44 protein-coding genes and 1 pseudogene are annotated in these 57,671 nt (G+C 55.7%); 22 read left to right on the top strand and 23 right to left on the bottom strand.

Annotated features, from left to right (window positions below; translation table 11 throughout):
• Positions 1-288 precede the first annotated feature (288 nt).
• The gene (locus IM271_RS09530) at positions 289-795 is read right to left on the bottom strand and encodes a phenolic acid decarboxylase (RefSeq protein WP_192987434.1); all 507 of its coding nucleotides are present in this window, start codon (positions 793-795) and stop codon (positions 289-291) included.
• Positions 796-894: 99 nt separating this feature from the next.
• Here IM271_RS09530 and IM271_RS09525 point away from each other — a divergent pair, with 99 nt between their 5' ends.
• The gene (locus tag IM271_RS09525) at positions 895-1,776 is read left to right on the top strand and encodes a LysR family transcriptional regulator (RefSeq protein ID WP_193052500.1); all 882 of its coding nucleotides are present in this window, start codon (positions 895-897) and stop codon (positions 1,774-1,776) included.
• 32 nt (positions 1,777-1,808) lie between these two features.
• The gene (locus IM271_RS09520; protein WP_028014724.1) at positions 1,809-2,603 is read left to right on the top strand and encodes an SDR family NAD(P)-dependent oxidoreductase; all 795 of its coding nucleotides are present in this window, start codon (positions 1,809-1,811) and stop codon (positions 2,601-2,603) included.
• A gap of 5 nt (positions 2,604-2,608) precedes the next feature.
• Here IM271_RS09520 and IM271_RS09515 read toward each other — a convergent pair whose 3' ends face one another.
• Positions 2,609-3,136, bottom strand: coding sequence for an NlpC/P60 family protein (locus IM271_RS09515; RefSeq protein WP_028014725.1), 528 nt, complete (start codon positions 3,134-3,136; stop codon positions 2,609-2,611).
• A 240-nt stretch (positions 3,137-3,376) separates the two neighbouring features.
• Here IM271_RS09515 and IM271_RS09510 point away from each other — a divergent pair, with 240 nt between their 5' ends.
• Positions 3,377-4,039 carry an HAD family hydrolase gene (locus tag IM271_RS09510; RefSeq protein ID WP_028014726.1) on the top strand — a complete coding sequence of 221 codons (663 nt, stop codon included), beginning with the start codon at positions 3,377-3,379 and terminating at the stop codon, positions 4,037-4,039.
• Positions 4,040-4,099: 60 nt separating this feature from the next.
• Here the strand turns inward: IM271_RS09510 and IM271_RS09505 are convergent, their stop codons facing one another.
• Positions 4,100-5,125 carry a TerC/Alx family metal homeostasis membrane protein gene (locus IM271_RS09505; RefSeq protein ID WP_045259396.1) on the bottom strand — a complete coding sequence of 342 codons (1,026 nt, stop codon included), beginning with the start codon at positions 5,123-5,125 and terminating at the stop codon, positions 4,100-4,102.
• Between the two features lie 576 nt (positions 5,126-5,701).
• On the opposite strand from IM271_RS09505, the gene IM271_RS09500 reads away from it, so the two are divergent.
• The 5 genes from IM271_RS09500 (at position 5,702) to IM271_RS09480 (ending at position 12,526) form a co-directional block, all read left to right on the top strand.
• Positions 5,702-6,256, top strand: coding sequence for a fimbrial protein (locus IM271_RS09500; RefSeq protein ID WP_028014728.1), 555 nt, complete (start codon positions 5,702-5,704; stop codon positions 6,254-6,256).
• Between the two features lie 55 nt (positions 6,257-6,311).
• Entirely contained in the window at positions 6,312-6,995 is a 684-nt protein-coding gene (locus tag IM271_RS09495; RefSeq protein ID WP_047363580.1) for a molecular chaperone, read from the top strand.
• A 37-nt stretch (positions 6,996-7,032) separates the two neighbouring features.
• Positions 7,033-9,540, top strand: a complete 2,508-nt coding sequence (locus IM271_RS09490; RefSeq protein WP_193052499.1) for a fimbria/pilus outer membrane usher protein — start codon at positions 7,033-7,035, stop codon at positions 9,538-9,540.
• 11 nt (positions 9,541-9,551) lie between these two features.
• Entirely contained in the window at positions 9,552-10,595 is a 1,044-nt protein-coding gene (locus tag IM271_RS09485; protein ID WP_193052498.1) for a fimbrial protein, read from the top strand.
• Positions 10,596-10,702: 107 nt separating this feature from the next.
• Complete coding sequence (locus IM271_RS09480; RefSeq protein ID WP_193052497.1) at positions 10,703-12,526, top strand: integrin alpha; 1,824 nt, start codon at positions 10,703-10,705, stop codon at positions 12,524-12,526.
• A gap of 53 nt (positions 12,527-12,579) precedes the next feature.
• Here IM271_RS09480 and IM271_RS09475 read toward each other — a convergent pair whose 3' ends face one another.
• On the bottom strand, positions 12,580-13,776 hold the full coding sequence (locus tag IM271_RS09475; RefSeq protein ID WP_193052496.1) for an NAD(P)/FAD-dependent oxidoreductase: 1,197 nt from the start codon (positions 13,774-13,776) through the stop codon (positions 12,580-12,582).
• A gap of 228 nt (positions 13,777-14,004) precedes the next feature.
• Here IM271_RS09475 and pitA point away from each other — a divergent pair, with 228 nt between their 5' ends.
• On the top strand, positions 14,005-15,504 hold the full coding sequence (pitA, locus tag IM271_RS09470; RefSeq protein WP_028014734.1) for an inorganic phosphate transporter PitA: 1,500 nt from the start codon (positions 14,005-14,007) through the stop codon (positions 15,502-15,504).
• Between the two features lie 53 nt (positions 15,505-15,557).
• Here pitA and uspB read toward each other — a convergent pair whose 3' ends face one another.
• Positions 15,558-15,893: a universal stress protein UspB gene (gene uspB, locus IM271_RS09465; RefSeq protein WP_003861224.1), complete on the bottom strand. Its 336-nt coding sequence runs from the start codon at positions 15,891-15,893 to the stop codon at positions 15,558-15,560.
• Positions 15,894-16,176: 283 nt separating this feature from the next.
• Between uspB and uspA the strand changes: the two genes are divergently transcribed.
• Complete coding sequence (gene uspA / locus IM271_RS09460) at positions 16,177-16,614, top strand: universal stress protein UspA (protein WP_003861223.1); 438 nt, start codon at positions 16,177-16,179, stop codon at positions 16,612-16,614.
• A gap of 60 nt (positions 16,615-16,674) precedes the next feature.
• Here the strand turns inward: uspA and rsmJ are convergent, their stop codons facing one another.
• Both rsmJ and prlC read right to left on the bottom strand, forming a co-directional pair.
• A complete protein-coding gene (gene rsmJ / locus IM271_RS09455) occupies positions 16,675-17,427 on the bottom strand; it encodes a 16S rRNA (guanine(1516)-N(2))-methyltransferase RsmJ (RefSeq protein WP_047367222.1) in 753 nt (250 codons plus the stop codon).
• Positions 17,428-17,434: 7 nt separating this feature from the next.
• Complete coding sequence (gene prlC / locus IM271_RS09450; protein ID WP_047367223.1) at positions 17,435-19,477, bottom strand: oligopeptidase A; 2,043 nt, start codon at positions 19,475-19,477, stop codon at positions 17,435-17,437.
• 179 nt (positions 19,478-19,656) lie between these two features.
• Here prlC and IM271_RS09445 point away from each other — a divergent pair, with 179 nt between their 5' ends.
• From IM271_RS09445 to IM271_RS09435, 3 genes are all read left to right on the top strand, one after another.
• Positions 19,657-20,499, top strand: coding sequence for a 23S rRNA (adenine(2030)-N(6))-methyltransferase RlmJ (locus tag IM271_RS09445; protein WP_048960796.1), 843 nt, complete (start codon positions 19,657-19,659; stop codon positions 20,497-20,499).
• A gap of 71 nt (positions 20,500-20,570) precedes the next feature.
• Entirely contained in the window at positions 20,571-21,923 is a 1,353-nt protein-coding gene (gene gorA / locus IM271_RS09440; protein ID WP_049000476.1) for a glutathione-disulfide reductase, read from the top strand.
• Between the two features lie 183 nt (positions 21,924-22,106).
• Positions 22,107-23,756 (top strand): alpha,alpha-trehalase, encoded by a 1,650-nt coding sequence (locus IM271_RS09435; protein WP_028014741.1) that lies wholly within the window; start codon positions 22,107-22,109, stop codon positions 23,754-23,756.
• A 48-nt stretch (positions 23,757-23,804) separates the two neighbouring features.
• On the opposite strand, the gene IM271_RS09430 is transcribed toward IM271_RS09435, so the two are convergent.
• Positions 23,805-25,397, bottom strand: coding sequence for an STY4199 family HEPN domain-containing protein (locus IM271_RS09430; protein ID WP_041911859.1), 1,593 nt, complete (start codon positions 25,395-25,397; stop codon positions 23,805-23,807).
• 147 nt (positions 25,398-25,544) lie between these two features.
• On the opposite strand from IM271_RS09430, the gene IM271_RS09425 reads away from it, so the two are divergent.
• Both IM271_RS09425 and IM271_RS09420 read left to right on the top strand, forming a co-directional pair.
• A complete protein-coding gene (locus tag IM271_RS09425; protein WP_193052495.1) occupies positions 25,545-26,084 on the top strand; it encodes a GNAT family N-acetyltransferase in 540 nt (179 codons plus the stop codon).
• A gap of 71 nt (positions 26,085-26,155) precedes the next feature.
• Positions 26,156-26,494, top strand: coding sequence for a lysozyme (locus IM271_RS09420; protein ID WP_028014744.1), 339 nt, complete (start codon positions 26,156-26,158; stop codon positions 26,492-26,494).
• Here the strand turns inward: IM271_RS09420 and IM271_RS09415 are convergent.
• Together IM271_RS09415 and IM271_RS09410 are read right to left on the bottom strand one after the other, a co-directional pair.
• Entirely contained in the window at positions 26,473-27,075 is a 603-nt protein-coding gene (locus IM271_RS09415; protein WP_192987427.1) for a response regulator transcription factor, read from the bottom strand. The two genes, IM271_RS09420 and IM271_RS09415, sit on opposite strands and share 22 nt — an antisense overlap.
• A 173-nt stretch (positions 27,076-27,248) precedes the next feature.
• The gene (locus IM271_RS09410) at positions 27,249-28,007 is read right to left on the bottom strand and encodes an SDR family NAD(P)-dependent oxidoreductase (protein WP_193052530.1); all 759 of its coding nucleotides are present in this window, start codon (positions 28,005-28,007) and stop codon (positions 27,249-27,251) included.
• Between the two features lie 119 nt (positions 28,008-28,126).
• Between IM271_RS09410 and IM271_RS09405 the strand changes: the two genes are divergently transcribed.
• From IM271_RS09405 to IM271_RS09395, 3 genes and pseudogenes are all read left to right on the top strand, one after another.
• Complete coding sequence (locus IM271_RS09405) at positions 28,127-29,026, top strand: LysR family transcriptional regulator (protein ID WP_028014747.1); 900 nt, start codon at positions 28,127-28,129, stop codon at positions 29,024-29,026.
• Between the two features lie 51 nt (positions 29,027-29,077).
• Positions 29,078-30,104: pseudogene (gene yhjD / locus IM271_RS09400) on the top strand (inner membrane protein YhjD).
• 261 nt (positions 30,105-30,365) lie between these two features.
• The gene (locus IM271_RS09395; protein WP_028014749.1) at positions 30,366-31,688 is read left to right on the top strand and encodes an MFS transporter; all 1,323 of its coding nucleotides are present in this window, start codon (positions 30,366-30,368) and stop codon (positions 31,686-31,688) included.
• Between the two features lie 50 nt (positions 31,689-31,738).
• On the opposite strand, the gene IM271_RS09390 is transcribed toward IM271_RS09395, so the two are convergent.
• Together IM271_RS09390 and pdeH are read right to left on the bottom strand one after the other, a co-directional pair.
• The gene (locus IM271_RS09390) at positions 31,739-33,781 is read right to left on the bottom strand and encodes an AsmA family protein (protein ID WP_193052493.1); all 2,043 of its coding nucleotides are present in this window, start codon (positions 33,779-33,781) and stop codon (positions 31,739-31,741) included.
• A gap of 65 nt (positions 33,782-33,846) precedes the next feature.
• Positions 33,847-34,620, bottom strand: coding sequence for a cyclic-guanylate-specific phosphodiesterase (gene pdeH / locus IM271_RS09385; RefSeq protein ID WP_041911854.1), 774 nt, complete (start codon positions 34,618-34,620; stop codon positions 33,847-33,849).
• Between the two features lie 229 nt (positions 34,621-34,849).
• Here pdeH and IM271_RS09380 point away from each other — a divergent pair, with 229 nt between their 5' ends.
• Complete coding sequence (locus IM271_RS09380) at positions 34,850-35,779, top strand: sugar kinase (RefSeq protein ID WP_045259405.1); 930 nt, start codon at positions 34,850-34,852, stop codon at positions 35,777-35,779.
• Between the two features lie 47 nt (positions 35,780-35,826).
• On the opposite strand, the gene IM271_RS09375 is transcribed toward IM271_RS09380, so the two are convergent.
• From IM271_RS09375 to bcsR, 9 genes are all read right to left on the bottom strand, one after another.
• A complete protein-coding gene (locus tag IM271_RS09375; protein WP_193052492.1) occupies positions 35,827-37,320 on the bottom strand; it encodes a pitrilysin family protein in 1,494 nt (497 codons plus the stop codon).
• A 226-nt stretch (positions 37,321-37,546) separates the two neighbouring features.
• A complete protein-coding gene (locus IM271_RS09370) occupies positions 37,547-38,833 on the bottom strand; it encodes a dicarboxylate/amino acid:cation symporter (RefSeq protein ID WP_028014754.1) in 1,287 nt (428 codons plus the stop codon).
• 159 nt (positions 38,834-38,992) lie between these two features.
• Positions 38,993-40,999, bottom strand: coding sequence for a biofilm formation regulator HmsP (hmsP, locus tag IM271_RS09365; protein WP_028014755.1), 2,007 nt, complete (start codon positions 40,997-40,999; stop codon positions 38,993-38,995).
• A 119-nt stretch (positions 41,000-41,118) separates the two neighbouring features.
• A complete protein-coding gene (gene bcsC / locus IM271_RS09360) occupies positions 41,119-44,601 on the bottom strand; it encodes a cellulose synthase complex outer membrane protein BcsC (RefSeq protein WP_193052491.1) in 3,483 nt (1,160 codons plus the stop codon).
• Entirely contained in the window at positions 44,583-45,689 is a 1,107-nt protein-coding gene (gene bcsZ, locus IM271_RS09355) for a cellulose synthase complex periplasmic endoglucanase BcsZ (protein WP_047363559.1), read from the bottom strand. The genes bcsC and bcsZ overlap by 19 nt, the downstream gene beginning before the upstream one ends.
• A 6-nt stretch (positions 45,690-45,695) precedes the next feature.
• Positions 45,696-48,116 carry a cellulose biosynthesis cyclic di-GMP-binding regulatory protein BcsB gene (gene bcsB / locus IM271_RS09350; RefSeq protein ID WP_126345965.1) on the bottom strand — a complete coding sequence of 807 codons (2,421 nt, stop codon included), beginning with the start codon at positions 48,114-48,116 and terminating at the stop codon, positions 45,696-45,698.
• A gap of 10 nt (positions 48,117-48,126) precedes the next feature.
• Entirely contained in the window at positions 48,127-50,742 is a 2,616-nt protein-coding gene (gene bcsA / locus IM271_RS09345) for a UDP-forming cellulose synthase catalytic subunit (RefSeq protein ID WP_028014759.1), read from the bottom strand.
• The gene (bcsQ, locus tag IM271_RS09340; RefSeq protein WP_028014760.1) at positions 50,739-51,491 is read right to left on the bottom strand and encodes a cellulose biosynthesis protein BcsQ; all 753 of its coding nucleotides are present in this window, start codon (positions 51,489-51,491) and stop codon (positions 50,739-50,741) included. Before bcsQ ends, bcsA begins: the two co-directional genes overlap by 4 nt.
• Before the next feature lie 11 nt (positions 51,492-51,502).
• Positions 51,503-51,691 (bottom strand): cellulose biosynthesis protein BcsR, encoded by a 189-nt coding sequence (gene bcsR, locus IM271_RS09335; protein WP_028014761.1) that lies wholly within the window; start codon positions 51,689-51,691, stop codon positions 51,503-51,505.
• Positions 51,692-51,865: 174 nt separating this feature from the next.
• Between bcsR and bcsE the strand changes: the two genes are divergently transcribed.
• Genes bcsE through bcsG form a run of 3 tightly spaced genes read left to right on the top strand, consistent with a single transcriptional unit; the run spans position 51,866 to position 55,291 of the window.
• The gene (gene bcsE / locus IM271_RS09330; RefSeq protein WP_126345966.1) at positions 51,866-53,428 is read left to right on the top strand and encodes a cellulose biosynthesis c-di-GMP-binding protein BcsE; all 1,563 of its coding nucleotides are present in this window, start codon (positions 51,866-51,868) and stop codon (positions 53,426-53,428) included.
• Entirely contained in the window at positions 53,425-53,619 is a 195-nt protein-coding gene (bcsF, locus tag IM271_RS09325) for a cellulose biosynthesis protein BcsF (protein WP_072201618.1), read from the top strand. Before bcsE ends, bcsF begins: the two co-directional genes overlap by 4 nt.
• The gene (gene bcsG, locus IM271_RS09320) at positions 53,612-55,291 is read left to right on the top strand and encodes a cellulose biosynthesis protein BcsG (protein ID WP_193052490.1); all 1,680 of its coding nucleotides are present in this window, start codon (positions 53,612-53,614) and stop codon (positions 55,289-55,291) included. The genes bcsF and bcsG overlap by 8 nt, the downstream gene beginning before the upstream one ends.
• Before the next feature lie 191 nt (positions 55,292-55,482).
• Here bcsG and birA read toward each other — a convergent pair whose 3' ends face one another.
• Together birA and murB are read right to left on the bottom strand one after the other, a co-directional pair.
• Positions 55,483-56,445, bottom strand: a complete 963-nt coding sequence (gene birA, locus IM271_RS09315; RefSeq protein WP_047363553.1) for a bifunctional biotin--[acetyl-CoA-carboxylase] ligase/biotin operon repressor BirA — start codon at positions 56,443-56,445, stop codon at positions 55,483-55,485.
• On the bottom strand, positions 56,442-57,470 hold the full coding sequence (murB, locus tag IM271_RS09310) for a UDP-N-acetylmuramate dehydrogenase (protein ID WP_193052489.1): 1,029 nt from the start codon (positions 57,468-57,470) through the stop codon (positions 56,442-56,444). The genes birA and murB overlap by 4 nt, the downstream gene beginning before the upstream one ends.
• Positions 57,471-57,671 lie beyond the last annotated feature (201 nt).

Raw genomic sequence — 57,671 nt, 5'->3', positions numbered from 1 at the left:
GATATTAACCAATTACTTTTTCGTTTATTTCAACGAACCATAAACTCATATCAAGGTATCGTTCATTTCTTAGGGAAAAATTAAGATGCGTAATTCAGATGTAACAAAATCAATATTAATCCATTTATAAACAATAACTTATGTAATTATGAATTATTTATTTCGTGATCAAACTCAATTTTTACTAAATGTTATTTTAAACCGAACATCAACAAACAAAAAAAATCCCGGTTATTTCTGTAAAAGCAGAAATAACCGGGAACTTTTCTTTTTAGTTAATTGTCGCGCTTATTTTAAGTTATCGGGAAAGTTTTCTGGTAACTCACTGGCCGCGCAGGTAATCACGCTTTCGTTGTTCGCACCGCAGTCGCGTACAAAGGTGATGGTGGCAAATTCGTCAATCACTTCTGTTGGATAGGCCGGCCCCGCATCGCGATAGCTGTTCATCAGCGGAATATGGTCGTTCTGGAAGCAGACGGTTTTTTCCGGGTTGTTCATGACCCAACGCGGGAAGAAGATGGTGCCGTGGAACAGTTTGTCGCCCAAGTTCACAATCAGGCTAACGTCCGTACCGGTTGGCTCGGTCCAGGAGATTTTATAGATGCTCTCCCCTACCCGCACGATGTAAGCCTGCTGATCTTTAACCCAACGGTTCGCCACCAGACCGCTGTGAATACGGTAGTCGAGAGTAGTCTCGTTTTTGACGTAAATTTCGTAATTCCAGCCGTTGTCATAGGTATAAACCAGATGTTTGCCAACGAAGCCGCTTAAGTCGTGTTTGTCGAATGTGTTCATAAGATGTCTCCTTCGTTTTGATGAGACGATCTTAAGCCTTCAAAAAATGAATGAATAACGCTATGTTTTAATCAAATTCATCCAAATTTTAGATAAATCATGCACAAGACGACGCTGGAACAGTGGGCCTTACTGGAAAAAGTGGTGGATGCGGGCAGCTTTGCCAAAGCTGCGGAAGAAACCCACCGCAGTCAGTCCTCGGTGAGCTATAACCTGTCGCTGCTGCAGGAGCGGCTGGGCGTGGCGTTGCTGGCGCCGGAGGGGCGCAGGGCGGTGTTGACCCCGGTCGGTGAACTGCTTCTCGGCCAGGTGAAACCGCTGCTGAAAGCGTTTTCGTATGTCGAGACGCGCGCGGCGACCCTTCGTAACGGGATGCGCACGCGGCTGGACCTGGTGGTGGACTCGATTTTCCCACGCCGCCGCCTGTTCGCCATTCTGCGTCAGTTCCAGCAGCAGTATCCGCAAACTCAGGTCCGCCTCACGGAGGTGCTGGAAAATACCCGCGCCGATGCCATGAACAACGAGGCCGATGTGATGGTTTTAAGCCGCCGCCAGGACATTACCGGGCTCGGCGAATGGCTGATGAACATTGACTTTGTCGCCGTGGCGCATCACCGGCATCCCCTCTTTAGCCTCGACGCGCCGCTGAATGATGAGATGCTACGCCCGTGGCCGCTAATCCAGATTGCGGACAGCCAGAACGCCGCGCGGGCTGCCGGCGAGTCGTGGACGTTCTCGACCATCGACGCTGCCATAGAGGCGGTCGTCTCGCAGGTCGGCTACGGCTGGCTGCCAGAGGAACGCATTCAGCCCCAGCTGGAGCAAGGCGTACTGAAACTCCTCCCGCTGAGCCACGGCGTTCGTCGGGCCACACCGCTGCATCTGATCGTGAAGCGCACCCTCGCCCCGCTGGATGAGCAGGTTGAAACCCTGCTGCGCCTTTTTAGCCAGGAGCCGTCATCATCACCTGCTACGCTTTAAGGTCCGAACGTTAAAACGATAAGGAGCTGATGATGAAAATCGACTTTGCAGGGAAAGTGGCCCTGGTCACCGCCTCAACCGGCGGGATCGGGTTTGCCATTGCCAGAGGCCTGGCAGAAAGCGGCGCGGAAGTGATCGTTAATGGCCGCAGCACCGACTCGGTGAACAAAGGTATTCAGCAGCTGCAGCAGGTTGTGCCTGGCGTGCAGGTGCGTGCAGCCATTGCCGATCTCAGCACCGCGGAAGGGGTTGAATCGCTGCTGAAGGTCGCGAGCGACGTCGATATTCTGGTGAACAACGCCGGGATTTACGGCCCGCAGGATTTCTATGGCACCGACGATGAAACCTGGGAGCGCTACTGGCAGACCAACGTGATGTCCGGCGTGCGCCTCTCCCGCGCCCTGCTGCCGGGCATGGTGAAAAAAGGCTGGGGCCGCGTGGTGTTTATCTCCTCCGAGTCAGCCTGCAATATCCCGGCAGACATGATCCACTACGGGGTGACCAAAACGGCACAGCTTTCGCTGGCGCGCGGGCTGGCGAAGTTCGTGGCGGGAAGCGGCGTGACGGTGAACAGCGTGCTGCCGGGCCCGACGATGTCCGACGGTTTCGCTGAAATGATGAAAGATGAGATCGAGAAAACCGGTAAATCGCTGGAGCAGCTGGCGAAAGAATTTGTCATGACCAACCGCCCCAGCTCGGTTATCCAGCGCGCCGCCACCGTTGAAGAGGTGGCTAATATGGTGATTTATGTCTGTTCGACGCAGGCCTCCGCCACCTCAGGCGCGGCATTGCGCGTCGATGGTGGCGTGGTGGATGACATTATTTAATGTCGTCAGGCGGCGCTGCCCGCGACACGACGGGCGGTAATGTAACGATCCTGCCAGTAGTCATCAGTCAGGGTTGAGACCGTTACGCCCTGGCTGCTGGAGGCATGAATAAACTGGCTGTTACCGATATACACGCCAACGTGTCTGCGGTTCGGGCCCGTCTGGAAGAAGACCAAATCTCCCGCCTTCAGACGGTATTGCGCTACCTGTACACCACGATGGATCTGCTCGCTCGTCGTGCGCGGCAGATAAAGATGCGCCGCATCGCTGAACAGATGCTGCATAAGCGCGGAGCAATCCACTCCGCGGTGTGTGGTGCCGCCCCACTGATAGTGAGTCCCTTTCCATTTCTGGTATTGATCCAGTATCCGGGAGCGGAGTGGGCCTGTCTCCTGGTGAAGCAGGGCCGACTTCACCGGCGATTCCGCAAATGTGCTATCGGCGGAGATCATCGATGCGGGCAGCTGAAAACTCAGTGCGGAAAACGAAGCAAAACTTAACGTGAGGATTGAAATAAGCGATCTGAATGTCATATCTAAACAGGAGCTAAGAGTGAATTTATCCTTACCTGTGGGGGCCAACGTTCCCCCGAAATATCTTTCGATGTGGCGATAATATAGACTGCTCACTTTTTCACCAATCATTATTGAGGCCAAAATTGGACTCACTTTCAGATCGCAAGATTGAGAAAAAAAAAGGTGGTGATGTAAGGACTGTTCAGATAAAGCAGGTAAACTGATCGACAGAATGTGTAATTCAGCTAAGACGTATTTATGACCAATATGATTGCCGACGAGACGGTGGCGAAATCCAGCGTGCTCTCTGTCTTTGACTTTGACGGGACGCTCACGCACCACGACAGCTTTATCCCTTTCCTGCGTTTTGCCTTTGGGAAACGCTACTTTGCGGGTCGTCTGGTGCGCATGGCGCTGCCCACGCTCCACTGCGTGCGCCGCAAGCTGACGCGTGATGAGCTGAAGGAAGTGCTGATTAAAACGTTCCTGACAGGCGTGGACGAACACTGGCTACGCCAGCAGGCGGAAGCCTTTTGCGAAAAATACTGGAACAAGCTGATGCGCCCCGAAGGGGTTCTGGCGGTGGCGGCTGAGGTGAATTCCGGCGCGGAAGTGACGATCTGCTCTGCGTCGCCGGCGCTGGTGCTCCAGCCGTGGGCGGACAGGCTCGGCATTAAGCTGATTGGCACGCAGCTGGAAGTGAAGGACGGCAAGCTGACGGGACGCATTACGGGCAATAACTGCCGCTGCGCCCAGAAAGTGGCGAGGCTGGAGAAGGTGTATGGCGATCTGAACGACTATCATCTGCGAGCCTGGGGCGACACCCGCGGCGACCACGAACTGCTGGCCGCGGCGCAGGATCCTCACTGGCGGCACTTCCATCACCCACGCAAGCGCCGGAATTCACCGATTAAGGGTTAGGTGCGGTCTGTTGCCCTCACCCCAGCCCTCTCCCACAGGGAGAGGGAGAAAAGCGGTGCATCAGGCCTCACGTTTCCCCGGGAACAATACGCTCGCAATAATCCCCAGCGCCAGCACACCTAACACCACAAACAGGCTGGCCGTCGCGCCAATGCTGTAACCGTGGTGCCAGAAGTGATCGGTCGCATTCAGACCCAGCTTGAACGCCACGAAGAACAGCAGCAGCACCACCGCTTTCTCCAGGTGCACCAGATACTGCTTAAGCGCTTCCAGCACAAAGTAGAGGGTACGCAAGCCGAGAATGGCGAACATCATGGCGCTGTAGATAATCAGCGGCTCGCGGCTTACCGCAATAATCGCCGGTACGGAGTCAAACGCGAACATCACGTCAGAGAGTTCCACCACCGCCACGCAGAGCAGCAGCGGCGTTGCGTAGCGCTTCGCCTTCTTCACGCGGCCAACCGTTACGTCCTGGTTTTCCGGCTTTTCAAGCTCCGCATCGACCTCTTTCTGCGTCAGGATAAACGCGTTGCTGCTGATTTTGGGCCAGACGGGATAGAAGCGTTTCACCAGGCGATAGGCAAGGTGACCCGAGTAATCTTCCACTTCGTCACTCTCTTCATTGCGCTTGAGCATCATCACCGCCGTCCAGCCGACGACCAGCGCAAAAATAACCTCCACGTAAGGCCCCAGGCTCAGCAGGCTGGTGCCGATCGCCACGAAAATACCGCGGAAGACAATCGCCCCCAGCACGCCCCAGTAGAGCACACGGTGACGGTACTTATCCGGCACGCCGAACCAGGCAAAGATCGCCATCATCACGAACAGGTTATCGATGGAGAGCACCTCTTCCAGCGCGTAACCGGTGAGGAACAGGCTCGCCATCTCGGCGCCGTGGTGGATGTACAGAAAACCGGCGAAGGCCATCGCCATCGAGAACCAGAAAACGGACCACATGGCCGCACTTTTCAGCGAAACAGGTTTATCGTGACGGTGCATGAAGAGGTCGATAAACATCGCCCCAACGGCCATCACCACAAAGACAACAACGGTTTCAGTCGGGAAACCGAGATGAGCAGAAGCCATGAATCTATCCTTAACCTTCATCTGCGCGCTGGCAGAGGCAACGTTTGCAACAAAAAAAAGAAAACGCCCGTATCACCGGGCAAGAGAATAATAATAACACTTCTTGACGCCAGCCCGGCAATGTAAATGTGATGTTAAAAGTGCCAGGATTTCTCTTACGTCTTCCGGGAAGGCAACGTGTTCTTCCGGAGATTATTCTTTCATTATTATGAAAGTTTTATTATCTGAGCTGACCCTGACATTCGGTAAGTAGTAAATAAGCCGTAAAATTCTCACACTGAATTGCTGATAAAACCCTGATAAAAACAACTTAACTCATTGATTTTAAAGCCACCAAAGACAAATCATGACGTTCTCACTTTATTTTTTTTAAACGCTTGTTAACCTGACCCAGAAAAATATTCAGACTTCTTGTAATGGAAGTTTTTCACATGGACTGGTAAGCGATGATGAATATCCACCTTAATGTTTCATATTAGCGGAATATCCACATCCCGTGACCACAACAACGCTTTCGAGTGACTAACCCGAAATAATACTGTTCTACCTTTTACACACTGAGGAATATTTTAAAAAATGAATAAATCCGTTATTACCATGGGATTTTTATTGGCTGCAATTGCCAGTCCTTCCAGCCATGCAGCGCCAGGTAAAGGCGCAGGGACCATTGAATTCACGGGTATGATTACCGCGAGCACCTGTGATGTCGATATTAACGGTCAGGGGGGGAACCCAACGATCGATATGGGTACCATCTCGTCTTCAGCATTTAAAGAAAAAGGTGACGTTGCGGGTATTCACCGTATCCAGATAGAACTGTCTAACTGCGATACCGCCGTCCTTAAATCAGCCGGAGCACGATTTGGCGGTGCCTATGATGCTAATGATAATAATCTGCTCGCGCTTAAAACCGGTGGCGACGCCGCAACGGGTTTGGGTATTGAATTCCTGAATGAAGATGGAACATCGTTAAAACTGGGCGACAACCCGAATAAATTTGTTCCTATTACCGGTGATGGCACCACGGGGGCAGCCACCCTGCTGTATTCAGCCCGTTATAAATCATCCCTGGATGCTGTGACCGCCGGTAAGGCAGATGCGGTTGCGGATTACACCATTATCTATAAATAAATCATTCAACTCAGTTCCGGGCAATGAATAACAGCCCGGAACGCAAGGACGTTTTATGTTAAGGAAACGCTATCTGACGCTGCTGGCTCTGCTCTTTGGCTCTTGTATGTCACACGCCAGTGTGACCTTATCCAATACGCGGGTGGTATATCATGCGGACAAGAAAGAGAGCAATATTACAGTCAGAAATAATACTGCCAGCCCGTTCCTGGTACAGAGCTGGGTACAGGGCAAAGATTCACAGGGCACCAAAGCCCCGTTTATTGTGACGCCACCGCTTTTTCGCATGGATGCAGGTAAGTCCAACGCGCTCCGTATTATCTATAACGGCGCGCCTTTACCGCAGGATCGCGAGTCGCTTTTCTGGATCAACGTAAAATCGATCCCCTCCTCTTCCAGAGAGGATATTAATAAACTGCAGATAGCGGTAAATACCCGGATCAAATTATTTTATCGTCCGTCAAATTTAATGGATGAACCCACGGATATTAGTAAGAATGTGCAATGGTCTGTTAAAAATAACGAACTCATTGTACGCAACAACTCTTCTTATTACATTTCCTTTGCGGAGGTGAAGATCAATAACAAAGCATGGTCAGAGATTGACATGCTCGCGCCTAAAAGCAGCACAACATTCACGCTCAGGAACATGCTTTTGAAAAACAATGCCACCGTGCAATGGAAATATATCAATGATTATGGCGGCAACAGCCAGTTAATCACACAAAAAATAGAATAACGATTTTAAAACAATAACCTCACAGGGGTATTTTTTCATGACTATATTTTGGGGCATTCGTCCAGCGCTTTGCTTTGCCTGGATTTTACCCAGCGCATTATACGCCAGTGATTACTTCGACCCGGCCTTTCTGGAAACGGGTGGCGCGCCGCGTACCGCCGTCGATCTTTCTCTCTTTGAGAACAAAGAGAGCCAGACACCCGGCGTTTATCGTGTTGACCTGTTTCTTAACAATAAAATGTTCGACACGCGCGATATCACGTTTCGACTCGAAGAGAACGCGCAGCATAAAAATATCCTCGCACCGTGCCTCAGCGAGGAGACGCTCCAGTCGTTTGGTGTTAAAACGGCGGCATTCCCGTTGCTCCGGGACGATACCCAGGGCTGCGCGAATCTGTCGGCGATCCCTCTCGCAAGCAGCGAATTTGACTTCAGCGAGCAGGCGTTAAGGCTCAGCATTCCCCAGGCGGCCCTGGACAGCCACGCTCACGGCTACATCGATCCTGCGCGTCGGGAACAGGGTATTCCGGGCCTGATGCTCAGCTACAACTACAGCGGTGCCACGTGGACCTCGCACAACGGGACGGGAACCGATAGCCAGTACCTCAGCCTGCGTCCGGGACTGAACGTTGGACCCTGGCGTTTACGCAATTTCTCGACCTGGAGTAACAGCCAGGGACAAGCTGGGCGCTGGGAATCGGTTTATACCTATCTGCAGCGTGATATCAGCGCCCTGAATAGCCAGCTGATTGTCGGGGATAACAGTTCTACCGCAGAAGTCTTTGATAGCACCCCGTTTCGCGGCGTTCAGCTTTACTCGGATGAACAGATGCTTCCGGGCAGCCTGCGAGGCTATGCGCCGGTGATCCGCGGTATTGCTCGTACTAATGCCCAGATCACTATTTTTCAGAACGGCTACAGCATTTATCAAAGCTATGTCCCGCCCGGTGAATTTGTCATCAACGATCTTTACCTCGGCAGCAGCGGCGAGCTGAAAGTTGTGGTGAAAGAGGCGGATGGCAGCGAACAAGTCTCTTTAGTGCCTTACGCGTCGTTAGCGGTTATGCAGCGGGAAGGGCAATACAAATATGAAGTCATTAGCGGCAGCTATCGTTCCAGCAGCAGCGATGCTGAGAATGCCCTGTTTTCACAAGGGAGCCTGATTTACGGTCTGCCGTGGGAAACCTCGATATACGGAGGCATGCAGGCTGCCAGTCAATATCAGTCCCTGCTTTTTGGCATGGGTAAAAACATGGGCGATTTTGGCGCACTGTCATTTGATATTACCCAGGCCTGGGCCACCACTAAACAGGCAGAAAAAAACCGGGGACAGTCGCTACGCCTGCGCTATAACAAAAATTTGCTGTCTACCGGCACTAACGTTGCGATTGCGGGCTATCGCTACTCGACGTCCGATTTCTACACGCTCGGTGAAACCCTGAGCAGCTATCACTCGCAACCCTCGCGCCTGGATCGACGCCGTAGCCGTACAGAACTGACGCTAAACCAAAACCTGGGAGAAAACCTCGGCTATCTCTCCGCCATGCTGGTCAGCGAGGACTACCACACGAGCCAAAAACGCACGACCTCCGCCACGCTGGGCTATGGCAACAGCTGGAACGGGATCAGCTATAGCCTGAATTACAACCACTATTTGAACGTGACAAAAGAGGATAACCAGCGTCTCTATAACCAGGACAATCTGTTCAGCCTGAGCGTGAGCGTCCCTTTGGACAAATGGCTCCGCTCCACACGTGCCGGTTACACCTTCTCTGCGGCGGAAAAACGCTCGCCAGGCCACAGTGTTTCCCTGAGCGGCAGCGCCCTTGAGGACAATAACCTGAACTGGAGCGTACAGCAGAATATCAACCCAGGGAGCCAGGCAAACAGCAGCGATGCCTCGCTTAACTATAACGGACGCTATGCGCAGGTTGGCGCCGGGTATGGCTATAGCCGGGACGCGCAGCGGCTGAATTACAGCCTGCGCGGGGGCGTGCTGGTTCATCCTCATGGCGTCACGCTGGCGCAGTCGCTGGGTGAAACGGTCGCTCTGGTTGAAGCGCCGGATGCCGCAGGTGTCAGCGTCCGTAACCACACTGGCGTGCGCACCGACCCCTGGGGCTATGCGGTGGTGCCTTACCTGACACCTTATCAGGAGAGCAATATCCAGCTTCGTCCCGATACATTACCTGACGATGTCGAGCTGGAAAGTAACAGCCATAAAGTCGTTCCCACCCGGGGGGCTATCGTTCGGGCACGTTTCACCACGGCGGTGGGTAAACGCCTGATGATGACGCTGAAAGATGCGCAGGGCAAACCCGTTCCGTTCGGTGCCATTGTTTCTCAGAATACAACCACCAGCATTGTGGGTGATGAAGGCAGCGTATTCCTCACCGGGATGGCAGAAAAAGGGACGTTAGACGTGAGCTGGGGTAAGAAACCCGATCAGCGTTGCCAGGTTCACTATCAGCTTTCTGGCAAGGAACCCACGATTAGCGGAATTGTGCAGTTAACGCAGACCTGCAAATCATCCGTTAATAAATAAAGGAATTAAAAATGAAAAAATTAACGTTACTCGCGTGCCTGGCAGCAGGGGGATTGATGGGCGCGCCAGCTTATGCTGATGTTGTAGGAAGCTGCTGGCCGACATCAACCGTATCTGGCCAGGCGCACAAGTTTGATATTATCGAAAACCTTACTGCTGACGACGTACCCGGCACAACCCAATCCACATGGAATAATAAAGGTAATTTTAATGGTATCTGCCTCTGTCAGGACTCCAGCGTGCCAGAAAGTATCTTATTTCGATTTACCAGTACGAAACTGGGCACAGGAGGCGGCAAACGTAACGCAGACTTTATCTATTATCCTCTGGATGCGGAAAAGGGTATTAATATCGGTATAAATGTCGTTCTTGGTGGCGAGGATGAATTGCGGTATATCCCGGTTGATTTGAGTAATACCGCCGGTGTTGATAATGGACGTCCTGCGACAAATAACTGTGATGATAAAAACGACCATACTCTGTTCGCAACCGGCTCCAGCGGGACTGTCTCTCTGGAATTAACTAAACCGCTTCCTTCAGGCCGCATTGATATTCCTATGCAGGAATTAGTGACCATTTTTGCCAAAAAACAGACGGGGAGTTATGACACCTCCAGACCTTTTGTCACACTTAATTTCCAACTGTCAATTGATATTCCACCACAATGCATGATTAATGACGGGCAAACCATCAAGGTCCCGTTTGGCAGTATTACCGCGAATGAATTTAAGCCCGAGGCCACCGGTAAGCAAAAAAGCGTGGATATTCGTGTGACTTGCAAAAATCCTGAAGATGAAAGCAAGGTGAGTATTAAGTTCCGCGCGTCCGATTTTAATGGCTCTGGTTTTATCAAGACCCATAATGATGAAGGTGAGCGCAATGATTTAGGGATAAAACTTGAACACAACGGGAATAAAATTGATGGCAACAGTTCGGCCGTACCAACGCAGGAGGGGAATGTCACTATTATAGCAACACCTGTCCAACAAGGAGAAAAGTCTCCACAACCGGGAAAATTTGAAGCCACATCCACGCTGGATTTCGAGTTTAAATAAAGAAAAAACTTAATACAGCGTAGAAACCTCTTATTTCCCGGCAACACATAGCACTATACAAATGAGTTGCCGGGTATGAAAAATGGATTTGTATAAGGATATATACTATGAAACTCAAAACGAAAACGCGTGTAGCGCTTTGCGTTGCAGCTTTATCAGGTACTGGTATCACGGCATCACAGGTTATCGCCAGCGATATCGAGCCTTATTCTGTCCCTGTATCTATTAAGGGTGAAAAAGAAAAAGACTATTTCGGTATGACGATGACCACGATCGGTAAGTTTTCCGATAAGGACAATGGTTCGCATATCGCGGGTGAAGATATTGTCATTACGGCCCCCTGGGGGGATGGCGCAAAAGGGATCGCGTACGTCATTTTCGGGACTTCCGGTGGGAAACCCATGCAGCAAGTCAATAACGTAGGTGAATTCGATCCGCAAAACGCGCTTAAAATTATCCACAGCAATAAAGCGAATAAGCCTGGCTCAGTGACGACAAAATGGATGGGCGTCGCGGTACGTAAAATAGGTGATATTAACGGCGATGGATATGATGATTTAGTCATCGCCTCCCACTGGCATGATCAGGTCTATATTATCTGGGGCGGACCGCATCACCGTACCGGCGCGCGTCTTTCTAATCAGATTGACCTCAATGATATCGACAACGGCGACGCTCGCCTGGGTATTCGCATCCGTACGGTGAATTCTTCAGGCAATGCGAATACCGGCGGCTGGTTTGGCGCCGCGGTAGGCCCAATTAAATATAAAAATTCTGCAGTGGCTAACAAGATGGTCGATCTTGCTATCGGCGATATCGAAGGCACGGGCGGACGCGGCGGCGCCGTCATTATCTACGGCGCTCAAAAGCCAGGCGATCAGTGGCAGAACATTGATATTAAGCGCAACAACCTGGGCGACTGGGAGATCCCTGCCGCGACCGGTGCCTATATTCGTCCGCAGATGACCGCCACCAATGGCCCGGATAAACCCCTTAACTACAACCTTGGGCAGCAGATCAGCGATGTCGGGGATATTAACGGCGACGGCTTCAGTGATTACCTGATCGTCGACCCGGAATCGGTCAATGAAGGCCGTAAATCAGAGAACAGCGGCACTGATGGACGCGGCACGGCCTATCTCGTCTACGGCAGCAGCTTCAACCAGGGGAATCTCGACATCGCCTCGCTAAACGCGACGCAGGCAACCCGCATTCACGGTATGGGGGCGGCTTTCCTGGGTGGTCAGTCCGGCGGAGGTGAAGGAAGTAACGATCATAGCGCGTATACGCAGGATAAGCCCAATAACGGCACCATTACGCCATTAGGTAATTTCCTGAATGCTCACGCTAACGCTTTTGCGATTAGCGCCCCTGCCGACATGGGTATTGATAAAAAACGTTCCGGGCTGGTCTGGATTATTAAAGGTAAGGCCGACGGCAGTAAGCTGCCATCGTCTCTGTTCCTCGATGCGGCGCACACCCGGCTGAACTACAACAAAACATTTAGCGTACACGATGGCTATGCTATTTACGCCGACAGGCCTGGCAGCAAGCTGGCAGGGTTCGGGAACAGCATTCTCGGTAATGTGGACTTGAACGGCGACGGTAAAAAAGACCTGGTGATCGGCGATCCGAATGCGGTGAACGGCAGCGGCACGCAGGTGGGTGCCGTGTATGTCATCAACGGCGGTAAAAGCCTGGATGACTACGCTGACGATGAAGAAGGCATGATCAATATTAATACGCTGGTGAGAGAAGGCGTTGCGAAAGTCTACTGGGGTAAAAATCAGTATGAAAAATTCGGCGCGTCCATTGCGGCCGGGAGCTTCAATGGCTTCACTCAGGACAGTCTCGCCATTGGTTCTTACCGTGATAACACCTGGACGGGTAAGGTCACCTTCCGCATTGCGGATTACGCCATACCGGATTAATGCTTACATCATCTGAATGGGCAACACCGCCGGGGAGGAGACTCCCCGGCAATTTATTGCGCATTTTGCAGCGCCTGCGCGCACGCCCAGGCGCTCGACCACGCCCACTGGAAATTATATCCGCCGAGCCAGCCGGTCACGTCCATTACTTCGCCAATAAAGTAGAGCCCCGGTACGTTACGCGCTTCCATCGTGCGTGAAGAAAGCTCATTCGTATCAACGCCGCCCAGCGTCACTTCCGCCGTGCGATACCCCTCGGTACCGTTTGGCTGTACGCGCCAGTTCGTCAGCGTATCCACCAGCGTATCCTGCTCGCGGCTGTTAAGCTGCTTGAGCGACACATCCGGGATCTGCCCCAGCCCCTGCAAACACTCCACCAGACGCTTCGGCAGCTGCATCGCCAGGGTATTTTTCAGGCTCTGATTCGGGTGTGCGGTACGCTGTTCGTTGAGGAACGCGTTCAGATCGCTGTCCGGTACCAGATTCACCGAGACAAATTCCCCCGGCTGCCAGTAGCTGGAAATTTGCAGGACCGCCGGGCCGGAGAGACCGCGGTGGGTAAAGAGCAGGTTTTCGCGGAACACCGTCCCGTCTTCGGCAGTAATAACGGAGGGCACAGAGACGCCGGACAGCGTCTGAAGCTGCTCCAGCAGCGGCTTATGCAGCGTGAACGGCACCAGCCCGGCGCGGGTGGGCAGCACCTTCAGGCCAAACTGCTCGGCAATCTTGTAGCCGAACGGTGACGCGCCCAGCCCCGGCATCGACAGACCGCCGCTGGCGATCACCAGGTTATCGGCGCTGACGGTGTCACCGTTCAGCTGCAGCGTGTACCCCTGCTCGTCGTGGGCCACCTCCAACACCTCGGTGCGCAGGCGCATGACCACGCCGCCCTTCTCGCACTCGGCCACCAGCATATCAACAATCTGCTGCGCGGAGTCGTCGCAGAACAGCTGCCCCAGAGTTTTTTCATGCCACGCGATGCCATGCTTACCCACCAGGTCGATAAAGTCCCACTGGGTGTAACGCGCCAGCGCTGATTTGCAAAAATGGCGGTTCTGGCTCAAATAGGCCGCGGGTTCGACATAAAGATTGGTGAAGTTGCAGCGCCCGCCGCCTGACATCAGGATCTTGCGGCCAGGCTTTTTCCCGTTGTCCAGTAACAGCACGCGACGACCCGCCTGTCCGGCCATCGCCGCACAAAACATACCCGCCGCACCGGCGCCAATAACCACGGCATCAAACCTTTCCACGTCAAAACCCTCTTCGTTAACTGCCGCGGATTGTAAAGTTTCCTCTGTGGTCACACCAGCGTAAAAAGATATTACAAAGCCATTCCATTGAAATTTAACGATTATCCTTTCAGGCACTTTTCCCAAATCAGGTGGTATGTCAAAAAAAGTCTATATTTCACTTTGCCCGTTGCGCATTTGTCCTGGATAATGCGCCGCGTTCATGTCCTCAAAATGGCGTAACGTCCTATGCTACATTTGTTTGCCGGCCTGGATTTACATACCGGGCTTTTACTATTGCTTGCTCTGGTTTTTGTACTGTTTTACGAAGCGATCAACGGCTTCCACGACACTGCAAACGCAGTAGCAACGGTTATCTACACTCGCGCAATGCGATCGCAGCTTGCGGTTGTTATGGCGGCGGTATTTAACTTTTTTGGTGTCCTCCTGGGCGGACTGAGCGTTGCGTATGCGATCGTGCATATGCTGCCAACGGATCTGCTGCTTAACGTGAGTTCCGGTCATGGCCTCGCCATGGTGTTCTCAATGCTGCTTGCTGCCATTATCTGGAACCTCGGTACCTGGTATTTTGGCCTGCCTGCATCCAGCTCTCACACCCTCATCGGCGCGATTATCGGTATCGGGTTAACCAACGCCCTGATGACCGGGACATCGGTTGTTGATGCGCTGAATCTGCCTAAAGTACTGGGCATTTTCGCTTCTCTCATCGTCTCCCCTATCGTGGGTCTGGTGGTTGCGGGTGGATTGATTTTTATCCTGCGTCGCTACTGGAGCAACACGAAGAAACGTGCGCGTATCCACCTGACGCCAGCAGAGCGTGAGAAGAAAGACGGCAAGAAAAAGCCGCCATTCTGGACGCGTATCGCCCTGATCATTTCCGCTATCGGCGTGGCCTTCTCTCACGGCGCGAACGACGGGCAGAAAGGCATTGGTCTGGTGATGCTGGTTCTGATCGGTGTCGCACCGGCGGGCTTCGTGGTGAATATGAACGCCTCGGGTTACGAAATCACCCGTACCCGTGATGCGGTCAACAACGTTGAAACCTATTTCCAGCAGCACCCTGAGCTGCTGAAAAAAGCGACCGGCGTTGACCAGCTGATCCCTTCTCCGGAAGCCGGTGCCACCACCGCGCCTGGCGAATTCCACTGCCATCCGGCTAACGCGATTAACGCGCTGGAACGTGCCAAAGGTATGCTGGGCAACATCGAAAGCTACGATAAACTGGCCGTTGAACAGCGTGGTCAGCTGCGTCGTATCATGCTCTGTATCTCCGACGTGACCGATAAAGTCGCGAAGCTGCCAGAGGTGAATGGTGACGACAAGCGTCTGCTGAAGAAACTGAAAAGCGATATGCTCAATACCATTGAGTACGCGCCAATCTGGATCATCATGGCCGTCGCGCTGGCGCTGGGTATCGGTACGATGATTGGCTGGCGTCGTGTGGCGACCACCATCGGCGAGAAGATCGGTAAGAAAGGCATGACCTATGCGCAGGGTATGTCCGCGCAGATGACGGCGGCAGTGTCTATCGGTCTGGCGAGCTACACCGGTATGCCGGTATCCACCACCCACGTACTCTCCTCGTCCGTGGCAGGTACCATGATTGTTGACGGCGGCGGTCTGCAGCGCAAAACCGTGACCAACATTCTGATGGCCTGGGTGTTTACGCTTCCGGCTTCTATCCTGCTGTCAGGCGGGTTGTACTGGATTTCGCTGAAGCTGATTTGATTGGCTGAAGGCGACAAAAAGCGGGTCAGGAAACTGACCCGCTTTTTTTATGCTCAGTGCCAAATCATCAACGCAATCATACTGACCACGACCAGCCCACACAGGGCACTGGTTAAAATGAACTGACGGCGCAGACGCTCGCAGCGACGGATAAACTCTTCATCGTGATGATCGCGGTAGCGCTGGTAGTAGATATACCCCACCAGACGCATCTGCTTGCTGGGCTGTCCATGCGAGGTGAAGAACCCTCCACCGTCCACATACTGATACAGCAACGGATCGCAACCACGAAGTACCACTAACAGCGCACGTAACGATGAGAAGTAGCGCGCCATATTCACTATGCAAACTACGCATAACGCCCAAAACAATGCGACGGTGCTAATCATACATCCTCCCCGGCGTCCGCCCACGAAGCAAGGCTCCTGAGCTACCGCACCCCAATGCCCTGACAGACAGTTCAGTGAAAGAATGACTAAAAGTCGATCCGGTTCGCGTTTTAATATCCGAACGGCTCATTAAATAGTGTAGGAGATCCGTTAATTTTTTTGCCACAAGGTTAATCGTTATCAACACCAAAGCTTGAAAAATATGTTTAACTGGGCCGTAATGAAAGCATCAGACGACGGCTTTCCCATTTAGTCATCGATAACTTAAGGAAGGAGTAACACTATGGCTTACAAACACATTCTTATCGCGGTAGATCTCTCCCCGGAGAGCAAAGTGCTGGTTGATAAAGCGGTATCTATGGCACGTCCCTACAACGCGAAAGTCTCCCTGATTCACGTTGATGTGAATTACTCCGACCTCTACACCGGTCTGATCGACGTCAATCTGGGCGATATGCAGAAACGCATCTCTGAAGAAACGCATCACGCGCTGAGCGAGCTCTCCACCAACGCGGGCTATCCGATCACCGAAACCCTGAGCGGCAGTGGCGACCTGGGTCAGGTGCTGGTTGATGCGATTAAGAAATACGATATGGATCTGGTGGTATGCGGTCACCATCAGGACTTCTGGAGCAAGCTGATGTCTTCAGCACGCCAGCTGATTAACACCGTTCACGTGGACATGCTGATTGTTCCGCTGCGCGACGAAGAAGACGAGTAAGTGCAAAAAAAGCGGCACTGAAAGTAGGCCGGGTAAGGCGAAGCCGCCACCCGGCTTTTTTTATTCTGGCGTACCCGAATAAATATCAAACCGATGTCCTTTCGTGGTCACCGCGTTAGTAGTCGCAACGTCCGCCAGCGGCGGCGCGTAGTCCGGGCGCTTCACCACTACCCGCTTCGTCGCGAGCTGACGAGCCGGCTCCAGCAGGCCATCTGCGTCTAAATCCGGCCCCACCAGCGACTGAAATACCCGCATCTCTTTCTTCACCAGCGCGCTTTTCTGCTTATGCGGGAACATCGGGTCGAGGTAGACCACCTGCGGACGCGGGGTGATGTCCGTCAGCGCCGTCAGGCTTGACGCGTGGATAAGCTGCAAACGCTCCTGCAGCCACGGGCCGATTTCCGGGTCCGCATAGCCTCGCGTCAGCCCGTCGTCGAGCAGCGCGGCGACAACCGGATTACGCTCCAACATTCGCACATGACAGCCCACCGACGCCAGCACAAACGCATCGCGTCCCAGCCCCGCCGTGGCGTCCACCACGTCCGGGAGATAGCTCCCCTTAATGCCGACCGCTTTGGCCACCGCTTCGCCGCGACCGCCGCCGAACTTACGCCGGTGCGCCATCGCGCCGCCGACAAAATCGACAAAAATCCCTCCGAGCTTCGGTTCATCGCGCTTGCGTAATTCGAGATGTGCTGTCGTCATTACCAGCGCCATCAGGTTTTCTTCATCGTGCTCCAGCCCCCAGCGGGCGGCCAGAACAGATAAGGCGCCGTCTCCGGCGCCCGTTTCATCCACTAAGCAGATCTTCACGTAACAATCAGCCTTTGATCCCGTAATGCTCAAGCATCGCATCCAGCTGCGGCTCGCGGCCACGGAAGCGTTTGAACAGCACCATTGGCTCTTCAGAACCGCCGCGGGTCAGGATGTTGTCAAGGAACGACTGGCCGGTTTCGCGGTTGAAGATCCCCTCTTCCTCGAAGCGAGAGAAGGCATCCGCCGCCAGCACGTCGGCCCACAGGTAGCTGTAATAGCCCGCCGCGTAGCCGCCCGCGAAAATGTGGCTGAACGCGTGCGGGAATCGGCCCCAGGTTGGCCCTGGAATAACGGCAACCTGCTTTTTAATCTCGGCCAGCGTTTCGAGGATTTTCGCCCCCTGCTCCGGGCTGAACTCGGCGTGCAGGCGGAAATCGAACAGGCCGAACTCCAGTTGACGCAGAATGAACATCGCCGCCTGGTAGTTTTTCGCCGCCAGCATTTTATCCAGCAGCTCTTTCGGCAGCGGTTCGCCGGTCTCATAGTGGCCGGAAATAAACGCCAGCGCGTCCGGCTCCCAGCACCAGTTTTCCATAAACTGGCTTGGCAGCTCGACCGCATCCCATGGCACCCCGCTGATACCGGCAACGCCGGCGGTTTCGATGCGGGTCAGCATGTGGTGCAGGCCGTGACCGAACTCGTGGAACAGGGTGATCACTTCGTCGTGGGTGAACAGCGCAGGCTTGCCGCTTACCGGACGGTTGAAGTTACAGGTCAGATAGGCGACCGGTTTTTGCAGGGAACCGTCTGCTTTACGCATCTGGCCCACGCAGTCGTCCATCCACGCCCCGCCGCGCTTGTTCTCACGCGCGTAGAGATCGAGGTAGAAGCTGCCGCGCAGTTCGTTTTTCTCGTCATACAGTTCGAAGAAGCGCACGTCCGGATGCCAGACGTCAATATCAGTACGCTCTTTAGCGGTAATGCCGTAAATGCGTTTCACCACTTCAAACAGGCCGTTGACGGCTTTGTTTTCCGGGAAGTACGGGCGCAGCTGCTCGTCGCTGATGCTGTAGAGGTGCTGCTTCTGTTTTTCGCTGTAGTACGCGATATCCCACGGCTGCAGCTCGTCCACGCCAAACTCCGCTTTCGCGAAGGCGCGCAGCTGGGCCAGCTCTTTTTCACCCTGCGGACGGGCGCGTTTCGCCAGATCGGTCAGGAAGTCGAGCACCTGCTGCGGGTTTTCGGCCATTTTGGTAGCGAGGGATTTATCCGCGTAGCTGTCGAAGCCCAGCAGCTGGGCCAGCTCGTGACGCAGGGCGAGGATTTCTGCCATCACCGGACTGTTGTCCCATTTACCCGCGTTTGGCCCCTGATCGGAGGCACGGGTACTGTAGGCGCGGTACATCTCTTCACGCAAGGCCTGGTTGTCGCAGTAGGTCATCACCGGCAGATAGCTCGGGATATCCAGCGTTAACAGGAAGCCTTCCTGCTCTTTCGCTTCGGCCTGGGCTTTAGCCGCCGCCAGGGCGCTTTCCGGCATACCCGCCAGCTCTGCTTCGTCGGTAATCAGCTTCGTCCAGCCCATGGTGGCGTCAAGGACGTTGTTGCTGTACTGGTTACCCAGTTCGGACAGGCGCGCAGCGATTTCACCGTAGCGAACCTGCTTCTCTTTTGGCAGACCGATACCGGACAGTTCGAAATCACGCAGGGCGTTATCAACCGATTTTTTCTGCGCCGTATTCAGTTCGGCATAATGGTCGCCGTCGCGCAGGTCGCGGTAGGCTTTGTACAGCCCTTCGTGCTGGCCGACCCAGGTGCTGTACTCAGAGAGCAGCGGCAGGGTTTGCTCGTAAGCTTCACGCAGTTCCGGGCTGTTTTTCACCGAGTTCAGGTGGCTTACCGGAGAGAAGATACGCCCCAGCACGTCGTCCACTTCGGCCAGCGGCTGACACAGATTCTCCCAGGTGTACGGCGCGCCCTGCGCAACCACGCTTTCTACCGCCGCGCGGCAGTTGTCCAGCGACTGGGTAACGGCTGGAACCACATGCTCAGGGAGGATTTTAGAAAACGGTGGCAACGAAAAAGGCGTCAGTAATGGATTGGTCATAAACGCTGTCCTGTTGAAATAGGTGAATGAAGCGCGCATCCGGCGCTGTGCATATTGTTTTCAGTAATGGGGTTAAGTGTAGAGGATTTCAATAGCTGCGCTTACCGGGCCTGCGGGTAATCTGTGCCGTTCTGCTGTAAACTGTGGCAAATCGTCAATTCAGCGGAATACCATTACCCATGCTCAGTTATCGCCACAGCTTCCACGCTGGCAACCATGCCGACGTCCTCAAACACACCGTTCAGAGCCTGATCATTGAATCGCTTAAAGAGAAAGAGAAGCCGTTTCTCTATCTGGACACCCATGCGGGCGCGGGCCGTTATCAGCTGAGCGGCGAGCATGCCGAGCGTACCGGCGAATATCTGGAAGGGATCGCCCGCATCTGGCAGCAGGACGACCTGCCTGCCGAGCTGGAGCCGTACATTGGCGTGGTGAATCACTTCAACCGCAACGGCCAGCTGCGCTACTACCCTGGCTCACCGCTGATTGCCCGCCAGCTGCTGCGCGAGCAGGACAGCCTCCAGCTGACCGAACTGCACCCGAGCGACTTTCCGCTGCTGCGTTCGGAGTTTCAGAAAGATAACCGCGCCCGCGTCGACAAAGCCGACGGCTACCAGCAACTGAAAGCCAAGCTGCCGCCGGTTTCCCGTCGCGGCCTGGTGCTGATCGACCCACCGTACGAAATCAAAACCGACTATCAGGCGGTGGTGACCGGCATTCACGAAGGCTACAAACGTTTTGCGACCGGAACCTATGCCCTGTGGTACCCGGTGGTGCTGCGCGCTCAGATCAAGCGCATGATCAAAGACCTTGAGGCGACCGGCATTCGTAAAATCCTGCAGATTGAGCTGGCGGTACGCCCGGACAGCGACCAGCGCGGCATGACCGCTTCCGGCATGATCGTCATTAACCCGCCGTGGAAGCTCGAAGCGCAGATGAACAACGTGCTGCCGTGGCTGCACAAAACGCTGGTGCCAGCCGGAACGGGCCACGCCACCGTCAGCTGGATCGTGCCGGAGTAATTGCAGCCATCGGTGGAAACTATTGATTTCAGGTATACAATCGCGGCAATTCACGATTAAGGACAAAAGCTATGACTAAGCATTATGACTACATCGCAATCGGCGGCGGCAGCGGCGGCATCGCCTCCATCAACCGCGCGGCCATGTACGGCCAGAAATGTGCACTGATTGAAGCCAAAGCGCTGGGCGGCACCTGCGTGAACGTGGGTTGTGTACCGAAAAAGGTGATGTGGCACGCGGCGCAAATCCGTGAAGCGATCCATATGTACGGTCCGGACTACGGCTTTGACACCACCATCAACAATTTCGACTGGGACAAGCTGATCGCAAGCCGTACCGCCTACATCGACCGCATTCACACCTCGTACGACAACGTGCTGGGCAAAAATAACGTCGACGTGATTCACGGCTTCGCCCGCTTTGTGGACGCGAAAACGATCGAAGTGAACGGCGAGACGATCACCGCCGATCATATCCTGATCGCCACCGGCGGCCGTCCGAGCCACCCGAATATTCCGGGCGCGGAATACGGTATCGACTCCGACGGCTTCTTCGAGCTGCCTGCCTTGCCTGAGCGCGTTGCCGTGGTGGGCGCGGGCTACATCGCGGTTGAGCTGGCTGGCGTGATTAACGGCCTGGGTGCAGAAGCGCACCTGTTCGTGCGTAAACACGCACCGCTGCGCAGCTTTGACCCGCTGATCGTCGATACGCTGGTTGAAGTGATGAACACCGAAGGCCCAACCCTGCACACCAACGCCGTGCCAAAAGCGGTCGTTAAAAACACGGACGGCAGCCTGACCCTTGAGCTGGAAGATGGCCGCAGCCAGACCGTTGATTGCCTGATCTGGGCGATTGGCCGTGAACCGGCGAACGACAGCTTTAACCTGGCGGTGACCGGCGTGAAAACCGACGAAAAAGGCTACATCGTCGTCGATAAGTTCCAGAATACCAGCGTACCGGGCATTTACGCCGTCGGTGATAACACCGGTGCGGTTGAGCTGACGCCGGTGGCCGTTGCGGCAGGCCGTCGTCTCTCCGAGCGTCTGTTCAACAACAAGCCGGACGAGCATCTGGACTACAGCAACATCCCGACCGTGGTCTTTAGTCACCCGCCAATCGGCACCGTCGGCTTAACCGAGCCGCAGGCCCGTGAGCAGTACGGCGACGACCAGGTGAAAGTGTATAAATCCGCATTCACCGCGATGTATACCGCCGTCACCTCTCACCGTCAGCCGTGCCGCATGAAGCTGGTCTGCGTGGGCCCGGAAGAGAAGATTGTCGGTATCCACGGCATCGGCTTCGGCATGGATGAGATCCTGCAGGGCTTTGCGGTGGCGCTGAAGATGGGTGCGACCAAGAAAGACTTCGACAACACCGTGGCGATCCACCCGACGGCGGCGGAAGAGTTTGTCACCATGCGATAATGCAGAAGCCCCTCTCCGGAGGGGCTTTTTTTATTCACATACATAAATCGTTGCAAAACGAATGCTCCGAAAAGAGTGATCTACCGCACATATCCCTCCACATCTACCGAAGCGAATGTCTACGCTTATAGGACGCCCGGAGAAACCTGTCTTCAGAACACATAACCGGAGGTCCCTATCACCATGTTCAACCAGAAACTACAGGCTACCGAGAACATCGAATTCGAGATTGCAGAAGAGCTGCGCTACGAGACCGATCCCTGCGAGTTAAAACTGGATGAGATGATTGAGGCGGAGCCGGAACCCGAAATGATCGAGGGGCTACCCGCCTCAGATGCCCTGACGCCCGCCGATCGCTACCTTGAACTGTTCGAACACGTCCAGTCGACGCGGCTGTTTGCGGACAGCAAAACCTTCCCCGACTGCGCGCCGAAGATGGATCCGCTGGATATTCTGATCCGCTACCGTAAGGTCAGACGGCACCGGGATTTCGACCTGCGCCAGTTCGTTGAGAACCACTTCTGGCTGCCTGAAACCTACAGCACGGAATATGTCTCCGACCCCGGACTGTCGCTGAAAGAGCACATTGATAGCCTGTGGCCCGTCCTGACGCGCGAACCGCAGGACCATATTCCCTGGTCGTCCCTGCTGGCGCTGCCGCAGGCCTATATCGTGCCCGGCGGGCGATTCAGCGAGACCTACTACTGGGATTCGTACTTCTCCATGCTGGGGCTGGCGGAAAGTGGCCGTAACGATCTGCTGAAGTGCATGGCGGATAACTTTGCGTGGCTGATCGAACGCTACGGCCATATCCCTAACGGCAACCGCACCTATTATCTCAGCCGCTCGCAGCCGCCGGTCTTTGCCCTGATGGTGGAGCTGTTTGAAGAGGACGGCGTGCGCGGCGCGAAGCGTTACCTCGACCATCTCAAAATGGAGCATGCCTTCTGGATGGACGGCGCGGAGTCGCTCCTGCTTAATCAGGCCTACCGCAGCGCGGTGCGCATGCCGGACGGTTCATTGCTGAACCGCTACTGGGACGACCGTGACACCCCGCGCGACGAATCGTGGATTGAGGACGTGGAAACCGCCCGCCACTCGGGCCGTCCGCCGAATGAGGTCTATCGCGATCTGCGTGCGGGTGCAGCGTCTGGCTGGGATTACTCCTCCCGCTGGCTTCGCGATCCGGCACGGCTCGCCAGCATTCGCACGACGCAGTTTATCCCCATCGATTTGAACGCCTTCCTGTTTAAGCTGGAGAGCGCGATTGCCAATATCTCGGCGTCGAAAGGGGATAAAGAGACGGCCGAGCTGTTCCGCCAGAAGGCCACCGATCGCCGCGCGGCGGTGAACCGCTATCTGTGGGACGAGGAGAGTGGCTGTTACCGCGATTACGACTGGCGACGCGAGCAGATGGCGCTGTTTTCTGCCGCCAGCATTGTGCCGCTGTATGTTGGAATGGCGACGCACGAGCAGGCAGAACGTTTATCTGACGCGGTAAAAGCGCGTCTGCTGACGCCGGGTGGGATTCTGGCAACCGAATACGAAACCGGCGAGCAGTGGGATAAACCCAACGGCTGGGCGCCGCTGCAGTGGATGGCGATCCAGGGGTTCAAGCAGTACGGCAACGACTCGCTGGGGGATGAAATCGCCTGGAGCTGGCTGCATACGGTGAACCACTTCTACAAGACGCACCACAAGCTGATTGAGAAGTACCACATCGCCAGCAGTACGCCGCGCGAAGGGGGCGGCGGGGAGTATCCGCTACAGGATGGCTTCGGCTGGACGAACGGCGTGGTGCGACGGTTGATTGGGTTGTATGGGGAGCCTTGAGAAGGGTGCGATCTGGCCCCTCTCCCCTCTGGGGAGAGGGTGAAAACTTTAACGAATCACCTCATAAATGGCGGTCTGAATAGACTGCCATTTTTTCGTGGTGGCATCCGGCTGTGACTGCGCGCGTCGCGTTGCCATCTCAAGATCGTGCTTCTGGCGCTTCACCACGGCCGGCACGGTACAGAAGGCTTTCAGATACTCTTTACGTATTGACGTCAGGGACTCGCCGTTTGACATGGCGTGGCTGAGCGTATTGATAAAACGACGACACGGCTTCTCTTCTGCCATGTTCTGCCGATAGCGCAGCATAAGCTCCAGAACGTCGTCATAGCCTGCCGACATCGCCTCTTCGGTCCATGACAGCTTCCAGTCCATCCCACCCTGCAAAAAGAGCAGCGCCACGCGGGTATCGTTGCGGTTAATCGCCGAACGGAAATTACTCTCGTCCCAGGTCACTCCCATGCGCGTCAGCGTCTCGCGCGAAGAAGGGGTTTCGCGCATCTCCTGCGGCGGAGCCGCCGCTTGCGCCGTATTTTCGGCCGCAGGCTGCGGTTTGCTGCTGGTCACCAGCCAGAAGCCGCCTACCACGATGGCAATCACCATCACGCCGACCGCTCCCCATAGCGCACCGGAGATAAGCTGCTCACGCTGTTCGGGCGTGCGCGGGGCGCGCTGGGTCGGCTTTTCAATCGTGTCGCGGACTTCAAACAGATCCCCACCGGTAACCCGATCCATTTTTTGCGCCTTTTCCCAGAACGCGTGCAGCTCGCTGGCATCCACCGCCATGAATCCGGCCGGGTTGACGCGCGTTCTCCCCTCTTCAAACGCGCGTTGAACCGGACGGGAGATCTGCATGTAGTAGTTATCCAGCAGCTGAATTTGCGCCGAACTTAACGTTTTCTGCACCGTAATGCTGTTGCGGATTTGCCGGATGTCGTCGAGGAAGGTTTGCAGCGTTTTGCGCGGCTCCACCAGGAGCGTCAGCATGGACGGGTCGTTAAACAGCGAGGCGTAATAGCGGCTGAACTCTTTTTTATCCACCAGCATTTGCGCCAGTTCACTGAACATCATGCCGCTCAGGACGTCGTTGATTTCGCCATGCTTCAGCCAGCGCCGTACGCGGTCAGCGTTAAATAAGGTTTTAAGATGATTATTGAGCCGCACCTGATCGGGCCAGGCCTGCTGAATGAGGCCTTTAATCATTAACTCAATTGCGCGTACCTGCTTGTGCGCCTGCTGTTGCTGGAGTTCGCTTCCCGGGGCCAGCTCGGTGCTGTAGGTCAGAAGCGGCTGCTGCAGACGAAGATGTTCCAGCGTAGTCACAAACCGCATCGCCGCAATAAGCTGGTTTTCACTGACATCCTGCCCGCTTTCGTACTGCGGGACGCGCTGCTGCAGCAGGCGCAGCTGCAGCGTAAATTCCGACATCTCGGCATCATTCAGGTTAAGCTTCTTCGCAACCGTAGCCCATCCCCCGAGCCCTAAACGCGCGCTGTCCAGCTGTTCCAGAAACCAGCGTGGATCTTTCCCCTCAGAAACATGTACATTCAGAAGAAGCAAGATTTCCACCGACGCCTGGCGAATGACCGCCAGACAGTGTTCAAACTGTTCGCGGATATGATGTGATGTGCTGAGAGTCATTGTTTTCCTTAAGCGACAGCGAAGACATCCGGAATGGGCACTAACGGCCGTTTTTCTTTTTATTTATACGCGCTTAACCATACCTGACTTTCTGTTGAAATAAAGTGACAACCCTAAAATCATTTAAAATGCTTCAGGAGAATCTTAATGCCAGTTTTAATGACCTCACGCCTGAACTGCTCGCCCCTGCAGGAGCAAGACTGGCCCTTTTTTCTGGCGTTGCAGCAACACCCCGAAGTCATGCGCTTTGTGGCGGAGAACCGCCCCGTCGCAGCGATCCGGGAGGCGTTTGATTCGCGCCTGACGCCCTGGACGCCAGGCAGCGCGCACTGGCTGTGCCTCGTCGTACGTGATGCCCTCTCACAGGCCCCGCTGGGCGTTACCGGGTATATTCATCGGGAAGAAGATTGCGCCGAAGTGGGCTTTCTTTTTGCCCCCGAGGCGCAGGGCAAAGGTTACGGCTTCGAATCCCTGCAGGCGCTTTGCGATCACGCCTTTCATCAGGGCGGTATTCGTCGGCTCACCGCCACCGTCACCGCGGGAAACGTCGCCTCCAGGCGCCTGCTGGAAAAAGCTCGCTTCCAGCTGGAAGGCGAGCTACGTGAAAGCTATTACCTTTCCGGTCGCTGGCAAAATGACTGGTTATTTGGGTTATTACGGCAGGAATACCTGAACAATAATTCCTGATCAACAGCCATTTGGCGGATATTGCTCGTACCGCGATTCCTCTACAGTATCGCCATTAAGAGGAAACGAATATGAACGGTCATGCGCTAAATATATCTTCTGCCGCCATAGAATTAATAAAGAAACATCAAGGGCTTTCACTGGAGAAATATCGTGATGAAAAGGGTGTATGGGTTATCGGCTATGGGCATGTGATCCGCGAACGGGAAAATTTTCACGGCCTTATCACGCCTCTTCAGGCGGAATATTTACTCCATGAAGATATTCAGCTGTGTGAAACGCTGCTGCGGGAAAAGTGTATACATCCATTAACCCAGCAGCAGCATGACGCGCTGGTACTGATGATACTGAGTTTCGGCGTGACGTCTTCACTCCCGAAAGCGCTGCTTCAGGCCGTCGCCCGGGTGTAGTACATGGCTGCCTGGGTTCGGTTTTTTACCTCCAGCCGGCGAAAAAGCGCTTCCAGATGCGCTTTTACCGTGGCCGCACTGATGTTGAGATTGCGACCAATTTCTTTGTTTGATTCGCCCGCCGCCAGCAGCTTCAGCACCTCACGCTGACGCTCGCTTAAGGAAAGTAACGCCTGCGTTGACGATTGCTGGCTGACCCACTCAGCGGGAAAGCAGACCATCCCTCTGGACACGGAATCCAGCACGGCGGCAAACCGCTCAGGGTTAGCGTTACGGGGGATAATAGCCATCACGTTTCGCTGCATGAGTTGTTCAACCCATCGGGTCTCTTTTTTTGCCAGAACCATCATCACCCGTACCGACGGGAAGCGATGCATGATTTCATCCAGGAAAGAACTCCCCTCATCCTGAATTAAATTGCCGTCAATCATGACGATAGCAGACGGTGACGCGGATATTTGCGTCCATAAATCGTCTGCCTGACAAGCCCCCGTTATATTTATTTCAGGAATTAATTTCTGCAAACCGTGTATCGCTCCATGAATAAATATCGACTGCCTGTCAAACATGATTACTCGCATCGTATTTCTCCCTCTGAGAATAGCGAAGGGGGATTCTACATAGGCGCTATTTAAGAAAAAACTCAATGAATGGAGAGGTTACAAATCCGCCAGTGGTTTTTATATTTACCCGCATTTTGACACATCCATATTAAGGATTTCCTTAAGGGGTTCCCTCCCCTTAACATCAGACATCACAGGAACATACCGCCTGACACTTCAATACGTTGCGCGTTCATCCAGCCAAGCTTATCGCTAAGCAGCGCCGCAATGGCATTCCCGATATCGTCCGGCAAACCTACCCGCCCCAGCGCCGTCTGCGACGCCAGCATCTGGTTAAGCTGCGCGTTGTCGCGCACGCGCCCACCGCCAAAGTCGGTTTCGATCGCGCCTGGTGCGATAATATTGACGGAGATACCGCGCGCTCCAAGCTCCTTCGCCTGATAGCGGGTGAGCACTTCCATCGCCCCTTTCATGGCCGCGTAGGTTCCTGAGCCTGGCTGGGTGAAGCGGGCCAGTCCGCTGGAGACATTGAGGATCCTCCCCCCGTCGTTAAGCAGAGGCAGCAGGCGCTGCGTCAGGAAGAAAGGCCCTTTGAAGTGAATGTTCAGCGCCTCATCAAACTGGGCTTCCGTCGTTTCGGTATAGGGTGCGTATAAACCCGTTCCGGCATTGTTCAATAAATAATCAAATGTTTTGCGCTGCCAGACGCTCTTCAGGATCTCCTGAAGCTGTTGAGCAAAATTTTCGAAACTGGCGATATCCCCAACATTGAGCTTTAATGCTGCCGCCTTGACGCCTTTTTCCTGAATTTCGCGCACAACTTCCAGCGCTTCCTGCTGGCTACGATTGTAGGTCAGGATAATTCCCGTGCCGTCAGCAGCCAGCTTTAACGCAGCGTTTTTACCTAAGCCGCGGCTACCACCCGTCACTAATGCGATACGTTCAGTCATCATAAACCTCGTTTTGGCTGTTATGGAGATTGAGAAAGAGCTTATTAGGTGATAGAAGATCAATAAAGATGGGTAATAACGCTTCACTGTTTCAGTGCAAACAACAATGAGCTTCATCTATGGATAAAATTCACGCAATGCAATTGTTTGTTCGCGTCGCGGAACTGGAGAGTTTTTCCCGCGCGGCAGAGACATTAACGCTGCCGAAAGGCAGCGTTTCCCGACAAATTCAGGCACTGGAAAACCGGCTTGGCACCCAGCTACTGCACCGTACCACGCGCCGCGTCAGCCTGACGCAGGACGGCATGGTCTATTACGAACGGGCAAAAGATCTGCTGGCGAACCTGGATGAGCTGGACGGTATGTTTCAGCATGATCCCTCCAGCATCAGCGGGAGGCTGCGCGTGGATATGCCCGTTGGCGTTGCTCGAAATGTCGTCATCCCCAAACTGCCTGCGTTTTTACAGCAGTATCCGGGTATCGAACTGGAGCTCAGCAGCAGCGATCGTCTGGTGGATGTGGTCCGGGAAGGGTTTGATTGCGTCGTCCGCGTGGGTTCCCTGAAGGACTCAGGGCTGATAGCCCGTCCGCTGGGCAAGCTGTCGGTGATCAACTGCGCCAGCCCGGATTATCTGGCGCGTTTTGGCTACCCTGACACGCTGGACGATTTAGGCTCGCACGCCGTGATTCATTATGCCGCGATGCTGGGAAGCCGCCCTCAGGGCTTTGAATTTTATAACGGCAGCACGACGCAGTGGATAAAAACGGGCGGGGTGCTAACCGTCAACAGCACGGAAACTTACCAGGCCGCCTGCCTTGCCGGGCTGGGGATCATTCAGGCCCCGCGCGTTGGGGTGCGCGACCTGCTGCGCGCAAAGAAACTGATTGAGATCCTCCCGCAGTATCGCGCGGAACCGATGCCTGTCTCCCTGATTTACCCCCACCGGCGCAATCTCTCTCGCCGGGTTCACCTGTTTATGGAGTGGCTAACCGAACTCACAAAAGCTTACGTGGACTAGTCGCAAGCTATAATTCAATAACATCCAGCCAAACGAAAAAGGAAAAGACGCGTGACGCCGGAAAATAACCCGCAACGACCCACCCAACATTTAGATTATGAACCCATCAAGAAGATGGAAACCGAGCCGGAAGAGGCTAAAGCCCCTGGTACCGCCAGCAAGGCGCTGGGCACCGTCACCAGCCTGGCGGAGAGAATTCAGCAGTTTCCCATGGTTGCGCATCTTATACGTGCGACCGAGCGCTTTAATGACCGCATGGGGAACCAGTTCGGTGCCGCGATCACCTATTTTTCGTTCCTGTCGATGATCCCCATCCTGATGGTGTCGTTTGCTGCGGCCGGTTTTGTACTCGCGTCGCATCCAACGCTGCTGCAGGATATTTTCAATAAGATCCTGAATAACGTCAGTGACCCAACCCTCGCCACCACGCTAAAAAGCACGATTAACACCGCCGTTCAGCAGCGCACCACCGTCGGGATCGTCGGTTTGCTCATCGCCCTTTACTCCGGCGTTAACTGGATGGGCAACCTCCGCGAAGCTATTCGCGCCCAGTCGCGCGAGGTGTGGGAGCGTAAACCGCAGGATCAGGAGAAAATTTGGGTTAAATATTTCCGCGACTTTGTTTCGCTGATTGGCCTGCTTATCGCGCTCGTCGTCACGCTCTCCATTACCTCCGTGGCGGGCTCCGCGCAGCAGATGATTATTTCTGCGCTCTATCTTGATTACATCGAATGGCTGAAGCCCGCCTGGCGCGGCATCGGACTGGCGATTTCTATCTTCGCCAACTACCTGCTGTTCTTCTGGATTTTCTGGCGCTTGCCTCGGCATCGTCCGCGTAAGAAGGCGCTGCTCCGCGGCACATTGATTGCGGCGATCGGCTTTGAAGTGATTAAAATCGTGATGACCTACACGCTGCCGTCACTGGTGAAATCCCCGTCCGGCGCGGCATTTGGCTCGGTGCTGGGGCTGATGGCGTTTCTACTACTTCTTCGCGCGTTTAACCCTGTTCTGCGCGGCGTGGATTGCCACCGCCGAGTACAAAGGCGACACGCGAATGCCCGGAAAAACACACCGTTAATTCCGCTCTCGGGCTGATATTTCAGCCCGACTCATCATTTCAGCATATAAATCCAGTCCGTAACTTTTATTTAACCGAAAACCAGTTTTATCCACCAATATTTAAAAAACGTGAAGCATTTCATGGAAGCATTTTGGCTGGCCTGAACATTATCCGCTTTTTGTTGATTTTATAATCAGGAAGCGACTTTGTTACAGATTGAAATGTCGCTTTTGCTGTGCGTAATATGGCCTTTCGTTCGACAAAAAATAAGAAAATATTATGCAATCAACAGCCACAACACTCGACTCTGGTGCGGAAAACGTCCCGGTAAACTCGCGCAATAAAGTTGTCGTCGCATCGCTGATTGGCACCGCCATTGAGTTCTTCGACTTTTACATTTACGCCACCGCAGCGGTCATCGTTTTCCCGCATATTTTCTTCCCGCAGGGAGACCCGACGGCGGCGACGCTACAGTCTCTGGCGACCTTTGCTATCGCGTTTGTGGCGCGTCCGATTGGCTCCGCGCTGTTTGGACACTTCGGCGATCGTATTGGGCGTAAAGTCACCCTGGTGGCCTCGCTGCTGACAATGGGCATCTCCACCGTGGCGATCGGCCTGCTGCCGACCTACGAAACCATCGGCATTCTGGCGCCGGTCCTGCTGGCGCTGGCGCGTTTTGGTCAGGGTCTGGGGCTGGGCGGTGAATGGGGTGGCGCGGCGCTGCTGGCGACCGAGAACGCCCCGCCGCGTAAACGTGCGCTGTACGGTTCATTCCCGCAGCTTGGCGCGCCGATTGGCTTCTTCTTTGCCAACGGGACCTTCCTGCTGCTCTCCTGGCTGCTGACGGACGAACAGTTCATGAGCTGGGGCTGGCGTATTCCGTTTGTCTTCTCGGCCGTGCTGGTGCTGATTGGCCTGTATGTGCGTGTTTCCCTGCATGAGACACCGGTGTTCGCAAAAGTAGCCGCGGCGAAAAAACAGGTAAAAGTGCCGCTGGGCACCCTGCTGACCAAACACGTGCGCGTGACCGTGCTGGGCACGTTTATCATGCTGGCGACCTACACGCTGTTCTACATCATGACGGTGTACTCCATGACCTACAGTACCGCCGCCGCACCGGTTGGGCTGGGCCTGCCGCGTAACGAAGTGCTGTGGATGCTGATGATGGCGGTGATTGGGTTTGGCGTGATGGTACCGATTGCCGGCCTGCTGGCGGATAAGTTTGGTCGTCGTGCGAGCATGATTACGATCACCACGCTGATCATTCTGTTTGCTCTGTTCGTCTTCCCGCCGCTGCTGAGTTCAGGTAGCCCGGCGCTGGTGATGGCGTACCTGCTGATTGGCCTGAGCCTGATGGGGCTGACCTTCGGCCCGATGGGCGCGCTGCTGCCGGAGCTGTTCCCGACGGAGGTGCGTTATACCGGCGCGTCGTTCTCCTATAACGTCTCGTCTATTCTGGGTGCGTCCGTGGCACCGTATATCGCCACCTGGCTGCAGGCAAATTATGGTCTGTTCTACGTGGGCGTTTATCTGGCGGCCATGGCGGCGCTGACGTTGATTGCGCTGCTGCTGACGCATGAGACTAAGCATCAGGCGCTGTAAGCTAATGCCGGGTGGCGGCTACGCCTTACCCGGCAATAACAAACCGCACCTTACTTCTTCATCTGCGACAAAATCGTCCGGCATTGATTCGCCTCGCCTTCTGACGGCGAAATCAACGCCAGCAGCGCGGCGGCCGGGGTGACCAACGTCGCGAGGGCTGCGGCCACCGCGCCACGCGCAATCAGCGGCCCGGGCTTGACGCCCGCCTGCGGATTTTTGAAGGTCCCACGCACGTAAAGCGGCGAGCGCAGGGTAATAATACGAATCCCCTTACTTTCCGGATCGATGGTCAAATCCAGCTGTTCGGAGGCCATGCTGGCGGTACCGGTCACGTTAATCACCGCGTTTTCCGTGTCGAAGGCAAAAATCTGCGGACGCGCCACGCCATTAACCAGATCCACATTCGCCGCCGCGCAGTTCACCCGCACCTCGTCATCGCCAAAGATTTGCCCGATGATAAAGTTACCAACGTTCAGCCCCAGGATCTCCATCAGGTTGCGGCTGACCAGACCGTCGTTCATTAGCAGTTTCAGGTTACCGTTGCCGCTGCCCAGCAGCGCCGCCACGGAATTCCCCACCCCGCGAATGTCCGCATCGCCGTTCATTTCACCGAGGGTTTTCTGCATCAGCTCCACGTTCGGCATCAGCTCTTTCAGCTTCAATCGACGCGCTTGGATCTCCGCCCGCCCCTGCATCGGCTTTTTGTCGCCTTCCAGGTGAATGTTGGAGGAAATCGTCCCGCCCGCCATGCCAAACTTCAGCGGCTGCAGGCGCAGGTCGGCATTTTTCAGGATGATATGCGTCGAGAGATCGCTCAGCGGCAGCGTGCTGCCATGCTCAATCTTGCGTCCTTTGAAGCGCACATCTGCGTCCATCACGTCCCACTTATCGGTTTCAAAGCGATCGTAAGGCAGCACTTTTCCCGCAGGCTGAACGTCCTTCTTAACCTCTTTTGACTTTGTCCCTTTGCCCGAATCCACGCCTATCAGCGGGCCAAGATCGGCCAGACGCAGCTGGCGGGATTCGACATCTCCTTCGAGTTTTGGCCGTGGTTTTCCGGTGGTGTAGGTCAGCGTGCCGTGAATATCGCTGTCGCCGATGCGGCCGTTGAAATCCCGGTAGTCAAAAACGGACGATTTTTCGGTATTAATTTTGGCAACCAAATGCCCGTCCGTTTCGAACGGCGGGGTATCCGGCAGCAGTACGCCGGTCAGTTCATACAGTTCGCCAAGCGAGTCACCGGCGAACTTGAGCTGCAGGTCGACGCCCCCCATATTCATCGGGTCGTTGACCGTCCCCACAAACGCCACGCGCGTATTCCCCGAGCGGAAATCCGCCTGCACCGGGAATGGCGTGCCTTCGCTCCGGAGCGCCAGCATGCCGCCGATTTTCCCTTTCCCGTTAAGCGGCTGACCGTTGTAGCGCCCTTTTGCCGTCAGGCCGAAGACATAATCACCCGCTTTGGCGCTATCGCCTTTCGCTTTATTGCCCGTGACTTCGCTAAACGGCAGCGGTTTACCCAGCGGATCGACCAGGATCTCCACGTCTGCCTTGCTGACCTTATCGTCGATGGCGATCCGCCCACGATCGAAAAGAATATTGTCCAGACGGAATGACCACGAAGAGGGCTGGGCATTCGGATCTTTTTCGCCGTCGCTGGCAAGGTTAAACGTCCAGTTATTGTTTTTTTCAGAGAGGCGGATCAGGCGCGCATCGGGCTGCTGGAGCTTGATCCACGGTAGATAGACGGTTTTGGTCAGGAGCGCTAGCGGCGCCAGCGTGGCTTCCACGCGCGGCAGATGCACCATGGTCACTTCGGGGATATCCGGCGGGTTGCCGAGAATAATGTCGTCGGCGTGGACGTGCGGCCAGGGGATCCAGCTTCGCCAGCCGGTCTCCTCTTTCTGACGCTCCCATACCACACCCAGATCGCCACGAATGGCGAAGGGACGGTTCAGCTCAGTTGAGACTTTCTGGTTGATGGTCGGCTTAAGGCGGTTCCAGTCAAACGTCGCGATAATGATGACGACGATCGCGATCAACAACAAGAAAATCCCTGTAATCCAGGAAATGATCCTGGTTGTTTTTGTCATTGTTATCCCCTTTCCTGATGACCTGTCCTGTAAAACTATAGTCCAGACAAAGGGAAACGGGGTTATCAGAGGGTCGTTCTGGCGCTTTCGAGGAGATCCATCGGCACGGGGCGAGAGAGGAAATAGCCTTGCGCCGCCGCTGCGGGAGAGTTTTGCACATCACGCCACTCTTCCAGCGTTTCCACGCCTTCAACGATCACCCCCTGGCAATAGCGATTCATCAGCTGCAATAACAGCGTAAACAGATTCCGCCCTTCCGGGGTCTGGCGCAGCATGATGAACAGATCGCGCGCCACCTTGATGTAGTCATAGCGCACTTCGCTGAGGGCCGAGAAGTTCGCCATACCGGTGCCAAAGTCATCCAGCCACAGCGGGCCAAATTCACACATTGACGCAAACGAGGAATCCTGCGGCAGGCGCACGTGCTCCACCAGCTCAAAGCGCAGCCACGGCAGGGTGGCGATCAGCTCCTGCAGCTTCGCGTTCTGACGCAGCGCCAGCAGAGTTGGGCCATCCACGTTCACCGAGGCGAGGATCGTATGCTGCTCGAAAAAGGCCTGTTTCGTCGCCAGCATACGGAGCTGCTCTTCCAGCACGTCCAGACGCTGGCGAACGGCAACTTCGGCAAAATAGCGATCCGGCGCGATGCGCTGAGTAGGGTTTGAGGGATGCGTAACGACGGTCAAAATCTCAATTGCCATCAGCCGACCGTCCGTTCGATAGATAGGCTGCCAGGTGTACGCGCGCTCACATTGCAGCCAGTAGCGATGCTCCTGCAAGTTCTCAATGCTTGCCTCAGGCGTAGTGCTCAGCCGCTGGATAACCTGCTCTGACTTCATTTCAGATGTCCTGTTGTTGGGATAGCCTTTCTGGACTCGTCACAGGATTATCGGCGCGATAATTGAGAACTTTATGTTCAATTCACCGTGGAAATGAAATTAAGATGACAGAAATTTGCCGGAACACGCGCTGGCTCAAATAAAATAATGGAACACCGTTTTAATATAGTTGACCATCTAATTCACTCGGCGCACACTGCTGAAAATTCTTCTGTTCAGGTTCACGACTATGTCCAAAAAAATTGCCGTGATTGGCGAATGCATGATTGAGCTGTCACAAAAAGGCGCGGAAGTCAGCCGCGGATTTGGTGGCGATACGTTAAACACCTCGGTTTACATTGCCCGTCAGGTTGCGCCTGAGGCACTCACCGTGAACTACGTCACCGCCCTCGGCACGGACAGCTTCAGCCAGCAGATGCTGGAAGCCTGGCAGAGTGAACATGTTGACACCTCGCTTATACAGCGTATGGAAAACCGCCTGCCTGGGCTTTACTACATCGAAACTGACAGCACCGGCGAACGCACGTTTTATTACTGGCGTAACGAAGCCGCGGCCAAATTCTGGCTGGAGAGCGATGCCGCCGCGGCCATCTGCGAAGAGCTGGCGACGTTTGACTATCTCTATCTGAGCGGCATTAGCCTGGCGATTTTAAGCCCGACCAGCCGCGAAAAGCTGCTCTCGCTGCTGCGCGAATGCCGCGCCAACGGCGGGAAGGTGATTTTTGATAACAACTACCGCCCGCGCCTGTGGGCCAGCCGCGAAGAGACGCAGCAGGTTTATAAGCAGATGCTGCAGTGCACGGACATCGCCTTCCTGACGCTCGATGATGAAGACGCCCTGTGGGGTGAAAAGCCGGTTGAGGACGTGATTGCACGTACGCACGCAGCAGGCGTGAGCGAAGTGGTGATTAAGCGCGGCGCGGAGTCGTGCCTGGTCGCGATTGCGGGTGAAGCGGTGGTTGAGGTCCCTGCGGTGAAGCTGGCCAAAGAGAAAGTGATTGATACCACCGCGGCGGGGGATTCCTTCAGCGCGGGCTACCTGGCGGTACGCCTGACGGGGGGAACGCCGGAAGCGGCGGCACAGCGTGGGCACCTGACGGCCAGCACCGTGATTCAGTATCGCGGGGCGATTATTCCGCGCGAGGCGATGCCTGTTTAGTTTCCCCTAACCCTCTCCCCAAACGGGAGAGGGTCAGCGTGAGGGGGTTACTGCCCCTGCGGAATATCCGTCGCGTCCTGGTGTAGATCATCAGCCGTTGCAGCCTGCGCCGGCTGCGACGCGGTGGCCATAATGGAATCCCAGGTCTTCTGAAGCTCCTTCATGTCATATTCCGGCTCGCCTTTCGGCTGCAGAAGGATCAACGCCATATCCTGCGACAGCTGCTGACGTAAATCCTGATTCAGCATATTCACAGTCAGACCGTTCAGGAAGTCCTGACGCAGCTTCTGGTACTGCTCAGGCGCAATGTCGACAACCTGATTCTGCAGGGAGCGAATCCGCTGGCTGATCAGAATGTCGGTATCGGCGCGAGCGTAGGTGGCAAAAAGCTTCTGCAGCTCCAGTTTTTTCTGGGCCAGCAGCGCGTTGAACTCCTCTTCAGAGAGCCCCTCTTTACGTACTTTTTCCAGCTCTTTCGCCACCACACCCAGGTTCGCATTCAGTTTATCGCCCGGCGATTCAACGTTAATGGCACATTGCGCACGCTGGAACAGCACGCGGCAGTCAAAGCCAAGGCCAATGTTCTTCACGTTGTTTTTGCTGAGCGTCTGCTGAACGTGCCAGAACAACGCTTCACGCGCCAGATCGGCACGCCAGTAGCGCAGCAGCGCCGCAGACTCGCGAATAGGCTGCCAGGCGTTATCCCACATCACGGAGAGCCTGTCCTGGCGCACGGTGTCCGTCATAATGCTGACAGGCTCGGCGCGCAGCGGAGAGAGCGTCGGGACAGGGGCTGGCGTTTCGCGTTTGCCCTTCAGATCGCCAAACGCTTTGTTGATCTGCTCAACCACCGCGCGGCTATCCACATTGCCGACGACGATCAGCGTCATCGCGTCCGGGGTGTACCATTTCTGGTAGAACGATTTTACCTGTTCGACGTCCACCGGCTGCTTCAGCGGCTCTGCCGGATCGTGCCCCAGCAACGTTGAGCCTTTCAGACGGTAACGCCACCAGCCCTCTTTGGTATCCGCAGGCCAGGTCGCCACCATGTCGCCGTTGCTCAACGCATAGTTCACGGTGTCCGGCGTAACCGCCAGGTTGCCAGAGGCATCGGAGAGATAGGTAAGGGCTTCTTTAAGCAGGTCGTTACGGTTATTTGGCAGGCTCAGGTTAAACATGGTGTAGTCATAGGAGACCACAGCCGGAGGAAGGGGGCGTTTCGGATCGATGGCCTGTTGCCACAGCGAACGCACCTGTACTGCCTGCAAGCTGCCGCTCTGCGTGAGCGCCAGACGGGGAATAAAATGGCTAAAACCGGTTTGCTGAGTGCTTTCCGTAAGGGAGCCGGTATTTACGGACAGACGGATTTCAATACGATCGCTGGGACGCTGTGGAGTAGATAACACCTGCCACTGAAAACCGTTCGCTAACGTGCCTTGTTGCCAGGCCGGGTCTGGCTGGAGCGCATCTGCCTGCACATAACTGGCTGCTGCCATCATCAGCAAACCGCCGGTTAAGAGTCGAATTTTTGTGCCCTGCATGTGAACCCCTGATCAACATTCCTGGTTAAAAAGAGTGTCTCGCGACGCGCTGCACTCTAAAAGATGACGATGAAAACACGTCGATTAGACCGCGCGTTCGGCAAAACGTCACGGTCCGAAGTGAAATATACCCAAAAAAAATCTTGTCGAATTATGACAGGTATGAACAGTTATTATGCGCAGGAGCCCGCATCCCGACAAGGGAATGCGGGCAATTGTGACAAGATTAGGAGGTTAAACCAGGATTTTTGCTATCAGACGCGCGATTATTCAGCGTATCGTTGAGCTTCTTGTGATCCAGCTCTTTCACCCATTTCGCGACCACCACCGTGGCCACGCCATTACCCACCAGGTTGGTAAGAGCACGCGCCTCAGACATAAAGCGGTCAATACCAAGAATCAGTGCCAGACCCGCCACCGGCAGATGCCCCACCGCAGAAATGGTGGCCGCCAGCACGATAAAGCCGCTGCCCGTCACGCCCGCCGCCCCTTTAGACGACAGCAAGAGCACCACCAGCAGGGTGATTTGATGGAAAATATCCATATGGCTGTTGGTCGCCTGGGCGATAAACACGGCCGCCATCGTCAGGTATATCGAGGTACCGTCAAGGTTGAAGGAGTACCCCGTCGGGATCACCAGGCCGACCACCGATTTACGGCACCCGAGCTTTTCCATCTTGTCGAGCATACGCGGCAGCGCCGATTCTGAAGAGGAGGTCCCCAGAACAATCAGCAGCTCTTCACGGATGTAGCGGATGAATTTGAAAATGCTGAAGCCTGTCGCACGGGCGATGGAGCCCAGCACCACCACCACGAAAAGAATACAGGTGATGTAGAAGCAGATGATCAGCTGACCCAGCTGCACCAGCGTGCCAACGCCATACTTGCCGATGGTGAAGGCCATCGCACCGAAGGCACCGATCGGCGCCAGGCGCATGATCATATTGATGATGCCAAAGATGACCTGCGAGAAGCTTTCAATCACGTTGAAGATAAGCTGGCCTTTGCTGCCCAGACGGTGCAGGGCGAAGCCAAACATCACGGCAAACAGCAGCACCTGCAGAATGTTTCCGCTGGCGAAGGCGCCGATGACGCTGCCAGGGATGACGTCCAGCAGGAAGGCGACCACGCCCTGATCCTTCGCCTGTTCGGCATAGACCGCAACCGCTTTGGCATCCAGCGTAGAGGGATCAACGTTCATACCCGCGCCAGGCTGTACCACGTTGACGATGACCAGACCAATAATCAGCGCAAGGGTACTGACCACTTCAAAGTAGAGAAGCGCCACTGCACCGGTACGGCCCACCGCCTTCATGCTTTCCATGCCAGCGATGCCCGTTACCACCGTACAGAAGATCACCGGGGCGATGACCATTTTAATGAGCTTAACGAACGCGTCGCCAAGCGGTTTCATTTGCGCGCCCAGCTCCGGGTAATAGTGACCCAGCAGAATACCGATGGCGATGGCTGTCAGGACCTGGAAATAAAGACTTTTGAAGAGTGAGGTTTTCATAGGGTGTCCTTGGGAAGAAAAACCACAGGCTTTGTAAGGTTATGGTTAACCTGCGGCTCTAAAATAACACCCGTATAACAGGACAGAAATAAACCCGGTTCAAATTTGAAACACAAATGTTAAGAACTTTGAACTGGCTCGCACAAGCCAGCAACAAAATTACACTTTTGCGTTATGGTCAGCGCCAGAAAGGTATCGCTGCTCGAAGACATCCGGCGGCACTGCGGGGGCAAAAAGGTAGCCCTGGCCGCTCTCGACGCCCGCCTCTGCCAGCCAGACGCGTTGCGCTTCGGTTTCAATCCCCTCGGCAATAAGGTGCACCTTGAGGCTGCGCGCCATCTGGACGATGGCCTGCACCATGCTGCTGTCCTCCGGCAGCCCGTCGACAAACGATTTATCGATTTTGAGCACGTCCACCGGCAGGGCTTTCATGTGCTGAAGCTGGCGCAGCCCGGCGTACCCCATACCAAAATCGTCCAGCGCGATGCGAATGCCGGCATTGCGCAGCGGCTTCAGGATGGCCACCGCGTCGTTAGGATCGTCAATGCGCCGGCTCTCCGTCACTTCCAGCGTCAGCGTATCAGGCTTTATCCGGTAGCGGTGGATCAGCTCCAGCATCTCGGAGACCATCGTCGGATGCATAAGCTGCAGGGCAGACAAGTTGACCGACAGCGGCAGCGTTACGCCGCGCTCCTGCCAGGCGGCAAGCTGGCGGCAGGACTCCTCCAGTACCCAATAGCCAACGGTGACCATCAGGCCGCAGGATTCGATGCGCTCAATCAGCCCCTCCGGCAGCTCCCAGGAGCCATCCGGCTGCTGCAGGCGGAGCAGCGCCTCGGCGCTTTTCACTTCCCCCGTCTGTAAATTCACCTGCGGCTGTAGCCAGAGGGCGAACTGACGGTTATCCAGCGCGGTCAGGATATCGCTCTCTTCCGTCAGGCGCTGCTGCGCCTTTTCCATCTGCTCCGGGTCGAAGAACTGGATCTGATTTTTCCCTTTGCGCCGGGCGGTAAACGCCGCCGAGAACGCGCGGCGGTACAGCTGCTCCGCCGTTAAATCACCGTAGTACATGGCGATACCGATACTGGCGCTCGGACGAAGCTGGATGCCCTGCACGGGCAGCCGCTCATTTATGACAGTGAGTACTTGCTGACCTAATGTGATGGCGTGCCACGGCTCTTTCACGCCGTTGGCAATCACCACCAGGTCGTAACCGCTGACCTGGGTCAGCACCATGCGCGGGGCAAGGACAGACTTCACCTTTTCCACCAGCGTCAGCAGCAGCATTTCACGCTGGCTCTCCTTGAGCACGCCCGCCGTGTCCTGCAGGGTTTCACAGGCAATCACCATCAGCGCCGTGGTTTGCTGCCGCGCAACGGTCTGCTCCAGCATTGCCATCAGAAACGCTTTATTAGGTAGCTCCGACACCGGGAAGCGCGTGGCGCTGTTGTTTAGCTCATCCTGATGACGCTGGATGCGCTGCTGGTTGAGGTTGTAGCTGCGCACCAGCATACCGATCTCATCGTCCTGGTGCAGACGCGGCAGCTCAAGCTGGTGCCCCAGTTGATCCTGCGGCGAAAGCCCATTCAGCTCGCGGGCGATACGGCGCAGCGGGTGAACAATGAGGCGGTTTATACACCACGTCAGCGCTACGCTGATGATCAGGGTCATAAGTAAGCAAGTGGTCACTAACGTAACCACCCAACTCATGACGAATTTATACATCCGGTACGAGTCCGCCTGCAGAACCAGGTAGGCCAGTGGCTGCGGATTGGCAGGACGTTCCAGCGAATAGAGAGGCAGAGAAATTTGCACCGGCAGTTCAAACAGGCGCATCACCATCATCGGGACGGGACGCTCCGGGATAAAACTCATCCGCAACGCCTGGAACTGGTTGGGTAAGACGACATCGGCGCGGCTAACGACGCCGGCAGGCTGAATGCGCTTTAAGATGGTTTCCGCTTCGGGAATGTCCCCTTTCAGGATCGAGGCGGAGAGCGGGCCGCGCACCGAGCGGGCGATACTTTCTAACTGCGAAGCCGTGTTATAGCGATTCTGCTGTACGGAATGAAACAGCAAAATTACGCAGAAGAGCAGTACAAACAGCATAGTGACGGCAGAGACCATCGCCATTTGTTTGATCGTTAAGGAACGGCTGACACGCAAAATGACTCTCCACAAAACTCGAAGCGCAGGGCGCGCCAGGGTGTAAACCTGGCGCGCCTGAGTATACCCGATTGCCGCGCTATTAAGAGAGACTTACAAATGGATTAAGGAAAATCCGATTACCAGTCCGCATAAGGAATAAGCGGCTGCGGCGGTAAGTCCATATCGCCCTGCCAGCCTGCAGCAGAGTAGCGCACATAAATTAGCGCATGGCTTGGGGTGTAATCTTTCGCTTCCTGAATATCCACGCCCATGCCCACAAACCAGTTGGAGGTGACCCGGCGTTCGATAATTGCCCGCGCGGTATAACCCGTCCCGGAGGAGGAGCTGCCGGTTTCCATCGCGCCACGGTCGGTATAGCGGCCTGGCTCATCGGTCGGGATCAGGCTCTGGATCGGGTAACGCAGCTCGTCTTTGGTTTTGGAGTGGGACCAGGACACCGAGCCACCCAGCTCCCAGGACCAGTTTTCCGTACGCTTACGCCAGGTCACCGGCAGCGCGAAGGAGACATACTCCTGCGGGCTGTAGTAGCCGCCCTGACCGAGGGAATAGCCGCTCAGATCCTTATCGTAGTGCCAGAGCATATTGGAGACGCCGACCGTCAGGCGCTCGTTGTTTTTATTAATGAGCTTGTAGTAATAACCTGTCATCCAGCGGACGCGCCAGTTATCTTCCACATTTTTACCGGTCAGCGTTTCCGCGTTCAGGCTTGACCAGACGCCGTTCGCCTCGCCTTTGTCATAGCTGATGCTTACCCCGCCGCCCGTCGCGCGCACGCCGCCCCAGGTGGTGCCGGTATTGGTATCTTTTTGCCCGGCGAACGCCAGCAGAGAGCTGGAGATAGGCCGACGATGGGCGTTGACGGTATAGCCGATGGGGCCTAAATCGCTGCTGTAGCTGATACCGCCCACCACGTCGACGACGTCAAAGCCCATTGGCGTGGTACCAATATCCATCGCCCAGGTTTTATTCTGCCAGCCAACGGCGACGCTGGCGCCGCTGTCGCTCTGGCTGGTGTTGCCGCTACACGGCGTGTCGTAGCAGGTCCCCCATTTAGGGTCGTAGGTTCCGTTATTGTTATCAAAGGTGCCGGCGTCCATGTTGACCAGATCGCTTCTGAAGAACATGCGCCCGTCAGAGAGCGGGGCGTCCACCTGGAGCATGGTGGTATGCGCTTTCAGGTCGGAATAGCCGCCCGTGCCGCTGGAGCCCCAGTAGTCGTGCTGCAGCGTGACGTTAACATCCTGCTGACGGTACAAATCACCGGCGTCACTGCGCACGCCGCGCTTCAGCCAGTCATCTTTTTCATCGTTACGCGTCAGACGGGTGAAACTGTCATTGTCCACCGGACGCGTCGTGGTGATGCCGGACGACACCATCGCATCTTTATACGTCTCCAGCGCCTGCTGCGGCTGGCCGTTTTGCGTCTGGAAGCGGGCAGCATCACGCAGCACCAGCGCGCTTTCCATGGAGGCGGGCTGCGATTTAGCCTGCGGAATGATTTTGCTGAAGGTCTGTTCTGCGGCAGCGGAATCGCCCAGTCCTGCCTGCGCCATCGCGATCCGGCGCTGCATGTTGAGCGACAGCGGCTGGCCGTTTTGCGCGGCGGGCAGTTTCGCGAGCTCCGCACGGGCGGCATCTTTGTTACCTTCCGCGCTGTAAATTTCGGTCAGACCGAGGATCGCGTCTTCGTTCTGCGGCTCACGCTGCAGGACGGCGCTGTACGTCGTTTTCGCCGCGTTCAGATCGCCACGCTGCTGCGCCCAGTCCGCCAGCGTCAGGTCGATGCGGGTGGAGGCAGGCTGCTGACGCAGAAGATTTTCCGCCTCCTGCTCTTTGCCGCTGTCGCGCAGGCGGTTGGCGGTTTCCAGCACCTGATTGCTTTGCAGACGGTCGGCAAGTTCCTGAATGTTGCCGTTCCACTGGCTGCGCGGCAGGGTATTCAGATGCGCCAGCGCGGCCCGGTCCTGATCGTTTCCGGACAGGTAGAGCCCGTTGGCATACACCTGCTCCGGGTCAGACGGTTTCTGGCTGGCAAGCTGGCGCATCAGGGTATCCGCCTGGCTGCGCTGGCCCGCGCTGTAGAGATCGCGCGAGAGACGATACGTTATCCAGACGTCACCGGGCGAGAGTGCCAGACGGCGACGCTGAATTTCTGCCGCCTGAGCGTATTTCCCCTGACTCTCCAGCTGTTCTGCCTGGGCGGAAAGCTGCTCGTTAGTCAGGCTACGCTCAATATCATCAATACTCCTGCGCTGGCTGGCAGAGAGCGACTGGATAAACTGCGAGGCTTTCTCCGGGGACTGCGCGCGGTAAACATTGGCAAGGCCTCGAACCGCATTGCTGTTGCTGCTGTCCATACGTAACGCCTGGCGGTAATAACGCTCCGCCGCGTCGTTATCTTTACGCGCGGCGGCAGCATCTCCCAGCCCCAGCACCGCATAGCTGTCGGTATTGTCGACGTTGCGCGCCTGCTGATAGTAACGCTCCGCCTGCGCCGGGTTATTCGCCTTCAGCGCCGCATCCCCCTGCTGGATCAGCAGCCAGTAGCGGTTAACCTTCAGCAAGCTGTCCCATTTCCCGCGGTTATCGCTCTGCGGATCGAGGGCAATCGCCTTTTCAAACTGTGCCACCGCGCGGGCGCGGTCGCCTTTCTGGGAATAGGCCTGCCCCAGAGCCCCCACCGCTTCACTGTCGGCATGGTTGGCGCTGACGGCTTTTTGCAGCTCCGCCACCGCCTTACTCCCCTGCCCGGCATCCACTGCCGCCAGCCCTTCCGCTTTCGCGCGGAACGCCGGGTCAGCGAGCTGCTTTTGCTGCGCCTCAAGCTGGGCGCGCGCCGCCGCGACGCTATCGCCGTCGCTGAAGACGGTTAGGTATTTTTGCAGCGCGGTGACGCTGGCGCTGCTGGCTGGCTGGTCTTTGATCTGCTCATACCACATGTCAGAGGCCTGGCCGCGGCCGGCGGTGGATTTAGCCATCTCCTGCAGCACCGCAAAGCCTTCATCACGGCGTCCGCTCTGGAACAGAAGCTGGGCCAGCGTCGTCTGGAGCTGGGTATTCCCGGGGCTGCTGCTGTTTATTTTTTTCAGCTGGTTGATGGCCGAAGCGCGACGGGCAGGATCTTTCGCCACCACATTCCAGTATTCCGTCGCCACGTCGCCGCCCGGCGGGTTACCGCCAAAGAGCTTGTCATAGGCGGCAATCGCCTCCTGCGTGTGCCCTGTCGTAGCGAGTAAGCGCGCCTGCTGAAGCTGCTGGCGGCCATCCGGGGTGGAAAGCAGCATGGTATTGCGTGAGGACTGGTACGCGCCGGAGTCAGGGGCGATCCCCTTCAGGCGGTCCAGCTCTTTTTGCGCTCCGGCGTTATCGCCCTGGCGCAGCAGGTAGCGAAAGCGGGCGGCAATGACGTCAGGGTTGTTCGGATCGATCAGCTCAAGACGGTAGAGCGACTGACGAACCAAATCCTCGCGATGGGTCGATTCGCCCAGCCGAACCTGCTCCAGCAGCTGTTTCTGCTGCGGAGAGTTAACGGCCTGCGCCAGCGGCATCAGTGCCAGCCCAAGCGATAGAGTGAGTAGATTTACTGTGAACTTGCGCATTCCTGGCCCCAATCCGGTATTAATTCACCCTTAGCGGTGAAGCGAAAACGATGCTGATCCCATCCCTGACCAAAAAGAGTCAATACATAGCTGTAGTAGGCATTGTTATCGGGAAAATGATCTGCCACGCGCTGGCGCTGAACCGCCTGGGCATCGCGCTGCTGTAAAAACGGCAGCATCGCGGCAGAGAACCCGACCGGGCCATTGCCGGTGTGTTTCCCCGTCGCCACATCCACTTTCTCCGGCGGCACGCCCTGTTTAATTGTCTTTGCCGCCATCGGCTGGAAGCGCGTCAGCAGCCGGGCTTTTTGAGGATCTTTATCGCTCATCATGCCCACCCAAAGATAGACACGGATGGCGTCATAGCCCCCTTCCAGCGTTTTATCCTGCTGTAGCTGCCAGCCTTTGTTTTTCTGATACTGCACCCAGTTCGGCGAGAATCCCTTCGGCGCACTTTCCAGCAGCAGCCGCAGATTGGTTTCACGCAGCGTGGTCCACGGGGCACCGTAGCGGGTGAAATAGCTCGCTAACTGTGGAGGAAGGTAGCTGGGGTTAAAGCGCCAGGCGTTTTCTTCGGCAAAACCGACTTTACCGGGAAGCAGCATTGAGCCGAGCCCCGGCACTTTCACTACTTCCTCGCTGGCAATGCGTTTTAGCAGTGCCTTGCCCGTTTGGGTATAGTCCGGGTCTTTCCATAACCGGCCCGCTTCGAGCAGCGACCAGGCAATCCAGACATCGGCATCTGAGGCGGAGTTGGTATCAATCACCCCCCAGTTTTCTTTGTCTTTCTGTCCCCAGAGCCAGGCGGGCAGACGATCGTTGAGATTGCCGCTGGCAAGGTTATCGCGCGTCCACGTCAGCAACTGGTCAAACGCCTTGCGATCGTTAGCGGCCAGGGCAAAGAACAACGCATAGCTTTGCCCTTCCGACGTTGTAATTTTGCGCGTGTCGCTCGGATCGATGACGCGCCCGCCCTCGCTGATGTAATCCTTTTTAAACTGCTCCCAGGCAGGCCAGGTACAGGCGGCGCGAAGAGGGATCGCCGCCAGCATCAACGCTGCGACTACACACCAGCGAAAGGCTTTCATCACGTCTTACTCATCCGGGTTAAGGCGACGACGGCTGATGATGCGCAGCAGACGCCACAGCACCCATGCCAGCAAGACCACGCTGACCGCAGCCAGGATGGCGAGCAGAACCGGATGGTTCGACAGCGCATACCACAGTCGCTCGAACCACGGCAGATGGCCGACGTAATACACATCACCCACGCGCAGGCTGTTGACACCGGACTCGCGGATCACCGACACAGAACCAAACATCGCGGCACGTTTGCCGCTGTCGTTCATCGCGGTATTCAGCAGTTCATAGCCACGCGGGCTGTCCGCCAGCAGGGCTATCACGCTACGCTGATCGTTGTAAGGAGACTGGAAGCCCACCACCGCAGCCATCGCCCCCTGAGAGGTTACGGCCGTCTGCGCGCTGGCCTTACGGTCGTTCACGTCCGGCATAATGCTTGGGAACTCGGTCTGGCGAAGCGGCGTGTTAACCCACGACTCGGTGGCTTTCACCAGCAGGTCGATACGTTTTTCATCCTTCAGCTTGTCCGGGATGGTGCCGATCACCATGATATCCGCATCTTTGTTCTGGATCTGACTGCCATCGTCGGTCAACGTGACGTTAACTGCCGGTAATCCGGTTTGCGCGCCTACGGTTGCCATGGTGTCGAGCAGGGTCGTCACCTGGCCTTCGTTTGGCGCTTTTGGCATCACCACAATGGATTCAGAGAGATCGGCCATGCGGCTGAACGGGAAGCCCGCGTTAGCAAAAGCACGCAGATCCGGCATCGCCAGGAAATGGTAGTACTTCGAGAAGTCGATGGTCGACTCATCGCCGATCACAACGTGGTTTTGTACCGGCTGGAAGGTGATGCAGTTATCCACCGAACCGCCAGGCATCGGGTTCATGTACTGGAAATCAAAACGCAGCTGGTTGATCGCGCCAAGCTTCAGCGCCGGAATAGAGACGTCCGTTTTTCCGTCCAGCAGCCCCTGCAGCACCGGCAGGCGGAGCATCAGACGGTTAGTGTCCTGGGTACTTTGCAGGCTGAACGATTGCAGGAACTGGTTGTTCAGGCTGATATCCATGCGCGAGCTGTCTTTCGTCGCCGGCGCGGTATAGCGGTAGTTGAGATTGATATCAATGCCGTTGGTGCGCAGCAGGTACAGATCCGGCGGCAGGTTCAGCGACAGGCTAATCGGCGATGGCTCCAGCCCGGACGCCTGCAGCTGCTCTTCATAGGTCTTCAGTTCACCAAACGTCACGGCGCGGTCGGTACGCACCCAGTTTGGCGCGTCATAAGGTTTACGCGCCAGCAGCGGCTTAACTTCGTCCACCACCACGCTGTTGCCGCGGAAAAGGACGTTGCCCTGAGCAATCGCCTTCGCGGCCTGGACCAGATCTTTATCATCACGACCAAAGACCACCAGCAGCTTCACGTACGGGTTATCCGGGTGGCTTACCATCTCAATGGTTGGCGCTTTGACTTCCGGGTGGTCGCGCAGGAAGCCCGGACGCTTCGCGTTGGTTGCAAAGACAATCGCGTTCCTGTCCGGCATTTTGTCATACATCACCGGGAAGTTCTGACCGCGCCAGCCGGAGCGGGAGCCAAACCAGGAGGCCACAATGGTCGCCGCCAGCTGCTCGGTCACGTCAGGGGACGATGCAAACACCATCGGCAGCGTGAGCGGACGGTTATCACGCGGGTCGAAGAACGGAACCGGGAACGCCGACAGATCGTTTTTCAGCGCCAGCGGCTGGTAGGTCATCTGCAGCGAGGAGTTACGCCCGACGTCCAGCCACAGCGTGTTGCTGGCGGGGTTTTCGCAGACATCGCGGTAGTGACCAACAAACTCCAGACGGATACGGTTAAAGTCGGTGATGAAGAGCGGGTTAATCGGCACCTGCGCCTGTGTTTTCTTACCCAGCTGCTCTTTGGTCACCGGCAGAACGTCCATCAGTTCATCGTTCAGGTAGACCTTCAGCTGAGACTGCGTCGGCAGCAGGGATGGCGACGGGGTGTATTCAAGGTTCAGTACCGCATTTGAAACAACCTCATCGCTGCGCATACCAAATTCAATGCTGCCGTTAGGGTTGACGCCGCGCAGCACCATGCTACCCGGCGGCGGCGCAATTTGCGCGAAGGTCAGCTTCACGTCCCGCGACGGCACATTATCTGCGACAACGGGCGCGTTAGCCCCCCGCACGCCCGGCATCACCTGCCCGATGACCGGATTCACGGCCGGCAGGGTGTTCCCCTCCGTTGGCTGGTTCGGAATGATGTTTTCTGTTTGACCGGGTGCCGCCGTAACAACCGGATCGGTTGCCTGCGCGACGACAGGGACCGTCGGCGCAGGCGTCGCCGCTGCGTTACCGGGTGCTGCGTTAGCCATTGTTGCGGGAAGTGCACTCACTCCCATTGCCACTGCACATAACCAGGAAAGTTTTGTTTTCATCGCGTTATCATCATTGTTGAGCCATAACCGGGTCCGCCTGCTTCGTCTCATCCCGCTCGGGACGACGAGGAATGAACGACACGACCCAGGAAACCAGCGAAGTAAGTGACCGGAAAATTAATTTCACCGACGACGGGGCAAATTCTGCAAGGTGACGATAGCCACGGAACCCCAGCTTCAGAATATCCAGCAGGCTTTCCAGTGGTTTATCTTCCGGGAAGCTGTCCTGCCAGAGAGCCCATGTATCCGCACGGGCAAACGTACACTGCACAAAATCAATGTGTTGCTTTTTGGTCAACGGCATCAGCTGCAGACCCACTTCACTGCCTGCCACACGCACAACCTGCGTCGGGAAGACATACTCCTGCTGACCGCGCTTAAGCAGCAGGTTAACCTTCTGCCCTTCCAGCACTTTCGCCTGGCCGTTGATTTTGATCCCCAGGCCACCGTCAGAGAAGTCGTGCACCGTACAGGAGAAGAGGTGACCATCTTCACGGGCGATTGCCGCAGGCATGCAGATTTCAACGCGATGCGCGCGACGAACCTGTTTACTCTCTACCGATACCGCCACCGCGCCGCCGAGGATAATCAGGTTGTAGAACACCCAGGCCATACTGACGAAGACGGTCAGGATTTCGTTTTCCGGGCCGTAGAAGTAGCGCCAGATACCGGCGATCACGCCGACAATATTCAGCAGCACGAGGAAGATATACGGGCGGGAGATCACCCAGTCGACGTACTCTTCTTCCACCAGACCGCCCTTCGCGGTGACGTTGAATTTCCCTTTGTGCGGGTTAATCAGCGCGACCATCGTCGGCGGCGCGATGTACCACGCCAGCACCGTTTCGTAGATTTCACTCCAGAAGGAGTGCCGGTATTTGCCCTGAATCTTCGAGTTCGTCAGGCTCGCGTGGATCATGTGCGGCAGAACGAACAGCGCAATCATCAGCGCGGGGGCGTAAATGATATAGGCGTGAAGGAGCAGGAACGCCAGCGGCGCGGTCAGGAAGATCAGCCGCGGGATGCCGGACAAGAAGTGGAACATGGCGTTGACGTAGCAGAGACGTTGAGCCAGCTTGAGCCCTTTGCCTATCAGCGGGTTATCGAGGCGGAAAATCTGCACCATGCCGCGCGCCCAGCGAATACGCTGACCAATGTGCGCCGAGAGAGATTCCGTCGCCAGACCGGCGGCCTGAGGGATACGCATATAGGCAGAGGTATAGCCGCGGCGGTGCAGGCGCAGCGAGGTATGCGCATCTTCCGTTACCGTTTCAACAGCAATTCCGCCAATTTCATCCAGCGGCTTACGGCGGATAACCGCGCAGGAGCCGCAGAAGAAGGTGGCATCCCACATGTCGTTCCCGTCCTGCACCAGCCCATAGAACAGCGTGCCTTCGTTCGGGGTTTTGCGGAAGCGGCCAAGGTTACGTTCAAACGGGTCCGGCGAGAAGAAGTGGTGCGGCGTCTGCATCATCGCCAGCTCTTTCTCTTTCAGGAACCAGCCCATGGTCATCTGCAGGAACGAGCGCGTCGGCACGTGGTCACAGTCAAAAATCGAGACGAACTCCCCGGAGGCATACTTCAGGGCGTTGTTGATGTTCCCCGCCTTAGCGTGCTCGTGAGTCGGGCGGGCGATGTACTCAACGCCGACCTCTTCCGCAAACTGGCGAAACGCCGGACGGTTGCCGTCATCCAGGATCCAGACTTTGAGCTTATCTTTCGGCCAGTCGATGCCCAGCGCGGCATAGATGGTGTTTTTCACCACGCTCAGGTCTTCGTTGTAGGTCGGGACGAAGAGATCGACGGTCGGCCACTGCGTGGTGTCTTTAGGCAGCGGAACCGGCTGGCGGTTGAGCGGCCAGATCACCTGGAAATAGCCTAGCACCAGCACAATCCACGCGTAGGTCTCAGCAAACAGCAGCACCAGACCACACACCAGGCTGACCGGGTCGTCCCAGTTCAGCGTTGAGGTGTAACGCCACCAGATGTAGCGGCAGGAAACCGTCAACGACAGCACAATCAGCATCAGCGCCGAGAAACGGCCCGGAATACGGCGAACCAGCAACGCCACGCCCCACAGCAGGATCAGGAAGATGAACTGCGCCAGCGGGTTGAAAGGTTGCGTAATACAGACCAGCGCCAGAATGAGCGAGAACACGACAATCACGCCGAGAATAAAACGCCGCAAGCCTGGGTGGAGATGCCCAAGCTCTTTATGGTTATCCAGATGGCTGGTCTTATCGCTGACGCTAGCGGGCAGTTTATCCAGCCACTGATGATAGCGTTCACGTAACTGCTGTACGCGGGAATAGCTGCGCCAGTGCGGCGTTATTTTCTCCGTTCGGGATGACGATATTGCCAGCCAGACGGCCTGAATAAGATAGCGCGCCGGGTCCAAAGGCCGTGGTCGGTCGGGGTTAATGTGTGGGTATAATTCGCCGTGACGCGCACGGATGCGCTGCCAGCGCGGGTGCTCGAGTGGAATGAACGTCCAGGCCAGAATCAGCCAGAAACAGCCGAGCGCGGCGCTGAATGCCGGAGCACCATGCCGGCGAAAGTGCCGGTAATGATCGCTCAAACGCGAACTGACCGGCGGAATGAGAAGCCAGCTGGCGAGTCGACTCATACCGAACTCCCAGCAGGCTCCGCCTTGCTGGCGAAGTTCAGCAGACACCAGTTCGCCAACGTCAGGATCTCTTCTGCTGCCAGCGAGTCGCTGCGGTATTCGCCCAGCGGCTGCTTGGAGGCGAGGCATTCCGCCATCCCCTCATCCCGATGAATCACAATGGGAAGCAGGCGGCGCTGGCTTTGCAGCCACACCTGATAGAGGTCGTCCTGGATTTGGCTACCGATACGTAAATCGTTAATCAGGAGATGTGCGTTCTGAGGCAGCCCCTGCTGATGCAGGCGAATATGGCAGTTCGCATCGACGTTCACCACGGAAAGTACATGATCGCACTGGGCGATGAGCTGCCGGGTCAGCGTCCCGGCGCCGTGCGGCAGATCCAGCAGGATCCACTGGTAGTGCCCCTTTTCTTTCAGGCTCTGCAGCGCAAGCGTGAACTGCGAAAACAGACGCTGATAGGCGGCTTCATTCTCGCGTTCTGTGGTGGTCAGTTGGCCAAAAGGCAGTAAATCCAGCTGGGAGGTATAGCGTAGCCCCGCATCCCGCCAGTCTTTGTCATCAAGCAGCGCGCGGGCCCAGCCCTCTTCGCGAGTGAAATCGACGTTGAACGACATACGCAGCAAATTATCGGCGCAGGCGTCAATCACCAGCACCGATTCACCTAAAAGCTGTAATGACCACGCCAGCGCCGCGGTAACAGATGTGGTACCCACACCGCCACGGACGCCCTGTAATCCGAGTATGGCCATCAATGGCTCCCTTAATGTTGATGGGCGAATTCAGCTAATAACGGCCAGCGTTTAATAGCAGCAGCCAACTGTTCCCGCTGGGAAATATCGGTGTAATCTATTTCAGGTAGAGAAAAGGCCTGCGCCAGCGCCAGAAAATCGTTTTGGAATGTGTAACCCAGAGTCGAGTCGACTGGGGTTGCAGGTTCGTTATTATCCATTCTTATTCCATCCCTTTGAGGAAAATCGCACGCTCGGAAGTTGCGGGGCATCCTGCCCTGACAAATTTCATTTACATGCTAAATCTGATGTTCTTTAATTTCAATGTTAGGTTTATTTCTACGCTTTCGCTAGTAAACTGAGATACAGGCAAATTAGACGAAAAGAGGGACATCGTGGACTCCATATTTTCTATTGGCATCCAGTCATTATGGGACGAATTGAGCCACATGCCAGTCGGTGGAGTCTGGTGGATTAATACGGATCGTAATGAAGACGCTATCAGCCTGGTAAACCAGACAATTGCCGCTCAGGATAAGGATTCCCGCGTGGCCGTCATTAGCATGGGCGAAGAGCCGAAGAAAATAATTACGCTGGAAAGCGACAGCGGCCCCCAGAAAGTACGTTTGTTTTCTATGTCAGCGGAAGCGGATAGTCTATACTTTTTGTCCCGCGACGTTCAGTGCTCTATTGACCCGGATCACTATTTAGTGATTCTTAAATGTGCAAATAACATACTGCAAAATATTCCTGCTGAAAAACTGCTGTCGTGGCTGGAAAAAATCAATAAATGGGCAAAGTTTCAAAATTGCACGCTATTGGTCGTCAACCCCGGCAGTAATAATGACAAGCTGTTCTCACTTTTGATGGGCGAATATCGCTCCCTGTTCGGACTGGCAAGTCTTCGTGACCAGGCAGGCAGCTATCTCTACGATATTGCCTTCTGGTGCAATGAAAAGGGCGTGAGCGCCAGGCAACAGCTGACTCTTAAACCTATTGAGGGGAAATGGCACCTGGCACAGCAGGAAGAAACCGTGGTGCAGCCGCGCAGCGATGAAAAGCGCATCCTGAGCCATATTGCGGTTTTAGAGGGCGCGCCCGCGCTTTCGGAAAACTGGTCACTGTTTGAGTCTAACGAAGCGCTTTTTCATGAAGCCCGTACCACCCAGGCAGCCACCCTCGTTTTCTCGTTGATGCAGAATAATCAGATTGAAACGCTGGCGAGACAAATTCACACCCTGCGCCGCCAGCGCGGCAGCGCGTTAAAAATTGTGGTGCGCGAAAATAATACCAGCCTGCGCGCTACCGATGAGCGTCTGCTTCTGGGCTGCGGGGCAAATATGGTTATCCCCTGGAATGCGCCACTGTCACGCTGCCTGACGCTTATTGAAAGCGTTCAGGGTCAGCAGTTCAGCCGCCATGTCCCGGAAGATATCTCCACGCTGCTCTCCATGACCCAGCCGATGAAGCTGCGTGGCTACCAGAAATGGGATACGTTCTGCGATGCCGTCGGCAACATGATGAGCAACACGTTACTTCCGGCGGACGGGAAAGGGGTTATGGTTGCCCTGCGGCCGGTCCCGGGCATTCGCGTTGAGCAGGCGCTCACCCTGTGTCGCCCGAACCGTACAGGGGACATCATGACCATTGGCGACAATCGCCTGGTGCTGTTTTTGTCGTTTTGCCGGGTCAACGATCTTGATACTGCGCTTAACCACATCTTCCCCCTGCCTACCGGGGATATTTTCTCGAACCGTATGATTTGGTTCGAAGATAATGCTATCAGCGCAGAGCTGGTGCAAATGCGCGCTCTCCAGCCTGAACAATGGGTTAAACCGCTCGCAATCACGAGCGATGTAAAACCGCTCCTCAATGCCAGACATGACGGACATGTCTGGCGTCGGGTTCCGGAACCCCTTCGCTTATTAACTGAGAACGGGGAGAACGCACCATCATGAATATCAGCGATATCATCCAACTGGTCGTATTCTGCGCGCTGATCTTTTTCCCGCTTGGCTACTATGCACGCCATTCCATACGCCGTATCCGTGATACGGCCAGAGTGATGTTTGTAAAACCTCGCTATGTAAAACCAGCCGGAACACTGACACGGGCATCACACGTCAAGGCAGACCGTAAACATGACTAATTCTTCCTATACCGCTTCGTCACCCTCGCCGCTCTGGCAATACTGGCGCGGCCTTTCCGGCTGGAACTTCTACTTTCTGGTGAAGTTTGGCCTGCTTTGGGCAGGTTATCTGAATTTCCATCCCCTGCTTAACCTGGTGTTTATGGCCTTCCTGCTGATGCCTCTGCCGAACATCAGGCTGCATCGTTTACGCCATTGGGTGGCCATCCCCATCGGCTTTGCGCTGTTCTGGCACGATACCTGGCTGCCTGGTCCGGAAAGCATAATGAGCCAGGGATCGCAGGTCGCGGGCTTCAGCGCAGACTATATGCTTGACCTGGTTGAGCGTTTCATTAACTGGCAGATGATTGGCGCCGTCTTTGTCCTGCTGGTTGCCTGGCTGTTCCTGTCTCAGTGGATCCGCGTCACGGTGTTTGTCGTCGCCATTATGATCTGGCTTAACGTGCTGACGCTGGCGGGGCCAAGCTTTTCGCTGTGGCCTGCCGGCCAGCCGACGACAACGGTGACCACGACGGGAGGAAGCGCAGCGGCTACCGTTACAACGGCAGGCGATACGCCGGTGGTGGGCGATATTCCAACGCAGACCGCACCGCCGACCTCCACCAATCTTAATGCCTGGCTCTCCAGCTTCTATACCGCTGAAGATAAGCGACAGACGAAATTCCCGGATGCGCTGCCAGCCGATGCGCAGCCATTTGAGCTGCTGGTGATTAACATCTGTTCCCTCTCCTGGGCCGACGTGGATGCCGCCGGTTTGATGTCTCACCCGCTGTGGTCCCACTTTGACATCCAGTTTAAAGATTTTAACTCTGCCACCTCATACAGCGGCCCGGCGGCAATCCGCCTGCTGCGAGCAAGCTGCGGTCAGGCATCGCATAAAAACCTGTATCAGCCCGCTGGCAACCAGTGTTATTTGTTCGATAATCTCGCGAAGCTGGGCTTTACGCAGCACCTGGTGCTGGGGCATAACGGTCAGTTCGGTAACTTCCTGAAAGAGGTACGTGAACAGGGTGGCATGCAGGCGCCACTGATGGATCAAACCGGTCTTCCCGTTACGCTGCTGGGCTTCGATGGCTCGCCGGTTTATGACGATACCGCCGTGCTGCAGCGCTGGCTGCAGACCATCGAAAAAGACAGTAATCCGCGCAGTGCAACGTTCTATAACACCCTGCCGCTTCACGACGGTAACCACTTCCCGGGGGTGAGTAAAACGGCGGATTACAAAGTGCGGGCGCAGAAATTCTTCGACGAGCTGGATGCGTTCTTCACGGAGCTGGAAAAATCTGGCCGTAAAGTGATGGTGGTCGTGGTACCTGAGCACGGTGGCGCGCTGAAAGGCGACAGAATGCAGGTATCCGGCCTGCGCGATATCCCAAGCCCGTCCATTACCAACGTGCCTGCAGGCATTAAATTCTTTGGTATGAAGGCACCGCACCAGGGCGCACCAATTGAGATTACCCAGCCAAGCAGCTATCTGGCGATTTCAGAACTGGTTGCCCGCGCCGTTGACGGGAAGCTGTTTGTAGAAGATAGCGTGAACTGGGATCAGCTCACCAGCAACCTGCCGCAAACGGCTGAAGTCTCCGAGAACGCCAACGCGGTGGTGATTCAGTATCAGAACAAACCGTACGTTCGCCTGAACGGCGGGGACTGGGTACCGTATCCGCAGTAACTGATTTACCCCTCTTCCCATAGGGGAGAGGGGATAGTCAGTGCGTCATTATTGCGCTGAAATCCACACCTGCATTTTCAGACTTGCCGAATCGTCGTCTTTAGAGGTGATTTCGGGCTCTCCGGAAGGCTGCCCCATCGTTAAATGCCAGGGTAGCGCAGACGGATTGTCGCATCGTTTGCTCCATCCGGTTATTCGGCGCTTCGCAGGGAAATCTCACCGCCCACCCAGGGCTTGATCGCGCCATCCTGCTCAAGAAGTAGCGCGCCCTGTGCGTCAATACCGCGGGAAATGCCGTAAATCTCTTTATCACCAATCAGCAGCTTCACCGGACGGTTGATGAAGTTATCCAGCTTTTCCCAACGAGACAGGAACGGTGCCAGGCCTTCCTGTTCAAAAAGCGTGAGTGAACTGCGCAGCTCTTTAATCATGCGCACAGCAAGGGTGTTACGATCGATGACGATCCCCGCCTCCTGGAGATTGGTCCAGGCCTGATTCACCACATCATCCTGGACAGTACGCATCACCATATTGAGGCCCGCGCCAATAACAATTTGCGCCGCATCACCGGTTTTTCCCGTCAGTTCGACCAGAATACCGGCAAGTTTACGATCGTTAAGGTACAGATCGTTTGGCCACTTAACGCGGACCCGATCGGCACCCAGATCGTGCAGCACTTCCGCCATGACGATACCAATGACCAGACTCAGGCCAATGGCTGCGGCAGGCCCCTGCTCCAGACGCCAGTACATGGACAGATAAAGATTGGCGCCAAATGGCGAGAACCATTTGCGACCGCGACGGCCACGACCGGCCTGCTGGTATTCAGCAACACAGGCATCGCCGGATGAGAGTTCGCTCAGCCGATCCATAAGGTACTGGTTCGTCGAATCAATCACCGGCAGCACCGCAACGTTGCCGTGTCCAAGCTGGCTGCGGATGACGTCTTCATTCAGCAATTGAATTGGCTCCGGCAGGCTGTAGCCTTTTCCCGGCACCGTGAACACATCGACGCCCCAGTCGCGAAGCGTCTGGATATGCTTGTTAATGCCGGCACGGCTCATGCCCAGCTGCTCGCCCAGCTGTTCACCAGAGTGAAACTCCCCGTCAGCAAGGATGCTAATCAGGGTTAACGGAATGGTATTGTCCTTCACGCAATGGTCTCCACGGCATTCACTTCACCTGTGCGGCCAATGAAGCGGACTTCTGGCTCCAGCCAGACGTTAAACTTTTCGCCCACACGTTGACGAACATAATGCGCCAGCTGTACAACATCATCGCTGGTCGCATCGCATTGATTAATCAGTACCAGAGCCTGCTGCTGGTGAACGGCAGCGCCACCTACGGACGTGCCTTTTAACTGGCATTGATCGATCAGCCAGCCAGCGGCCAGCTTCACGCTGCCATCTGCCTGAGGATAATGTGGCGCAGTGGGCCATCCTTCAAGAAAGGCTTTTGCATTTTCGCTGCTAATAACCGGATTTTTGAAGAAGCTTCCTGCATTTCCGTTTACTTTCGGATCGGGAAGTTTGGTCATTCGCATATGGCAAACTGAGTCAAATACGTCGCGGGGAGTGACGGTTGCCGGATCGAGACGCGTTAAATCGCCATAGGTCAGCACCGGCTGCCAGTTCTTTGGCAGACGCAGACCCACGGCGACAATCACGTAGCGATCCTGATATTCATGCTTGAAGATACTGTCACGATAGCCAAACCGACACTGTTCTGCCGTTAAGCGCTTAGCCGTTCCGGTCGCCAGTTCGATGCAGTCGACATATTCACAGACATGTTTCAGTTCGATGCCGTAGGCACCGATGTTTTGGATGGGTGACGATCCGGCGCAGCCTGGTATAAGCGCCAGGTTTTCCAGACCCGGCATCCCTTTTTCGAGGGTAAATTGCACTAGCTGATGCCAGTTTTCTCCGGCCCCCACGTGCAGATGCCAGCTATCGGCATGCTCTTCCACACCAATGCCCATGATGCGGTTAACGATCACCGTTCCCGCGAAATCGTCGAGAAACAGGACATTGCTTCCTTCGCCCAGAATCAGTACGGGTTCGTTATTTTCTGTTGCGCTTTGCCATGCATCCAGCAGCTGCTGTGCAGTATCGGCACGTACAATATGATTAGCATTACGTTGAATGCCAAAGGTATTCCAGGGCTTAAGGGAGTGGTTCATAGACGCTATCCTGATGCAAAAACGCAGGTAGTTTACCGTATAAGCAGGGTGTTGGGGGATCTGTTTGTGCAGCGCAGAAACGCAAAAAGGCCATCCTTCCGGATGGCCTCTTCACTTAATTGATGCCTGGCAGTTCCCTACTCTCACATGGGGAGACCCCACACTACCATCGGCGCTACGGCGTTTCACTTCTGAGTTCGG

The organism is Enterobacter cloacae complex sp. I3 (assembly GCF_014896175.1).
Taxonomy (GTDB): Bacteria; Pseudomonadota; Gammaproteobacteria; order Enterobacterales; family Enterobacteriaceae; genus Enterobacter; species Enterobacter bugandensis.
This window is presented reverse-complemented; position numbering and strand designations above follow the sequence as displayed.

Excerpts from the sequence above, each read along its gene's own strand:
- murB (WP_193052489.1), bottom strand. The coding sequence starts at position 57,470 with ATGAACCACTCCCTTAAGCCCTGGAATACCTTTGGCATTCAACGTAAT.
- bcsB (WP_126345965.1), bottom strand. The coding sequence starts at position 48,116 with ATGAAAACAAAACTTTCCTGGTTATGTGCAGTGGCAATGGGAGTGAGT.
- bcsG (WP_193052490.1), top strand. The coding sequence starts at position 53,612 with ATGACTAATTCTTCCTATACCGCTTCGTCACCCTCGCCGCTCTGGCAA.
- IM271_RS09375 (WP_193052492.1), bottom strand. The coding sequence starts at position 37,320 with ATGCAGGGCACAAAAATTCGACTCTTAACCGGCGGTTTGCTGATGATG.
- IM271_RS09435 (WP_028014741.1), top strand. The coding sequence starts at position 22,107 with ATGTTCAACCAGAAACTACAGGCTACCGAGAACATCGAATTCGAGATT.
- uspA (WP_003861223.1), top strand. The coding sequence starts at position 16,177 with ATGGCTTACAAACACATTCTTATCGCGGTAGATCTCTCCCCGGAGAGC.
- IM271_RS09480 (WP_193052497.1), top strand. The coding sequence starts at position 10,703 with ATGAAACTCAAAACGAAAACGCGTGTAGCGCTTTGCGTTGCAGCTTTA.
- IM271_RS09490 (WP_193052499.1), top strand. The coding sequence starts at position 7,033 with ATGACTATATTTTGGGGCATTCGTCCAGCGCTTTGCTTTGCCTGGATT.
- IM271_RS09485 (WP_193052498.1), top strand. The coding sequence starts at position 9,552 with ATGAAAAAATTAACGTTACTCGCGTGCCTGGCAGCAGGGGGATTGATG.
- gorA (WP_049000476.1), top strand. The coding sequence starts at position 20,571 with ATGACTAAGCATTATGACTACATCGCAATCGGCGGCGGCAGCGGCGGC.
- IM271_RS09515 (WP_028014725.1), bottom strand. The coding sequence starts at position 3,136 with ATGACATTCAGATCGCTTATTTCAATCCTCACGTTAAGTTTTGCTTCG.
- IM271_RS09425 (WP_193052495.1), top strand. The coding sequence starts at position 25,545 with ATGCCAGTTTTAATGACCTCACGCCTGAACTGCTCGCCCCTGCAGGAG.
- IM271_RS09445 (WP_048960796.1), top strand. The coding sequence starts at position 19,657 with ATGCTCAGTTATCGCCACAGCTTCCACGCTGGCAACCATGCCGACGTC.
- bcsQ (WP_028014760.1), bottom strand. The coding sequence starts at position 51,491 with ATGGCCATACTCGGATTACAGGGCGTCCGTGGCGGTGTGGGTACCACA.
- IM271_RS09410 (WP_193052530.1), bottom strand. The coding sequence starts at position 28,007 with ATGACTGAACGTATCGCATTAGTGACGGGTGGTAGCCGCGGCTTAGGT.
- bcsR (WP_028014761.1), bottom strand. The coding sequence starts at position 51,691 with ATGGATAATAACGAACCTGCAACCCCAGTCGACTCGACTCTGGGTTAC.
- IM271_RS09495 (WP_047363580.1), top strand. The coding sequence starts at position 6,312 with ATGTTAAGGAAACGCTATCTGACGCTGCTGGCTCTGCTCTTTGGCTCT.
- IM271_RS09505 (WP_045259396.1), bottom strand. The coding sequence starts at position 5,125 with ATGGCTTCTGCTCATCTCGGTTTCCCGACTGAAACCGTTGTTGTCTTT.
- IM271_RS09525 (WP_193052500.1), top strand. The coding sequence starts at position 895 with ATGCACAAGACGACGCTGGAACAGTGGGCCTTACTGGAAAAAGTGGTG.
- bcsC (WP_193052491.1), bottom strand. The coding sequence starts at position 44,601 with ATGCGCAAGTTCACAGTAAATCTACTCACTCTATCGCTTGGGCTGGCA.
- IM271_RS09380 (WP_045259405.1), top strand. The coding sequence starts at position 34,850 with ATGTCCAAAAAAATTGCCGTGATTGGCGAATGCATGATTGAGCTGTCA.
- IM271_RS09520 (WP_028014724.1), top strand. The coding sequence starts at position 1,809 with ATGAAAATCGACTTTGCAGGGAAAGTGGCCCTGGTCACCGCCTCAACC.
- IM271_RS09530 (WP_192987434.1), bottom strand. The coding sequence starts at position 795 with ATGAACACATTCGACAAACACGACTTAAGCGGCTTCGTTGGCAAACAT.
- pitA (WP_028014734.1), top strand. The coding sequence starts at position 14,005 with ATGCTACATTTGTTTGCCGGCCTGGATTTACATACCGGGCTTTTACTA.
- pdeH (WP_041911854.1), bottom strand. The coding sequence starts at position 34,620 with ATGAAGTCAGAGCAGGTTATCCAGCGGCTGAGCACTACGCCTGAGGCA.
- prlC (WP_047367223.1), bottom strand. The coding sequence starts at position 19,477 with ATGACCAATCCATTACTGACGCCTTTTTCGTTGCCACCGTTTTCTAAA.
- IM271_RS09500 (WP_028014728.1), top strand. The coding sequence starts at position 5,702 with ATGAATAAATCCGTTATTACCATGGGATTTTTATTGGCTGCAATTGCC.
- IM271_RS09415 (WP_192987427.1), bottom strand. The coding sequence starts at position 27,075 with ATGCGAGTAATCATGTTTGACAGGCAGTCGATATTTATTCATGGAGCG.
- IM271_RS09430 (WP_041911859.1), bottom strand. The coding sequence starts at position 25,397 with ATGACTCTCAGCACATCACATCATATCCGCGAACAGTTTGAACACTGT.
- IM271_RS09420 (WP_028014744.1), top strand. The coding sequence starts at position 26,156 with ATGAACGGTCATGCGCTAAATATATCTTCTGCCGCCATAGAATTAATA.
- IM271_RS09405 (WP_028014747.1), top strand. The coding sequence starts at position 28,127 with ATGGATAAAATTCACGCAATGCAATTGTTTGTTCGCGTCGCGGAACTG.
- bcsF (WP_072201618.1), top strand. The coding sequence starts at position 53,425 with ATGAATATCAGCGATATCATCCAACTGGTCGTATTCTGCGCGCTGATC.
- IM271_RS09370 (WP_028014754.1), bottom strand. The coding sequence starts at position 38,833 with ATGAAAACCTCACTCTTCAAAAGTCTTTATTTCCAGGTCCTGACAGCC.
- IM271_RS09510 (WP_028014726.1), top strand. The coding sequence starts at position 3,377 with ATGACCAATATGATTGCCGACGAGACGGTGGCGAAATCCAGCGTGCTC.
- IM271_RS09395 (WP_028014749.1), top strand. The coding sequence starts at position 30,366 with ATGCAATCAACAGCCACAACACTCGACTCTGGTGCGGAAAACGTCCCG.
- uspB (WP_003861224.1), bottom strand. The coding sequence starts at position 15,893 with ATGATTAGCACCGTCGCATTGTTTTGGGCGTTATGCGTAGTTTGCATA.
- bcsA (WP_028014759.1), bottom strand. The coding sequence starts at position 50,742 with ATGAGTCGACTCGCCAGCTGGCTTCTCATTCCGCCGGTCAGTTCGCGT.
- bcsZ (WP_047363559.1), bottom strand. The coding sequence starts at position 45,689 with ATGAAAGCCTTTCGCTGGTGTGTAGTCGCAGCGTTGATGCTGGCGGCG.
- IM271_RS09390 (WP_193052493.1), bottom strand. The coding sequence starts at position 33,781 with ATGACAAAAACAACCAGGATCATTTCCTGGATTACAGGGATTTTCTTG.